This is a genomic window from Nocardioides sp. SR21, assembly GCF_022761125.1.
Classification (GTDB): Bacteria; Actinomycetota; Actinomycetes; order Propionibacteriales; family Nocardioidaceae; genus Nocardioides.
In genome coordinates this window covers 1-42063 of sequence record NZ_JAKWJR010000018.1, presented here as the reverse complement: position 1 = coordinate 42063, position 42063 = coordinate 1, and the positions used below count along the sequence as shown (strand labels likewise).

Annotated in this window: 64 protein-coding genes; 55 read left to right on the top strand and 9 right to left on the bottom strand. The window is 69.7% G+C overall.

Annotation, left to right across the window (positions count from 1 at the left end; genetic code table 11):
- Positions 1–89: 89 nt before the first annotated feature.
- Genes MJ604_RS23400 through MJ604_RS23390 form a run of 3 tightly spaced genes read right to left on the bottom strand, consistent with a single transcriptional unit; the run spans position 90 to position 2059 of the window.
- Entirely contained in the window at positions 90–1214 is a 1125-nt protein-coding gene (locus MJ604_RS23400; protein WP_243061202.1) for a site-specific integrase, read from the bottom strand.
- Positions 1215–1613 (bottom strand): ImmA/IrrE family metallo-endopeptidase, encoded by a 399-nt coding sequence (locus tag MJ604_RS23395; RefSeq protein ID WP_243061201.1) that lies wholly within the window; start codon positions 1611–1613, stop codon positions 1215–1217. It lies immediately after the preceding gene.
- A 26-nt stretch (positions 1614–1639) separates the two neighbouring features.
- On the bottom strand, positions 1640–2059 hold the full coding sequence (locus tag MJ604_RS23390; RefSeq protein WP_243061200.1) for a helix-turn-helix transcriptional regulator: 420 nt from the start codon (positions 2057–2059) through the stop codon (positions 1640–1642).
- Between the two features lie 125 nt (positions 2060–2184).
- On the opposite strand from MJ604_RS23390, the gene MJ604_RS23385 reads away from it, so the two are divergent.
- The 17 genes from MJ604_RS23385 (at position 2185) to MJ604_RS23305 (ending at position 12456) form a co-directional block, all read left to right on the top strand.
- Positions 2185–2424 carry a helix-turn-helix transcriptional regulator gene (locus MJ604_RS23385; protein WP_243061199.1) on the top strand — a complete coding sequence of 80 codons (240 nt, stop codon included), beginning with the start codon at positions 2185–2187 and terminating at the stop codon, positions 2422–2424.
- Entirely contained in the window at positions 2421–2624 is a 204-nt protein-coding gene (locus MJ604_RS23380; protein ID WP_243061198.1) for a helix-turn-helix domain-containing protein, read from the top strand. The genes MJ604_RS23385 and MJ604_RS23380 overlap by 4 nt, the downstream gene beginning before the upstream one ends.
- Complete coding sequence (locus MJ604_RS23375; RefSeq protein ID WP_243061197.1) at positions 2621–2968, top strand: OST-HTH/LOTUS domain-containing protein; 348 nt, start codon at positions 2621–2623, stop codon at positions 2966–2968. The genes MJ604_RS23380 and MJ604_RS23375 overlap by 4 nt, the downstream gene beginning before the upstream one ends.
- Entirely contained in the window at positions 2965–3384 is a 420-nt protein-coding gene (locus MJ604_RS23370; protein WP_243061196.1) for a hypothetical protein, read from the top strand. The genes MJ604_RS23375 and MJ604_RS23370 overlap by 4 nt, the downstream gene beginning before the upstream one ends.
- A 485-nt stretch (positions 3385–3869) precedes the next feature.
- Positions 3870–4175, top strand: a complete 306-nt coding sequence (locus MJ604_RS23365; protein WP_243061195.1) for a hypothetical protein — start codon at positions 3870–3872, stop codon at positions 4173–4175.
- Positions 4175–4465, top strand: coding sequence for a hypothetical protein (locus MJ604_RS23360; RefSeq protein ID WP_243061194.1), 291 nt, complete (start codon positions 4175–4177; stop codon positions 4463–4465). Before MJ604_RS23365 ends, MJ604_RS23360 begins: the two co-directional genes overlap by 1 nt.
- Positions 4462–5337 carry a PD-(D/E)XK nuclease-like domain-containing protein gene (locus tag MJ604_RS23355; RefSeq protein WP_243061192.1) on the top strand — a complete coding sequence of 292 codons (876 nt, stop codon included), beginning with the start codon at positions 4462–4464 and terminating at the stop codon, positions 5335–5337. The genes MJ604_RS23360 and MJ604_RS23355 overlap by 4 nt, the downstream gene beginning before the upstream one ends.
- Positions 5334–6167, top strand: coding sequence for a hypothetical protein (locus MJ604_RS23350; RefSeq protein ID WP_243061190.1), 834 nt, complete (start codon positions 5334–5336; stop codon positions 6165–6167). Before MJ604_RS23355 ends, MJ604_RS23350 begins: the two co-directional genes overlap by 4 nt.
- Complete coding sequence (locus tag MJ604_RS23345) at positions 6164–7873, top strand: DNA cytosine methyltransferase (protein WP_243061189.1); 1710 nt, start codon at positions 6164–6166, stop codon at positions 7871–7873. The genes MJ604_RS23350 and MJ604_RS23345 overlap by 4 nt, the downstream gene beginning before the upstream one ends.
- Positions 7870–8088, top strand: a complete 219-nt coding sequence (locus MJ604_RS23340) for a hypothetical protein (protein ID WP_243061188.1) — start codon at positions 7870–7872, stop codon at positions 8086–8088. Before MJ604_RS23345 ends, MJ604_RS23340 begins: the two co-directional genes overlap by 4 nt.
- A complete protein-coding gene (locus tag MJ604_RS23335) occupies positions 8085–9236 on the top strand; it encodes a hypothetical protein (protein ID WP_243061187.1) in 1152 nt (383 codons plus the stop codon). Before MJ604_RS23340 ends, MJ604_RS23335 begins: the two co-directional genes overlap by 4 nt.
- Positions 9233–9553: a hypothetical protein gene (locus MJ604_RS23330; protein WP_243061186.1), complete on the top strand. Its 321-nt coding sequence runs from the start codon at positions 9233–9235 to the stop codon at positions 9551–9553. The genes MJ604_RS23335 and MJ604_RS23330 overlap by 4 nt, the downstream gene beginning before the upstream one ends.
- Positions 9550–10335, top strand: coding sequence for a site-specific DNA-methyltransferase (locus MJ604_RS23325; protein WP_243061185.1), 786 nt, complete (start codon positions 9550–9552; stop codon positions 10333–10335). The genes MJ604_RS23330 and MJ604_RS23325 overlap by 4 nt, the downstream gene beginning before the upstream one ends.
- Positions 10328–10684 (top strand): hypothetical protein, encoded by a 357-nt coding sequence (locus MJ604_RS23320; protein WP_243061183.1) that lies wholly within the window; start codon positions 10328–10330, stop codon positions 10682–10684. Before MJ604_RS23325 ends, MJ604_RS23320 begins: the two co-directional genes overlap by 8 nt.
- Positions 10684–11517 (top strand): hypothetical protein, encoded by an 834-nt coding sequence (locus tag MJ604_RS23315; protein ID WP_243061181.1) that lies wholly within the window; start codon positions 10684–10686, stop codon positions 11515–11517. The genes MJ604_RS23320 and MJ604_RS23315 overlap by 1 nt, the downstream gene beginning before the upstream one ends.
- Positions 11514–11933, top strand: coding sequence for a hypothetical protein (locus MJ604_RS23310; protein ID WP_243061179.1), 420 nt, complete (start codon positions 11514–11516; stop codon positions 11931–11933). The genes MJ604_RS23315 and MJ604_RS23310 overlap by 4 nt, the downstream gene beginning before the upstream one ends.
- Complete coding sequence (locus MJ604_RS23305) at positions 11926–12456, top strand: hypothetical protein (RefSeq protein ID WP_243061178.1); 531 nt, start codon at positions 11926–11928, stop codon at positions 12454–12456. The genes MJ604_RS23310 and MJ604_RS23305 overlap by 8 nt, the downstream gene beginning before the upstream one ends.
- Before the next feature lie 26 nt (positions 12457–12482).
- On the opposite strand, the gene MJ604_RS23300 is transcribed toward MJ604_RS23305, so the two are convergent.
- Entirely contained in the window at positions 12483–12914 is a 432-nt protein-coding gene (locus MJ604_RS23300; RefSeq protein WP_243061177.1) for a hypothetical protein, read from the bottom strand.
- A 44-nt stretch (positions 12915–12958) separates the two neighbouring features.
- Here MJ604_RS23300 and MJ604_RS23295 point away from each other — a divergent pair, with 44 nt between their 5' ends.
- A complete protein-coding gene (locus MJ604_RS23295) occupies positions 12959–13828 on the top strand; it encodes a hypothetical protein (protein ID WP_243061176.1) in 870 nt (289 codons plus the stop codon).
- On the opposite strand, the gene MJ604_RS23290 is transcribed toward MJ604_RS23295, so the two are convergent.
- Positions 13825–14532, bottom strand: a complete 708-nt coding sequence (locus MJ604_RS23290; RefSeq protein ID WP_243061175.1) for a hypothetical protein — start codon at positions 14530–14532, stop codon at positions 13825–13827. The two genes, MJ604_RS23295 and MJ604_RS23290, sit on opposite strands and share 4 nt — an antisense overlap.
- A 60-nt stretch (positions 14533–14592) precedes the next feature.
- Positions 14593–15222 (bottom strand): hypothetical protein, encoded by a 630-nt coding sequence (locus MJ604_RS23285; protein ID WP_243061174.1) that lies wholly within the window; start codon positions 15220–15222, stop codon positions 14593–14595.
- 231 nt (positions 15223–15453) lie between these two features.
- Here MJ604_RS23285 and MJ604_RS23280 point away from each other — a divergent pair, with 231 nt between their 5' ends.
- From MJ604_RS23280 to MJ604_RS24090, 34 genes are all read left to right on the top strand, one after another.
- Positions 15454–16095: a hypothetical protein gene (locus MJ604_RS23280; RefSeq protein ID WP_243061173.1), complete on the top strand. Its 642-nt coding sequence runs from the start codon at positions 15454–15456 to the stop codon at positions 16093–16095.
- Between the two features lie 4 nt (positions 16096–16099).
- Positions 16100–16810 carry a hypothetical protein gene (locus MJ604_RS23275; RefSeq protein WP_243061172.1) on the top strand — a complete coding sequence of 237 codons (711 nt, stop codon included), beginning with the start codon at positions 16100–16102 and terminating at the stop codon, positions 16808–16810.
- A 97-nt stretch (positions 16811–16907) separates the two neighbouring features.
- Positions 16908–17222, top strand: coding sequence for a hypothetical protein (locus tag MJ604_RS23270; protein WP_243061171.1), 315 nt, complete (start codon positions 16908–16910; stop codon positions 17220–17222).
- 76 nt (positions 17223–17298) lie between these two features.
- Positions 17299–17688 (top strand): hypothetical protein, encoded by a 390-nt coding sequence (locus MJ604_RS23265; protein WP_243061168.1) that lies wholly within the window; start codon positions 17299–17301, stop codon positions 17686–17688.
- Between the two features lie 148 nt (positions 17689–17836).
- Positions 17837–19132 (top strand): hypothetical protein, encoded by a 1296-nt coding sequence (locus MJ604_RS23260; RefSeq protein ID WP_243061166.1) that lies wholly within the window; start codon positions 17837–17839, stop codon positions 19130–19132.
- A 23-nt stretch (positions 19133–19155) separates the two neighbouring features.
- Positions 19156–20433 (top strand): DUF935 domain-containing protein, encoded by a 1278-nt coding sequence (locus tag MJ604_RS23255; RefSeq protein WP_243061164.1) that lies wholly within the window; start codon positions 19156–19158, stop codon positions 20431–20433.
- Positions 20430–21767 (top strand): head maturation protease, ClpP-related, encoded by a 1338-nt coding sequence (locus MJ604_RS23250; RefSeq protein ID WP_243061162.1) that lies wholly within the window; start codon positions 20430–20432, stop codon positions 21765–21767. The genes MJ604_RS23255 and MJ604_RS23250 overlap by 4 nt, the downstream gene beginning before the upstream one ends.
- Positions 21760–22146, top strand: a complete 387-nt coding sequence (locus MJ604_RS23245) for a capsid cement protein (RefSeq protein WP_243061160.1) — start codon at positions 21760–21762, stop codon at positions 22144–22146. The genes MJ604_RS23250 and MJ604_RS23245 overlap by 8 nt, the downstream gene beginning before the upstream one ends.
- A gap of 10 nt (positions 22147–22156) precedes the next feature.
- Complete coding sequence (locus MJ604_RS23240; RefSeq protein ID WP_243061157.1) at positions 22157–23071, top strand: hypothetical protein; 915 nt, start codon at positions 22157–22159, stop codon at positions 23069–23071.
- 11 nt (positions 23072–23082) lie between these two features.
- Complete coding sequence (locus MJ604_RS23235) at positions 23083–23388, top strand: hypothetical protein (protein WP_243061155.1); 306 nt, start codon at positions 23083–23085, stop codon at positions 23386–23388.
- 7 nt (positions 23389–23395) lie between these two features.
- On the top strand, positions 23396–23602 hold the full coding sequence (locus MJ604_RS23230; protein ID WP_243061153.1) for a hypothetical protein: 207 nt from the start codon (positions 23396–23398) through the stop codon (positions 23600–23602).
- A 19-nt stretch (positions 23603–23621) separates the two neighbouring features.
- Complete coding sequence (locus tag MJ604_RS23225) at positions 23622–24047, top strand: hypothetical protein (protein ID WP_243061150.1); 426 nt, start codon at positions 23622–23624, stop codon at positions 24045–24047.
- Positions 24035–24466 carry a hypothetical protein gene (locus tag MJ604_RS23220; protein WP_243061148.1) on the top strand — a complete coding sequence of 144 codons (432 nt, stop codon included), beginning with the start codon at positions 24035–24037 and terminating at the stop codon, positions 24464–24466. The genes MJ604_RS23225 and MJ604_RS23220 overlap by 13 nt, the downstream gene beginning before the upstream one ends.
- Complete coding sequence (locus tag MJ604_RS23215) at positions 24463–25029, top strand: hypothetical protein (RefSeq protein WP_243061147.1); 567 nt, start codon at positions 24463–24465, stop codon at positions 25027–25029. Before MJ604_RS23220 ends, MJ604_RS23215 begins: the two co-directional genes overlap by 4 nt.
- A gap of 16 nt (positions 25030–25045) precedes the next feature.
- Entirely contained in the window at positions 25046–26164 is a 1119-nt protein-coding gene (locus tag MJ604_RS23210; protein ID WP_243061146.1) for a hypothetical protein, read from the top strand.
- The gene (locus MJ604_RS23205; RefSeq protein WP_243061145.1) at positions 26161–26568 is read left to right on the top strand and encodes a hypothetical protein; all 408 of its coding nucleotides are present in this window, start codon (positions 26161–26163) and stop codon (positions 26566–26568) included. The genes MJ604_RS23210 and MJ604_RS23205 overlap by 4 nt, the downstream gene beginning before the upstream one ends.
- The gene (locus MJ604_RS23200; RefSeq protein ID WP_243061143.1) at positions 26568–27044 is read left to right on the top strand and encodes a hypothetical protein; all 477 of its coding nucleotides are present in this window, start codon (positions 26568–26570) and stop codon (positions 27042–27044) included. Before MJ604_RS23205 ends, MJ604_RS23200 begins: the two co-directional genes overlap by 1 nt.
- A 340-nt stretch (positions 27045–27384) precedes the next feature.
- A complete protein-coding gene (locus MJ604_RS23195; RefSeq protein WP_243061141.1) occupies positions 27385–29286 on the top strand; it encodes a hypothetical protein in 1902 nt (633 codons plus the stop codon).
- Positions 29287–29456: 170 nt separating this feature from the next.
- The gene (locus MJ604_RS23190) at positions 29457–29774 is read left to right on the top strand and encodes a hypothetical protein (RefSeq protein WP_243061140.1); all 318 of its coding nucleotides are present in this window, start codon (positions 29457–29459) and stop codon (positions 29772–29774) included.
- A gap of 1 nt (position 29775) precedes the next feature.
- Positions 29776–31071, top strand: coding sequence for a C40 family peptidase (locus MJ604_RS24385; RefSeq protein ID WP_243061139.1), 1296 nt, complete (start codon positions 29776–29778; stop codon positions 31069–31071).
- Positions 31068–32570 carry a hypothetical protein gene (locus tag MJ604_RS23180; protein WP_243061138.1) on the top strand — a complete coding sequence of 501 codons (1503 nt, stop codon included), beginning with the start codon at positions 31068–31070 and terminating at the stop codon, positions 32568–32570. Before MJ604_RS24385 ends, MJ604_RS23180 begins: the two co-directional genes overlap by 4 nt.
- Before the next feature lie 15 nt (positions 32571–32585).
- Entirely contained in the window at positions 32586–32846 is a 261-nt protein-coding gene (locus MJ604_RS23175; protein WP_243061137.1) for a hypothetical protein, read from the top strand.
- Positions 32846–33043, top strand: coding sequence for a hypothetical protein (locus MJ604_RS23170; RefSeq protein ID WP_243061135.1), 198 nt, complete (start codon positions 32846–32848; stop codon positions 33041–33043). Before MJ604_RS23175 ends, MJ604_RS23170 begins: the two co-directional genes overlap by 1 nt.
- A gap of 11 nt (positions 33044–33054) precedes the next feature.
- Entirely contained in the window at positions 33055–33366 is a 312-nt protein-coding gene (locus MJ604_RS23165) for a GPW/gp25 family protein (protein WP_243061134.1), read from the top strand.
- Positions 33363–34505, top strand: a complete 1143-nt coding sequence (locus tag MJ604_RS23160; protein WP_243061131.1) for a baseplate J/gp47 family protein — start codon at positions 33363–33365, stop codon at positions 34503–34505. The genes MJ604_RS23165 and MJ604_RS23160 overlap by 4 nt, the downstream gene beginning before the upstream one ends.
- Positions 34505–35158, top strand: a complete 654-nt coding sequence (locus MJ604_RS23155; protein WP_243061129.1) for a hypothetical protein — start codon at positions 34505–34507, stop codon at positions 35156–35158. Before MJ604_RS23160 ends, MJ604_RS23155 begins: the two co-directional genes overlap by 1 nt.
- On the top strand, positions 35158–36072 hold the full coding sequence (locus MJ604_RS23150; RefSeq protein WP_243061127.1) for a hypothetical protein: 915 nt from the start codon (positions 35158–35160) through the stop codon (positions 36070–36072). Before MJ604_RS23155 ends, MJ604_RS23150 begins: the two co-directional genes overlap by 1 nt.
- Positions 36073–36082: 10 nt before the next feature.
- Complete coding sequence (locus MJ604_RS23145; protein ID WP_243061125.1) at positions 36083–36373, top strand: hypothetical protein; 291 nt, start codon at positions 36083–36085, stop codon at positions 36371–36373.
- On the top strand, positions 36370–36564 hold the full coding sequence (locus MJ604_RS23140) for a hypothetical protein (protein WP_243061123.1): 195 nt from the start codon (positions 36370–36372) through the stop codon (positions 36562–36564). Before MJ604_RS23145 ends, MJ604_RS23140 begins: the two co-directional genes overlap by 4 nt.
- A gap of 116 nt (positions 36565–36680) precedes the next feature.
- Positions 36681–36860, top strand: coding sequence for a hypothetical protein (locus tag MJ604_RS23135; protein ID WP_243061121.1), 180 nt, complete (start codon positions 36681–36683; stop codon positions 36858–36860).
- Positions 36861–36931: 71 nt separating this feature from the next.
- Positions 36932–37594, top strand: coding sequence for a hypothetical protein (locus tag MJ604_RS23130; RefSeq protein WP_243061119.1), 663 nt, complete (start codon positions 36932–36934; stop codon positions 37592–37594).
- Positions 37591–38262 carry a hypothetical protein gene (locus MJ604_RS23125; RefSeq protein WP_243061117.1) on the top strand — a complete coding sequence of 224 codons (672 nt, stop codon included), beginning with the start codon at positions 37591–37593 and terminating at the stop codon, positions 38260–38262. Before MJ604_RS23130 ends, MJ604_RS23125 begins: the two co-directional genes overlap by 4 nt.
- Entirely contained in the window at positions 38259–38456 is a 198-nt protein-coding gene (locus tag MJ604_RS23120) for a hypothetical protein (RefSeq protein WP_243061115.1), read from the top strand. The genes MJ604_RS23125 and MJ604_RS23120 overlap by 4 nt, the downstream gene beginning before the upstream one ends.
- Positions 38457–38460: 4 nt before the next feature.
- The gene (locus tag MJ604_RS24090) at positions 38461–38592 is read left to right on the top strand and encodes a hypothetical protein (protein WP_279236557.1); all 132 of its coding nucleotides are present in this window, start codon (positions 38461–38463) and stop codon (positions 38590–38592) included.
- An 86-nt stretch (positions 38593–38678) separates the two neighbouring features.
- Here the strand turns inward: MJ604_RS24090 and MJ604_RS23115 are convergent, their stop codons facing one another.
- On the bottom strand, positions 38679–39197 hold the full coding sequence (locus MJ604_RS23115) for a hypothetical protein (protein WP_243061113.1): 519 nt from the start codon (positions 39195–39197) through the stop codon (positions 38679–38681).
- A gap of 84 nt (positions 39198–39281) precedes the next feature.
- Between MJ604_RS23115 and MJ604_RS23110 the strand changes: the two genes are divergently transcribed.
- The 3 genes from MJ604_RS23110 to MJ604_RS23100 all read left to right on the top strand — a co-directional run bounded on the left by MJ604_RS23110 (position 39282) and on the right by MJ604_RS23100 (position 40851).
- Positions 39282–39440, top strand: coding sequence for a hypothetical protein (locus MJ604_RS23110; RefSeq protein WP_243061111.1), 159 nt, complete (start codon positions 39282–39284; stop codon positions 39438–39440).
- A gap of 133 nt (positions 39441–39573) precedes the next feature.
- The gene (locus tag MJ604_RS23105) at positions 39574–40272 is read left to right on the top strand and encodes a DUF3800 domain-containing protein (protein WP_243061109.1); all 699 of its coding nucleotides are present in this window, start codon (positions 39574–39576) and stop codon (positions 40270–40272) included.
- Positions 40273–40464: 192 nt separating this feature from the next.
- On the top strand, positions 40465–40851 hold the full coding sequence (locus MJ604_RS23100; protein WP_243061108.1) for a hypothetical protein: 387 nt from the start codon (positions 40465–40467) through the stop codon (positions 40849–40851).
- An 18-nt stretch (positions 40852–40869) separates the two neighbouring features.
- On the opposite strand, the gene MJ604_RS23095 is transcribed toward MJ604_RS23100, so the two are convergent.
- Together MJ604_RS23095 and MJ604_RS23090 are read right to left on the bottom strand one after the other, a co-directional pair.
- Positions 40870–41085, bottom strand: a complete 216-nt coding sequence (locus MJ604_RS23095; RefSeq protein ID WP_243061107.1) for a helix-turn-helix domain-containing protein — start codon at positions 41083–41085, stop codon at positions 40870–40872.
- A gap of 429 nt (positions 41086–41514) precedes the next feature.
- Positions 41515–41796: a DUF3263 domain-containing protein gene (locus tag MJ604_RS23090; RefSeq protein ID WP_243061106.1), complete on the bottom strand. Its 282-nt coding sequence runs from the start codon at positions 41794–41796 to the stop codon at positions 41515–41517.
- Positions 41797–42063: the final 267 nt, after the last annotated feature.

Below are 42063 nucleotides of genomic sequence, written 5' to 3'. Positions count from 1 at the left end.
CTTCTAATCCGACGGTCGCAGGTTCGAATCCTGCCGGGGGCGCCCATGGAATCTGGCCTCGCGTGGGGCAGATTTGGGGCAACGCCTCATCAGGCGGTCTTTCGCCCCTTCTGCTTGGCCTTCTTCGGCCGCGCGCCGAGAGCCCTGAGCACCTTCTCGTGCCGGACCTCCCCGAGGTGCGCGTACCGCTGCGTCGTGGCCGCGACCTTGTGTCCGAGCAGCTGCCCGACCTCGGCCAGGGAGACGCCCTCCTGGAGCAGCCAGGACGCGTAGGTGTGCCGCAGGTCGTGGATGCGGGCGTGGCCGATCTCGGCGTCAAGCACGGCCGGATGCCAGACCCGGTTGGCGTAGTTGCTGTTCGACAGCACGCCGCCGCGCTCGGCCGTGAACACGAGGCCGTGACGGCAGTCCCCGACCCGGTGGTCGACGCCGCACGCACCCTTGGCGCGACCCTCGACGCGCGGCCGAAGCTGCTCGATCAGGGAGGCGGTCAACGGCACGACGCGCTCGTCCTCGCCCTTCGGGTACGCCTTGATCTGCCGACCCTTCTCGTCGTAGGTCTCCACGACGCGCACCAGCCCGCGCTCGAGGTCGACGCGGTGGACATGCAGGCCGGCCATTTCGCCCCAGCGCAAGCCGGTGTAGGCGAGGAACTCCGCGACGAGGCGCTCGTCCGAGGTGGCCATCTGCGCGAGCGCAGCATCGAGCTCGTCGTGCGTGAGGAAGCGCTCGATCTTCCGCCCACCCTTCGCGACGTCGATGCGAGCCGCGGGGTTGCCGTCCAGGATCTCGGCGTCGACGGCTGCCACCAGGGAGGCAGACAGCAGGTGGATGCAGCGCTGGGCCGTGGACGGACTCATGCCGCCGCGGAGCAGGTCCGCGACCCACGCCTTGACGTCGTGTCGGCGGATGGCGCCGAGCTGGACGCTCTCCCATCGCGGCTTGAGGTGCAGGTCCCGGCGGCCGCGATCGGTCCGCTCGGTCGACGGCTCCACGCCGCGCGTGGGCCACCACTCCTCGACCCACTCCCCCCAGAGCTTCTTGTGCGCGTCCGGGTCCTCGCGCAGCCGGCGCCTGACCTCGGTCTCCTTGGCGTTCGCGGCTCGGAGGGCCGCGGCCTTGTGACCGAACGTGCCTACGCTCCGGCGGCGGCCGGCCGCGTCGCGGTAGACGCCGCGGTACTTCCCGCTGGGCAGCTTCTCGGTCCAGGCCATCTACGCCGCCTCCTCGAGGCGGCCGATGCGCCACCACCAGCGGCGCCATGCCAGGACCAGGTCGCGCGTGACGTCCAGCTGCCGCGCGAGCGCGCCGGCGTGCGGGCCGACGAGGGACTCGGCGTCGGCGTACTCGTCGCGGCCGATGACGAGGCTGGCTCCGTACTCGTCCGCTCGTCGCTCGATGGCCTCGGTCGAGCAGCGATCCCCAAAGACCGCGTGACCCACCTCGTGTGCCAGCGCGCCAATCACTTGCGCCTGCGTGCAGCGGTGGTTGAGGACGATGAGTCGGTCGTCGTGCTCATAGAAGGCGTGGATGTCGCCGGGCAGGTCGAACGTCCACGCGACGTCGATCCTCAGGTCAGCCGCATGCTGAGCCAGTTCATCGAATCTGTGCATCTGATCCCCCGATCCCCATGTCCCCGCTACTGCTGGTCGAACTCGGAAGCGCCGGCCTCTTCGGCAGACCGCTTCGCGACCTGCGGCCGGACGCTAGACGTCTCCTCCGACAGGTCATCGTTCAGACCGGGTCGAGGCATCGGGATCACACGCCCCTGCCCAGCTCGCTCCTCGGCTTCGAACTGCGCGATGCGCTCGAGGCGCCGCTCGGCTGCCTCTACGATCTCGGAGGCCTTCTTGCCGACTGCGGCGGCGAGCTTCTCCAGGACCACGACCTCGATGCCGCGCTTCGGAACCAGGTACCGCTGAACCGAGACGACGGGAATGCCCGACCTGTCCGCGATCTCCTGGTTAGTCAGGTTCTGCGCAGCCTTCTCGGCTCGCAACTCTGCCGCGACCGCCCCGTTGAGGCCTTCGGCGTGCGGCTTGCTCAGGTCTACAGCCATGCGGGGAATGTATCAGTTTGGATAGCCAGCATGTCTGGTTAAGTCGCACCACTACCCATAGCCCGAAGTGACCATTTCCAAGCAGGCACTTGACGGATAGCCGGATGGTGACATGAGATGTCCGTATGGACACCTTCACTCGCCGAACGGCTATCGCGGTGCAAGCCGCGATCGAGGCCGCCGGACAGACGCAGCTTGGCGTCGCGGAGGAGTCGGGCATCCCGCGCACCACGCTGATCCGACGCCTGCGCGGCCTGTCGGCGTTCACGGTAGCCGAGCTCGAGGCGATCGCAGCCGTGCTGGGAACCACGGTCAGCAACCTCCTGGCGGCCGCCGAGCAGGCCGACGCGGAGGCCTCGGCATGAGCGACCGGACCTGGCACTCGACCAGCACCGCCGCCGACTACGCCGACTGCCACCCGGTGACGGTCCTCAAGGCCTGCGAGGCCGAGGAGCTCCACGGGGTGCAGCGCAAGGCGCGGGGCCGGTGGCGCATCCACGTCGACTGCCTCGACGCGTGGATCAAGGGGCAGCGCTGCGAGCACCAGAAGGCAGGTGCGGCATGACGACCCTCGGCACCCGCCCGGTCGACGAGCCCGACTTCCTCGCGCTCCTCGCAGACGAGTACACCCCGCTCGCCAAGCCCCTGGCCGATGCCTTCCGTGACGCGTGCCGTAACGACGCCGACGCGCACGACGGCTGGGTTCACCCGTCGCGCGTCTCCGCCCTGCTGCACGACTCTTTCGGCGACTTCGACCCGCGACGGTTCTCGGCGCTCTGGTCGCCGGCGTGCGGCCGCGAGGGCTACCTCGACAAGACGGACCGGCTCGCGCCGATCGACCCGGAGCACAGCCGTGGCAATGGCAACAAGGACGTCCGACTCCGTCGCTGGCGGGGGTGGGGCGAGTGAGCGACACGATCCGCACTCCGGCGGTGCCACATCTTCCGAGCGCCGCACACAGCGATGGCATGAACCAGCGCGACACGACCGAGAATGACGCACTCAGCAGGGCGGATCGTGATGCGCTCTACGACCGCCTCGCGGCGATGCTCTGCTACGAGAAGCACCACCAGCGCGAGGGTGAGTTCTGCCCGAACTGCCGCTCGCGGGCTGGCACCGTTCACGGTCCGATCGTGCTAGGAGTGGTCAGGCGGATCGCGGCCGAACGTAACCGCCAGTACGCCGCCTCACAGGACCTCGCGGGCATGCTCGCGGCGATCCGCGCGCTCGCCGAGCAGTCGTTCTGGCAGACCGAGGCTCGCGTCTTGGCCCGCGACGTTCTCGACGTGCTGAACAGCGTCACATCGCCCGGAGCGCAGTCATGAGGCGCCGCTACTCAGGCCGAACCGCGGACCGCATGGCCGGCCGCCTCGCCTGGTTCAACGGCGCGTGCCCGCGGTGCGACAGCCCGATTATCAACCGGGTGTCTCAGGTCGTCGCGCGCAAGGGCACCTGGATCCACACGTCCTGCGCTTCGGGCGGTGACGAGTGATCGCCGCCTACCTGATCGTCGCGGCCTACATCCTCTTCGCCGCGCTCCTCACCTGGGAGCGGCGCCACCCGCCGCCCAGCTGACTTCTCGCGTGCGTGGGCCTCAGCCCTGTGCGCGAGAGGACGGGGCGGCCCTGGTCGGGGTGCGTGGGGAAGCGCATCGCAACTTCCAAGGCCGGGGCCGCCCCACACAACAGACCGGCCGGTCCTGGGCGCCGTGGAAAGCGCCACGTCAGCAGGGCCGGCCACAAGAAGAAGACCCCGCTCCGGGTGAGGCCGGCACGGGGTCTGGAAGTAACTCCACCAGAAGGATAGGACATTGAAGCTCGCAACCGCGGTCACCAAGGCCGACATCCTCGAGCTCGTCGCCGACTTCATCCGCGACGGACTCCCCGAACCGACCAGCGTCGCGCTGTACCTGGAGCGTCCGCGCGTCCTCGTCAGCGCCGACGCCGTCCCCGCCTGGTGCGATGCGCTCGGCGTCGACCTTCCGGAGTGGCAGCCGGGCGAAGACGAGACAGATGGATGGCTGCACGCGATCTGGCTCGACGAGACCTGGCAGGACAAGGCCATCGAGCTGACCGCCGTGAACCGACTCGAGGCACCCGAGGAGGTGCCGTGCTGATGGAGACCGTCATCGCGTGGCTCGCATTCATTGCCGCCGTGGCCTGGATGATCAGCGACCGGCTCGTCATCGTCCTCGACTGGCTCGACCAGCGCGACCAGGACCGCCGCGCGGCCGAGGCTGCTGACCACGGTGAGCCGTCCCGCGAGCAGGTCGAGTGGGAGATGCACATCGCCGAGGCGATCGCGCTCACCCAGGACGACGTCGACGCGATCGCAGCCTGGGACGAGCTCGAGTTCGCAGCGTCCGTCATGGCCGACATCGACGAACTTCCTGGCGGTGCTGCATGAGGACGATCACCGAGCCTGGCGTCTACACCGACCTCAAGGCCGAGGACTACCACGCACAGACCGAGTGGCTGTCGTGGTCGCGGATGAAGAACCTCGTGCCCCCGATGACGCCGGCGCACTTCATGGCCGCGCTCGCCGCGCCCGAGCCGAGGAAGCGCCACTTCGACCTGGGCAAGGTCGTGCACCGACTCGTGCTCGGCGAGGGTGACCAGTTCGCCGTCGTCCAGGCACTCAACAAGCAGAAGGAGCCCTACGACGCCGACGGCTACACCACTGTCTCGGCGCAGCGTCACCGCGACGCGCTCTACGAGCAGGGCCTCATCCCGATCCTGCGACACGAGCTCGAGGCTGCCCACGCCATGGCCGACGCGGTCTTGGCCCACGAGTCCGCGTCGATCCTGCTGGGCAATGGGACGCCCGAGGTCTCGCTGTTCTGGGTCGACCCCGGGACGGGCGTGAAGTGCCGCGCGCGCTTGGACTGGCTGCCCGACCCGGTCGAGGGGCGACGCCTGATCGTGCCCGACCTCAAGACGGCCGACTCGGCTGCTCCGTCGGAGTTCGCCAAGGCCGCGGCTCGCCTCGGCTACTACGGCCAGCAGGAGCACTACAGCGACGGCATCCGAGCGCTCGGCATCGCCGCGGACCCGGCCTTCCTGTTCGTCGTCGTCGAGAAGGACGCGCCGCACCTGGTGTCCGTCGACCAGATCGCCGAGCCCGACGACGTCCGGCTCGCCCGCCGCATCGTCGACCACTGCCGCCGTCTCTACCGCGACTGCCTCGCCGCCGACCGGTGGCCGGGCTACGGCTCCGGCGTCCATGACCTCTCCCTGCCCTCGTGGCTCCACTTCCAGATGGAGGAAGCACTTTCATGACCACCGACATCGACCGCATCGCCGCACCGCGCGCGGTCACCAGCCAGGCCACGGCCGTCGAGCAGACCCGCGCCGTCGCCGAGGTCCTCGCCACCGTGAAGGTCGCCCAGGAAGTCCCGCGCAGCATCGCCCGGGCCGAGGCCGAGATGCGCGACGCCTGCGGACGCATCGCGTTCGCTGAGCGCGCGTTCTACTCGGTCAAGAACCGCGGAAGCGGCTCGAGCGTGCACATGGCTCGCGAGCTCGCGCGGATCTTCGGCAACGTCCAGTTCGGCGTGCACGAGCTCCACCGCGACGACGACGCCGGCATGTCCGAGATCCAGGCGTTCGCGTGGGACGTGCAGACCAACGTCCGATCGACCCGGACCTTCCTCGTGCCGCACGTCCGCATGAGGAACGGCAAGCGCCAGCCGCTCACCGACGTGCAGGACATCTACCTGTCGAACCAGAACATCGGTGCCCGCGCCGTCCGCGAGTGCATCTTCACCGTGCTCCCGGCCTGGTTCACCGACACGGCCGAGCAGCTCGCGCACGAGACGCTCCGCCGCGGCTCGGACGCTGGCCAAGGCGAGGTCCCGCTGGGCGACCGCGTGGCGGCCATGGTCGACGCCTACGGCAAGGGCGGCGTGACCGTCGAACAGCTGGAGGCGCGGGTCGGCAAGACGCTCGGCGCATGGCTGGCCGAGGACGTCGCCCACATGGGCGTGGTCTTCGAGTCGCTCAAGCGCAAGGAGACCACAGTCGCCGACGAGTTCCCGACCGCAGAGGTCGAGGGCACCGCCCGCGTGACCACCGAGGAGATCGCAGCGCGCGGCGGTGACGCCGAGTGAAGGCCACACCTGCAGCCCTGCGCTACTTCGTGAAGGGCGACACCCCGACGTTCGTCGACTTCTACTGCGGCATCGGCGGCTCGTCCTCCGGCCTGGTCGAGGCGGGCCTGACCGGCCTCCTTGCGGCGAATCACTCGAAGAACGCGATCGAGAACCACTCCGCGAACCACCCCGAAATCGAGCACTACCTCGGAGACATCCAGGCACTCGACATGCGCGCGCTGCCCTACGCCTGGGTGCTCTGGGCGTCGCCGATCTGCACGGAGATCTCTCCTGCCGGTGGCCGGAAGCGTCGCCGCCGTCCGGCCGAGGGCTCGCTGATCGAGCTCGATGGGGCAGTCCGGACCGAGGACTTCGAGCGCACGCGGGTGACCTTCTGGGAGGTGTTGCGCGCCGTCGAGGCCCAGGAGTTCCCCGTCGTGCTGATCGAGAACGTCGCCGAGGCCGCCGACTGGGAGCTCTTCGACCTCTGGAACCAGTGCATGGAGAAGCTGGGCTTCGAGGGCAGGTGGATCTCGGTATCGGCTGCCCACATCTGGGACGAGGACGCCGAGCGCCCGAACGCCCCGGCGCCGCAGTGGCGCGACCGGATCTACGGCGTCTTTGTCCGCAAGGGCATCCCGATGCCCGACGTCGAGCCGCGGCCGCTGTCCTGGTGCTCCGAGTGCGCCACCGACGTGCACGCCGTGCAGTCGTGGAAGCGGCTCCACCACGGTCGTCAGATCGGCAAGTACGGCAAGCAGTACGTCTACGTCTGCCCCGAGGGCCACGGCCAGCTCGAGCCCTACGTCGCGCCGGCGTCCGAGGCGGTCGACTGGACCGACCTCGGCATCCGGATCGGTGACCGCGAGTCGCTCGGGATGCGCCAGCTCGGCGCGAAGACCATCAAGCGGATCGAGCTCGGTGCAGCGACCGTCGGCCTGCCCGCGCTCGTCGCCGGCGGTGGCAACACCTGGGACGCCGCGGCGGGAGCGCAGAACGCCTACGTCCGTGCCTGGCCGCTCGACGGGTCGCCGACGCCGGCACAGGTGACCGCGATTCAGAACGGCATCGCGCTGTCCGGCAACTTCGTGACCAGCCTCAACCACGGCGAGCAGGGCATCGGTCGGAACTTCGACCCGGCGACCAGGCCGCTGCCGACGAACTCGACCAAGATGGGCGAGGCCATCGTCAGGGTGCCCGGTAAGCCGTACATCACGATGCTGCGCGGCACGAACCGCGCCAAGGGGATCGGCGAGCCGCTCGACGCGTTCGCCGGCAGTCGTCATCACGGCCTGACGATCCCCGGCGCGTTCATCTCCAAGCACCACGGCGGCTACGCCGAGGGTGACCCGTCGATGAACACCGGTGTCGAGCGGCCCATGCCGACCCTGACCGCCAGGGGCTCCCGATCTCTGGTGATCCCGTACCGCAAGGGCGCGAAGCCTTACCCGGTCGAGATGGACGCGCTCTCCACCATGGCGACGCACGACCAGCACGCCGTCCTCACAGCAATGGTCGACGCCTTCGACGTCAACGACTGCTACTTCCGGATGCTCAAGCCGCGCGAGGCCGCGAACGCTCAGCGGTTCAGCGCGGACTACCGACTGATCGGCACCAAGGGCCAGCAGCAGCTCGGCGCTGGGAACGCCGTCGCCGTCAACGTCGCGCACTGGCTCGGGAAGCGCGTCCTCGCCGTCCTCGCGCCCCGGATGGCTGACGCATGAGCGCACACCGCGCGGTGCGCGACCTCTCCGACCGGCACTTCGGCCGCACGCTCACCGTCCCCGGCAAGCCGCCGATCACCGGCACTCTCGTCGGCCTGATCGGCGGCCCCGGCACCAACGTCACCCTCGCTCTCATCGTCGGCGGCGCCCGCGCCTGGGTCCCCGTCGAGCGCGGCCGGTGCATCGACCTCCAGACCACCAAGGAGTCCGCGTGAAGATCAGGACCGAGCGCAAGGCGCTCGCCGACACCATCCAGTGGGTCGCCCAGGCGATCCCGAAGAAGCCGCAGGCGCCAGCCCTCTCCGGCATCCGCATCACGGCCGCCGATGGCGCCCTGACCCTTGCGGCCTTCGACTACGACGCCGGCCACACGGCCACGATCCCGGCCGAGGTGCTCACGGAGGGCGACGTGCTGGTCTCAGGTCGCTACCTGCTGATGATCGCCTCCGGGTTGCGCGGAGACGAGGCCGAGCTTGTGCTCGATGGGCAGCTGACCATCAAGTCCGGCCGCTCGACCTACCGGATGCAGCCGATGCAGCTCGACGAGTTCCCGACCCTGCCGACTTTCTCGGGTCGTGTGGGCGTCATCGACGCCGACGCCCTCACGCGGATCGTCGGCGTCGCGACCGGGCCCGTCGACGACGACGCCGTGTACGAGGAGACCCGCGGCATCCACCTCGAGGCCAGTGAGCACGCCGGGAGTAACGCGCTCTGGGCGGTCGGAATCGACGGCGGTGCGCGCTCCATCCACGCCGCCGCGAGCACCTGGTCCCAGGATGCCGCCCTCTCCATCGACCTCCCGAGCTCCTCGCTCACCGCGGCCGTGAAGGGCATGACGGGTGCTGTCGAGATCGGCCACACCGACGGCACGCTGTCGCTGCGCGACAACGCCCGGACAGTGACGCTGCGCTCCTACGCGCTGGCCAAGTCGCGATCGAACTGGCGCACCATCATGGACCGAGCCGCCGACGGCACGGTCGCCTCCGTGACGACCACCGCCAAGGATCTGCGCACCGCTCTGACCCGCGCCGCGGCGTTCGGCGACGACGGCCGTGAGTCCTACGTCGGCCTGATCGTCGAACCCGACTCGATCTCCGTCCGCGCGCACGGCGCCGAGGACGTGGTGCTCGGCGAAGACGTTCTCGAGGGCGAGATGGAGTCCGAGGAGACCGTGTGGTTCGGCATCAACGCCGGCCTCCTCGGCCTAGCCCTCGGAGCCCTCGGCGACGCACAGGTCGGCATCGGCTTCGCGACCACCGGCTGCCTGCCGTCCGGCAAGCCGCTCTACATCTGGCCGATCGACCGCGACGACGTCCAGATCCTCGTTCTGCCCCGCACTTGGATGGGAGAGACCCCCGCATGAGCACCACTACGCCCGAGTACACGATCACGGTCGACATCACCGGCGCCAACATCACCTGGCAGGGCCAGACCTTCACGGTCGAGCCCGAGGACCTGACCAACGGCGGCTGGGAGTTCGATCCGGAGTGCGACCGCGCCCACTGCAGCGACGGCGACTGCCTCGACTGCGCGACCTGCGACGGCGACGGCGATCCCGCCCGCGCCGCGGAGGCGCTCAGGCAGTGGCACAACGAGCAGGGCCACATCGGCAAGCTCGCCCTCTGCTACGAGGAGCCCTGCAAGTCGGTCGCCCAGGGACTCGGGGTGTGGGGAGGGTGACAGAGCCGTACTACTCCGACGAACTCGTCACGCTCTACCACGGGCGTTTCGAGGATGTTCTGCCCTCGCTCGCGTTGAAGGCGGATCTCATCGTCGCCGATCCGCCCTACGGCGAGACGTCGCTCGACTGGGACCGCTGGCCGGACGGCTGGCCCTCGATCGCCGCGCAATACGCGCGCTCTATGTGGGTCTTCGGATCGATGCGGATGTTCCTCGAGAACCGGGACGAGTTCGCCGACTGGAAGATGTCCCAGGACTTCGTCTGGGAGAAGCACAACGGCTCCGGTTTCGCCAAGGACCGGTTCAGGCGCGTCCACGAGCACGCGATCCACTGGTACCGCGGCAAGTGGTCGGAGATCCACCACGAGACACCCACCACGCCTGACGCGACCCCTCGCCAGGTCCGCAGGAAGACCCGCCCACAGCACATGGGCGTGATCGAGGACTCGACCTACGTCAGCGTCGACGGCGGTCCCCGCCTGATGCGCTCGGTGATGTATCACCGCTCGACGCACGGCCGCGCGATCAACGAGACCGAGAAGCCGGTCGAGGTCGTGACGCCGCTGATCCAGTACGGCTGCAGGCATGGCGGTCTCGTCGTTGACCTCTTCTCCGGCAGCGCCGCCGCCCTCATCGCGGCCGCCCAGGTGGGATGTCGCGCGGTCGGATTCGAGGTGCGCGAGTCGCAGTGCGAATCGGCTGCCGAGCGCCTGACGAACAACCTCGTGCACGCCATGGCCTGCGCAGGAGCGGCAGAGCGGCAGGCGGCGGCCGATGCCTAGCCGCCTGGTCAACGTGGTCCCTACGCCGGCCACCCGCCGACTCGCGGCCGCGATGATCCACGACGCCCACCAAACCACCGGGCCGGACGCGGCGGTCAAGCACCTGGCCAAGCTGCGCCCCGAGCAGTGCACTGCGCTGATCGGGCTGCTGCTGACGCAGGTCAAGGCCGCCAGCAAGACGGGCAGGCCGTCGATGCCGCTGACCCTCTCGGCCGAGGATCGGCGTCGGGGATACGCGGCCTACCGCCGCGGCGAGAGGACGGCGTTCGCCGAGCGCGCGTACCGCGAGTACCAGCGCGCCAACCAGCGCGCGCGGCGCGCGCGGACCGGCCTGAGGCAGGTGGGCTGATGGCGCTCGCGAAGGTCCGCGCCCTGCACCCGGACATCTTCTCGGACGAGGACGTCTGCGAGGTCAGCATCCCGGCACGGTGGCTGTTCGCCGGCCTCTGGTGCTACGCCTGCGACAACGGGCACCTCGCCGACAAGCCGAAGCAGATCAAGCGATGGATCTACGCGACCGACAACGAGAACGTCGCCGAGCTCCTCCGTGAGCTCGAGGCGGCCGACGGCGACCTCATCGTGAGGGCCGACGGGTGGATCACCATCCCTGGCCTCCCGAAGCGGCAGCGCGTCGACAGGCGCTGGTTCAAGACGTGCGAGCGGGAGGGCTGCGTCGCGCCGGAGAAGCCGGAGAAAGCCGATTCTCAGCGTGAAACACGGCGTGGCCACGACGAGGCACGCGGTGGGCACGACGTGGCCACGCGTGGCCACGCTGCTGATGTTGATGGTGATGTTGTACGTGATGGTGATGGTGATGGTGAAGAAAGCGGGCTAGCGCCCGCTGCGCCGACCCGCCTCGACGTGCAGCGGCTTTGCCTGCGCCTCGCGGACCGGATCGCTGCCAACGGCTCGAAGCGACCGAGCATCACCAAGCGCTGGCTCGACGCGGCTCGGCTGATGCTCGACACCGACGGCCGCTCTGAGGCCGAGATCGCCGGCGCAATCGACTGGTGCCAGGCCGACGAGTTCTGGCGCTCCAACATCCTGTCGATGCCGAAGCTGCGCGAGAAGTACGACACGTTGCGGCTCCAGGCCCAGCGGAAGACCGGGCAGCAGTCGCGCAACGACATCGACTGGGACCTCGCGATGGAGCGAGCGCGGTCGATGGGCGGTGGCCAGTGACTCCCGAAGACGCCGTCCGGCTCTGCCGCTACGTCAAGGCGTGCTGTCCCCAGCAGGCCATCGACGAGCTCACGCCGCTCGCCTGGGCCGACCACCTCGCCGACGTGCCCTACGAGGACGCCAAGGCAGCGGCCAAGGAGATCACCGCCCGGCAGCCGTTTGTCACCATTGCCGAGATCCTCGCGATCGTCCGCCGTATCCGGGCGAAGCGCATCACCGAGGCCGGCGACCTCACACCGCCGCCCGGCACCGAGGCCGAGCAGCGGACCTGGCTCGCTCTCGCACGCCGGCGGATCGCGGACGGCGGGACCGTCGACTGCGACGCGGCCTACGGCGAGCTCAAGCCCCGCTACCTGCCTGACATCCGCGAGCTGATGCCCGCGCCCGACCGACCCGAGGAGACCGCCGATGCCTGAAGCGCGCCGCACGACCGAGTTGGACTACACCGCGATCGACCGCGTGCGCGAGTTCTTGCGCATCGTTCCGATCGGGCGCCCGCACGTTGGCGACGGCACCATCGTCTCCGTCAGCGGCCTCGGCCACCTGACCATCGCCGACCTTCGCGCGCTGATCGACTTGGCCGAGCGCCCGGCCATCGACGCCGCTCACATCGAGCACGTCCACCAGTGCGCATCGGACGCCTACCCGAACCACGAGCCGTCGGCCTACTGCATCTGCGTCTGCGGCGATCGCTTCGACGGGCGCGGCATGGCCTCCCCGCCCCCCGCTGACGACCCAGCTGAGGCGTGGGAGTGCGGCCCACACACGAACGCCTGGAACGGCCACGACGCGCGGTGCCGACGTATCACCACACCGCCCGGACAGCCGTCGCCGGTGCCTGCCGATTCCGGGCCGGTGGCGTTGCCGACGACGGCTGCCACCCGGCCAGTACCCGAGGCGGCGACCCGGGCTGCCACCCAAATCGGGGAGATCCGATGACCGTCAGTCGCCGCCCAGGGCTCGACCTACTCGCAGTGCACGGTGTACTTCGTGAGCGCGTCCTCTTGATCCGGGGACCCGTCCGTCAACGCCGTAGCCCTCAAGGCCGCGCACTCCTCAGGCGTGTACTGACCGGTCGGCCCGTTGCCATCGTCGCCGGTCAACCAACCCCAGGCACTCGCTCCAAGCCATACGACGCCCGCCACGGAACCCACGATCAACGCCAGCCCGACCAGGAAGGCCGCGCCCTCGCGAGCTGCCCCCCGTCGCCCTGGACGTTCCGGGAACGGGATTCCAAGGTGCACCGCGATCGCGTCCTCGGCTTGGAGACGCGCATCCATCTCGGTGGCCCCGACCGCCCGTTGCTGCCATCCGCACGCGCAGACAAGGTCGACGACGTCGTTGTCACCGACTCGACCCAGAAAGGTGCTGTCGACTTTATGGCCACCGTCGTCCATGCCTCGCACGGTATCGAGGCGCCCCGCCCCCCGCTGGAGAACGCATGAGGACGACCGACGACCGCTGCACTTACAGCGACCTTCACCCCGGCGAGTGCGCGCACTGCGGCGCGGCACCCGGCAACGCCATCGTGCTCGAGCAGACACGCCTTCAGCCAGCCGCGCCGCCCACCACCCCCACCCACCGACGACGGCTTCCAGTCCTGGCAGCCGCCGAGCATGGAACGCCCGACATCCACGACATGATCGACGAGCTCACGAGAGCCCACGGTCACCGCGAGCGCTACACCGCCACCCGTGGCGCCGAGACCTGGAGCGCTCAGCACATCACCGAAGTGCCCGCTCTCGTCGACCAGCTGCTCGGCGCAACCCCGGGCGGGTCCAAGGACGAAGCCGGAGCCGGCGGAGCGAAGTCCAAGCCGGCGGCGCGCATTGAAGCCGTCGACACCCTGATGCTCATCGACGACGAGTCGGCCCGTTGGGTACGTCGCCTCGGCGAGGACGACCCCGGCGACCAGGTTGACCGCCACACCGGTCAACGCATCCCCGGGTCCGGGACCATCGCCTGCCTCCGGCTGCTCCATGGGCTCCACGCCGGACAAGAGCACTGCGGCCGGATCAAGGCACACCGCAGCGAAGGCGGCCGGCCGGACTGCTGCACCCAGCACGTCATCGAGCACGACGTCCGACGCTGGTGGCACCAGGCTCGCATCATCACCGGCTGGGACACGCCCGCTTACCGGCCGTACAGCACCTGCCCGGTGTGCGAGCACCGCGGTGGCCTGCGGATCAACCTCGCACTGCAGGCGGGATTCTGCGTCGAGTGCCGCTCGGTCTGGAGTGCCGACGAGATCGGGCTGCTGGCCGAGCACATCCGCGGCGAGAACGCCGAGGACGAGGCCGATGCGGGCTAGACGTCCTTGAGCGGGGAATCCCAGTCTCGGACCATCGTGATCACCTCATCGCCCGCGAGGAATGAGTCCGACCTCGACAGAGGGTGAAGGCGGCCGTTCGGGTCGCGGATCCAGCGACGTCCAGCGCTGTCATCGAACTCGATCGCTACCCGGTACTTCACGCGCCAGTCGTCATCCCACTCCGCTCGTGGCACGAGGAGCTCAGCCGATCCCAAGTCGTTGAGTCGAACGTCGACGGCCGACCTGCCCTCCGGGGTCAGCATGCCCCGTCGTTCACGAAGTACGCCGACCCAGTCGGAAGGGCGAACGAGGGTCATCTCAACGTTGTAGATCGGTAGGCCGCCCCCGTTGCTGACGATCACCCTCACGTAGTCGGCGAACTTGCTCTTGCCCAGCCATGCGGCGATGTGATCAGCCTGCTCAGCCCGCTCATCGGCCTCGGCGCGCCGAGCCAGCTCCTGCTGCGTGCGACTCTCGCGCTGCTGCTCTAGGTCGTTCAGCGACTCCTGCAACTTGTGCGACTTCACCGACGCCTTCCAGGCCGTCACGATCGCAGCCACTGCGGCCAGCACGGTCAGAAGCTCAGCCACACTGCCCAAGGGAACGCTCCAGATCGTCCCGCCACCGACGTCCCACCAGATGGTGCCGCTGTCGTCCTGCGGCTTCGAGCAGACCAGGAACTCGCCAACCTCTTCACACGCCACGCGATGAGCCTAGAGCGACTGCAGCGTCAGACGTGGCCCTCCGCCGAAGGCGTCCAGAACCTAACCCTTTGCCTTCGCGGCCGAGTCATCCGCTTCGGCTTCCGCGCGGCGCGCATCCGACGCCGGCCGGCGCGTCTTCGGGACGATCCAGCGAGTCATCCGGTCCCCGCTCAGGGCGTCGTCCATCCTCTCTCGCCATCCCGGCATGCCGTGGTCCAGCTTGCGGCGTAGCCACTTGCCGACCAAGACAGCGGACCCAGTGATGATGAGGCCGACCCCGACGGCCCAGAAGAGCATGATGCCGAAGCCGACGACGGGCTCGGAGATGTCTTCCAAGCGGCCGCGGTTGTCGTCAACCCAGCCTTGCGACTCGGCGTACCTGAGCGCACGCAGACTGACGTGGAAGAGCAAAAGGTAGGCGCCCATGAGGAGAAGTAGCTGGCCTCCGCCGAACCTGCGGCCATGCTGGACGCGTTCCCGCAGCCTGTCGCCCTCGAAGTCCAACAGCTCGCTGAGTGATGTCTTGCCCGCGCCGTCGGGCATGGCGCCATGGAGCTCAATGTCCCGCTGAAGCGCCGAGCGAAGCCGGTCGGTGCTGCGCGACTTCATGATCGCCGTGATGATCGCGATGAGGCCAGTGGTGATCGCGAGCCACGGGGCCACGACCTGCGCTGTTTCCTGGAGGTCCACCCCGGGAGTCTGAACCACGTGCAGCCGTTACGCTTGGCGATCCGCGAAGTGGCATCCAATCCGCAGGCCGGGCCGACACGCACCTGTCGCCCAAGAGCCAACCTGTCGACTGCGCATGGTCGGCATCTGCACCAGCGTCAGCACCAAGCGGGCAGTTCGCCATGTGCCTCGGCGGGTGAAGTGTCTCCAGACACTCCCCGCCATTGCCATGCCCGGCACTAGGCTCCGCTAGTGAAGAAGCTCTGGGCCGCCTGGCCGTTCTGGCTCAAGCTCACATTGGCCGCCGCCATCGTGTTCCTACTCTCCGCTCTTGGCGCATGGTGGACCGACGACCGCAGCAGCTTCCCGAGCTGGCTCCAGGGCATCGGCACCGTGGCCGCGCTGCTCGCCGCCATCGTCGCCGCTCGGTACGCCGCCGGCGCCTTCATTCTGGAATCTCGTCGAGAGCAGCGCTTCGAACGCGCACAGCGACAAGCGCAGGCCGACCAGGTGGCGGTCTGGTACCTGGGAGGCATCGCCGGACTCCCGGATGTGATCCGCGGCTACCACATCGAGAACAACTCGTCCCTCCCGATCTATGACGTCCGGGTCACGGTGTACGTCGACGGCGTGGCGTATCCGCTTCCAGTCACGCTCGAAGTGGTGCCTCCGGGACAGCGTGAAATGCCGATCATCAGTCCGGCTGCCGAGGTGATCAACAGGCTTGAGATAGCGGACCGAACCGCCGCGACCGTTGCAGGCGTCGAAGGTCGCGAACACCAGTCCATGGCGACGCCACTCGTGGAGTTGCATTTCCGCGACGCGAGCAATGTCGAGTGGATCCGCTCAGGCCTCGGCCTCCTGCGCCCGGCCGACGAGGACGAGGAGAAATAGCTCCGTGATGAAGATCTGGCACCGCGTGTCGTTCTGGCAGAAGTTCCTCGGCATCCTCGTCGGGGTGGTCCTGGTCGCGTCCCTCGGCTCCATGCTGAGCAGCAGTAGCGACTTCCCGGAGTGGCTTGAATCGACCGCCACCGCAGCTGCGCTGATGGCCGCGCTGTACGCCGCCCGATACGCCTCGCGCGCCTTCGACCTCGAGCGCGATCGCGACGAACGCTGGATGCAGCAGCAGCGCAGTGAGCAGGCCAGCAAGATCGCCGCCTGGCCCGGCGGACTCACCGTAGGCATCAAGGCGTCAGGCATCAAGGAGTCCGCCGACGTGTGGGAAGAACCCGACCCCACCAAGGTTCTCGGCTTCGACCTCTACGTCCGCAACGCCTCGGACGTGCCCGTCACGAGAGTGTGGGTCGACGCCACACTGGTCGTCGATATCCGTGCTGACCGACCGGTGCGGATCGATTTCCCCACGCAACTCATCGCCAGGGTCCTCGAGCCATCGGCCGAGGCGACCCGGCAGTACATCGCCGCTGAGTCACCGGTCGACCTCACCCCCTATCTCCCGGGTGGCGTAGCGATCGACACCTGGTGCGAGGTGAGCGTCACCTTCCGCGATGCCGGTGGTCGCGACTGGCAGCGGCTACCCGATGGCCAGCTGATCCTGGTGCAAGACGCCAACGCCCACGACACGTCCGATACTCGGGGTGCTTGAACCCGAACCTCGCAGGCCGCATACTGACCTCGACCAGTTTCGCGACCCCTGAGCCCGGCCCATCGGACCGGGCTTTTGTGCTGTCCGGGGAGGCGCGATGCCAGCTCGACGAGTCGTCATCAACGGCGTCGAGCAGATCGATCCTCGCCACACTCGAGCGTGGCGCCGGCTCCGCGACCAGGTGGTCGCCGAGGAGCCAACCTGCCGACTGCGCATCGCTGGCATCTGCACCACCGTCAGCACCACGGCGGCGCACATCGTTCCGGTGACCGAGCGGCCCGACCTGGCGCTGGTTCGATCCAACGTCGAGGGCTCGTGCACCGAGTGCAACGAGGCGACCGGGACGCTGCCGCGCGAGGCGATCGTGACCGGGGGCGCGCCGTCCGAGGCGCTCTCGATCTTCCGACGCTGAAAAAATCCAGAGCCGCGGAACTAGCTAGCGTGCAAGCACTCCGCCACTATCCCCCCGAGGTCTCCGGAGGCGCGCGATGGCCGATTCGCGCGACGTCCCGGACGGACTCGGACCCCGCGGCGCGGCACTCTGGCCGACGCTCGGCAAGGTGCTCGGCACACCGGCCGGTGAGCTCGCGCTCGAGGCATGCCGGACTGCCGACCGACTCGACAACCTCGACCGGCTGCTCCGCGGCGATCGGTGGGTCGACTTCATTCAGCCGGACGAGGACGACGACCTCACCTACGTCGTGGTCGTCGACAAGGCGATGGCCGAAGCACGTGGTCAGCAGCAGACGCTCCTCGCCCTCCTGACGAAGCTCGGCATCGAGAAGGCAGCGAGCGAGGGACCGGAGGAGGCGAGTCCGCTTGCCAAGATCCTCGCCCTCGTACAACCCGCTGCCAACGATCAGACTCGTCCCTCGTAGCGCGAAGGACTGGTCACTCGGCGAGCTGGCGGTGGCGCTGGCCTCGGGCTATGGCCTAACGGCCGACGAGTGGCAGGCCGATCCGGTCTGTTGCATCTTCGCTCGGCGCACGGACGGCCGGTGGGCGTCGGCAACGACGAAGATCACCGTGCCGCGGCAGAACGGCAAGAACGGCATCCTCGAGATCGTCGAGCTGTTCGGCATGGTCGTGCTGGGCCTGAAGTTCCTGCACACCGCGCACGAGGTGAAGACGGCGCGCAAGGCGTTCCGACGGATCTTGTCGTTCTTCGAGAACGAGGAGAAGTTCCCCGAGCTCGCGGCGATGGTCGTCGAGATCCGGAAGACCAACGGCCAGGAAGCGATCTCCCTGGCCAACGGCGGGTCGATCGAGTTCATCGCTCGGTCCTCCGGCTCGGGTCGCGGCTTCACGGTCGACGTGCTGGTCTGCGATGAAGACCAGGACCTGACCGACGACGAGCTGGCCGCGCTGCTGCCGACGATCTCGGCGGCGCCGTCGGGCAACCCGATGGTGATCCTGACCGGCACGCCGCCGGCGCTCGACAAGATCAACGCGCCGCAGGGTGAGGTCGCCCGCCGCGTGCGGAACGACGCGATCAAGAAGGCCGACCCGAACCTGACGTGCTTCGACTGGGGCGCGCCGGACGGGCCGATGCCTGACGTCGATGACGAGTCGTTGGCCTACCGGTTCAACCCGGCGCTCGGCACCCGGCTGAACATCGAGGAAGTTCGCCGCGAGCGGCGGATGATGTCGGCCGAGAAGTTCGCTCAGGAGCGCTACGGCTGGTGGGGCAACCCGGACGCCAAGCAGGGCGGAGTCATCGACATGACCCAGTGGCGAAGGCTTCGCGCGAAGGCCGGCGCACCGAGCCGGGCGGAGATCGTCGTCGACGTCTCGCCCGACCTGACCTGGACCTCGGTCGCCGTGGCGGCCGAAGGGCCTGAGGGTCGGACACTGGTGCTGGTCGATCGGGCCGAGGGAACTGGCTGGGTGCTGAGGCGGCTGACCGGCCTGCACGAGGACCTGGCCGAGGTCGTCGAACTCGCGCTCACTCCGACCGCGCAGATCTTCGCCGCCTCGCTGACGAAGGCGAAGCTCGACTTCCAGCAGCTCACGAGCGCCGACGTCGGCCGGGCGTGCGCCGCCTTCCAGGAGTCGGTTCGCGGCGGCCGGATCGCGCACGTCGGTCAGACCGAGCTCGACGACGCGGTGCGCAACGGGACCACTCGGTACCGCGAGGGTGGCCAGGTCTGGGACCGGCGCAAGCCCGAGATCGACATCTCGCCGCTCGTCGCTACCTCGGTGGCCGCGCAGCGCTGGCAGATGCACGCGGCGAAGCCGAAGACTCCGCCGCCGGCACCTCGCCGGACCGAGCCCGCCTCGACGAGGCGCCGCACCGGCGACATCGCCCATTCGGGCTTCTGACCGAAACGAAACAAGGAGGACCGATGGTCGACGCCGCGCCCCCGGTCCCGAAGCCGGTCCGTGAACTGGGCTACGCCACTTCCGGATCCGTCCAGTTCTGGAGTGACCTGACCGGCGAGGAGACCCCGGAACTCCGCTGGCCGCTGGCGCCGTGGGTCTTCGACCGGATGCGCCGCCAGGACGCCCAGGTCGGCTCCAGTCTCCGCGCCGTCACCTCGCCGATCCTGCGCACCCAGACCCGCGTCGACGGATCCGGCTGCCGCGACGAGGTCGTCGAGTTCGTCGCCTCCAACCTTGGCCTGCCGATCGTCGGCGCAGCCGACGACCCCGACGAGGACGAGACGCACACCGCGAACCTGCGAGGCCGCGACCGCTTCTCCTGGAACGAGCACAAGCGACTCGCGCTCCTGATGCTGCCGTTCGGTCACTCCTACTTTGAGCAGGTCTACCGCTGGGACGAGGACACCGACAAGTTCCGTCTCCGCAAGCTCGCGCCGCGTCTGTCGAAGTCGATCGCCCAGGTCAACGTCGCGCGCGACGGCGGCCTGGTCTCGATCCAGCAGTGGGACAACGGCGCCGGATCCGCGAACATCGCCGGCGGCGGGTTCTCTGGTGGGCTCGGCAAGCCGATCAACGTCAACCGGCTCGTGGCCTACGTGCTCGAGCGCGAGGGCGGCAACTGGCTCGGCCAGTCCCTGCTCCGAACCGCCTACAAGAACTGGCTCCTCAAGGACCGCGCGCTGCGCACCTGGTCGCAGCTGATCGACCGGCAGGGCATGGGCATCCCAGACTATGAGGGCGCGCCGAACGAAACCTCGCTCGACGCTGGCCTCGACATCGCGACCAGCGTCCGCGCCGGCGACAACTCCGGTGTCGCGCGACCGAACGGAAGCAAGCTCCAGCTGCTCGGAGTCACCGGAACGCTGCCCGACGTCGACGCGTTCGTTCGCTACCAGGACGAGCAGATCGCCCGGTCGGTCCTCGCGCACGTCCTGAACCTCGCCACCCAGAAGGACGGCCAGGTCGGCTCGTACAACATGGCGTCCGTCCTCAAGGACACCCTGCACCTCAGCCTCGAGGTCATCGACGGCCAGTTCCACGACACGGCCAACGCACACGTCGTCGAGGACCTCGTCGACATCAACTTCGGCTCAACCGAGCCCGCCCCGCGGCTCGTGTCCGACCCGCTCGGCACCACCCAGACCGAGCTCGACCGCGTCCGCGAGGACGCCGGCCTCACGTCTGACGCCGACCTCGTCCGGTGGCTCCGCACCGTCCCCAACACGCAGGAGGCAGCATGACCCGCGCCGTCCCGGTCGCACGCGTCCAGCGACTCCAGAACATCCAGGCCCGGGCGTCTCGTCTCGCGTCGGCCGCCGGCGCGCACAACGGCGCCATCGCCGCAGTGGCCGCCGAGCCCGACAACGAGGGCAAGACCTCGGCCGAGCTCTGGCTCTACGGCGTCGTCGGCGGCTACTGGTGGGGCTTCAACGACAAGTCCGTCGGCGACCAGTTGCGTGGCCTGAACGTCGACCACATCACCGTCCGGCTGAACTCACCCGGCGGGGATGTCATCCAGGGCATCGCGATCGGAAATCTGCTGCGCAACCACAAGGCGTCCGTCACCGTCGTGGTCGACGGTATCGCTGCTTCCGCGGCCAGCATCATCGCGATCGCCGGCGACGAGGTCGTCATGTCGCCGGGCTCGCAGTTCATGATTCACGACCCGTGGTTCATGACCATGGGCAACGCGAAGGAGCTCCGGCACGACGCCGACTTCCTCGACAAGCAGGGCGCCAACATGGCGAGCGTCTACGCGCTTCGGACCGGAGAGACGGCCGAGGCCATGCGGGATGCGATGACGGCGGAGCCCGACGGCACCTGGTACTCCGCTGAGGAAGCCGTCGAGGCGAAGCTCGCCGACAGCGTCGGGACCGTCGTCGCCGTCAGCGCTGCGCCCGAGCCGCCGGATGTCGACCTCGACGACGAGGACGACGACATCACGGCCCGCGCCGCGTGGGACCTCGAGGTCCTGATCAGCCCGACCGCGCGCGCCGCGTGGTCCTACAAGCCCCCGGCCGCGTCCGCGCCCGGGTCCGTCACCACCCCGGAAGGAGAGCCGGCGATGGCGTTCACGCCCGAGCAGCTCACCCAGATGAGGAAGGATCTCGGCCTTCAGGCCGACGCGGACGAGGCCACGATCGTGGCCGCTCTGTCCGAGGCCGCCAACTCGGCGGAGATCACCCCTCCCACGACTCCGCAGATCCCCGAGGGCATGTCCCTCGTGGACAGCGCGGTCCTCACCCAGCTCCAGCAGGGCGCCGAGGCCGGCCGTTCCGCGGCCGCCACGCTCGCCGAGCAGGAGCGCGACAACGCGTTCAAGGACGCACTCAGCGCCGGCAAGATCACGGCCGACACGGCCAAGACGCTGCGCGCCAAGGTCGAGGAGAACCCCGACACCTGGGTCAGCACCCAGGCGCTCCTCGACGCGCTCACCCCGGGCCTGGTCCCGACCGCCGAGGTCGGCCACGAGGGCGAGCCGCAGGCCCTCGGCGCCGGCATCGAGCTCGACGACGCCGAGATCGACACCTTCGCGGCGTCGCTCGGCCTGAACAAGGAGGCCCTCCGTGGGTGACTACCAGCCCATCTACACCGGCGGCGCGCAGCCGCGCACGCTGCTCACGTCCGCTGACGTGACCGGCGGCCGCGTGGTCGCGACGTCCGGCAACGGCACCGTCGCGCACGCCAGTGCCGACGACACGACCGTCGAGGGCGTCGCCGCCCACGACGCCGTCTCCGGCAAGCCCGTCCTGGTCTGGCCGCTCGAGGGCGTGATCCACGAGCTCGAGGCATCGGGCGCGATCGCGGCCGATGCCGGCGTCGTCACCGACGCCGCCGGCCAGGTCAAGACCGCCACCATCGCCACCGCCGCGGCGGCCGGCACGCTGATCGGTCAGGCGAAGACCACGGCTGCCGGCTCCCCGCTCAAGCTCCGCGTCCTCGGGCGTCGGTGAGGAGACCAACATGACGACCTACCCGACCAACCCCACGCTGAGTGGGCAGAAGATCACGGTCGACTGGCTGATGAACAACCCGGTCGTGATCTACCGGACGCTCCGCGGCCTCGTGGAGCAGCGCCTCATCGGCGACAAGCTGCTCGCCGGCCGCGTCGACCTGACCGGCTCCGGCTCCGCGGTGTTCGCCGTCTCCGAGGGCATCTTTGCCAACCGAAGCGCCGAGCGCGTCGTGGGCACCGGCGAGTACCCGCTCACCGACGACGATCCCGGCATCCCTGCCCTGGCCGTCACCGACAAGTGGGGCCTCGCGACCGAGATCCCGCAGGACCTCATCGCGCACAACCGCATGGACGTCGTTCGGCGCAAGCTGGTCAAGCTCGCCAACCGGATCGCGTTCGGGTTCGACGCGCTGGTGCTCTCGGCGATCGCCACGGCGGTCACCCAGGAGCAGCAGCAGGGTGCGGCCTGGTCCGCGGCCGGTGCCGACCCGTTCCTCGACCTCATGCTCGGCGGGGCGAAGGTCGACGAGAACAACCAGGGCTACGACGTCAACGTCGTCGCCCTGACGCCGACCGAGTTCGCCCGGGCCGTGGCCGCCGCCAAGGTCATCGAGCGGATGCCGCGCGAGGGCAGCAGCACGCTGGTCATCACGGGTCGCATGATCCAGATCGCCGGCCTGACGTTCCTCAAGACGACCAACATGCCCTCGGGCGTGAAGCGTCTCGTCGTCGACTCCACCCAGCTCGGCTCGATCGCCACCGAGCGCCTCGGCGGCACCGGCTGGACCGGCGGCCCCGACGACGTCGAGACCAACGTCGAGCCGCTCCAGGGCCGTGACGGCTTCCTGATCCGCGCCCGCAAGGTCGCGGTGCCGATGGTCCAGGAGCCGAACGCCGCCGTCGAGATCACCGACGCGGCCTGAGAGGAGACGACATGAGCAAGATCTACGCCAGCGCCGTCCCGCTCACCATGGTCCGCACCGTCGAGGGCAGCTACTCGAACGTCCTCCAGGACGAGCAGATCCCGGCCGAGATCGTCCACCCGGACGACCTCAAGCGGCTCGTCCGCAAGGGCTTCCTGGTCGAGGTCGAGGCCCAGGAGGCCGACGAGCCCTCGGGTCCGCCCTCCAAGTCGGCGTCCAAGGCGGACTGGGAGGCCTACGCGCGCTCCCAGGGCGCCACGGACGAGGACCTCGAGGGCGTGACAAAGGACGACCTCGTCGCGACCTACGGCGAGTGAGTCACTGATGGCGCACATCGTCAACGACGACCTGGTCGCGTTCGTGCGGACGACCGAGGGCGGGACGGTGAAGCTCCACGCGGGCGACACCGTCCCGGCCGAGGCCGACGCCGACCACGTCGCTGCGCTCACCGAGCGCGGCGTCCTGGCGGAGGTGGAGGAGCGGACCGCTCCCGAGCCGAAGACGGGCAACAAGCCCGGCGCCAAGAACTGAACGAGGAGAGGAGCAGCGCATGGCGCTCGACGGCATCGCCGCAGACGTAGACGTCCAGCAGGTCCATGCGCTGCTCCTCGCCCGCCAGCCGGCGATCCTCGACCCAACGTCCGAGGAGCACGAGCTCTTCGCGTCCGAGGTCAAGGGGATCGCGACCGAGGTGGTCGCGATCACCGGCCCGTCCCCGACCGGGACCTTTAAGGACCTCGCAGTCCGGGCCATCGAGGTCGGGGTCGCCGCACAGATCGAATACGCGCTCTTCCCCGAGCAGCAGCTCGGCGACGGGAGCCGCGGCGCCATGCTCACTGCACGCTACGAGGCGCTCCTCGCGCGACTCGGCGCGGCAGCCAATGCCGCCGGCGAGGTTCCGGGCGTGGCCCGCCCGGTCGGCTCCTTCCCGACCGCGCGCCGCTACCCCGACCCAGTCGAGCCGTGGTCCTGCTGATGCTCGAGGCCACCCTCGAGGACCACGCTGCCCGGCGGCTCCTCGACAACATCGGCGACCGCCTCGAGCACCCCGGCGGCCTGCTCGACGTGCTGGTCGACGAGATCCACGACTACGAGCGCGACGTGTTCGCGACCGGTGGCCACGGCACGTGGCCCGCGCTCGCCGAGGGCACTCTCCGGCAGAAGTCCGGCGGCCAGGTGCTCGTCGACTCCGGCGACCTTCTCGCCGCGCTCACCACCAGCAAGGACCTCCTCGGCGACGAGGCCGTGGTCGCCGCCGACGTCGAGCACGCCGCGTACCACCGCTATGGCACGTCCCGGATGCCGCGACGCGACCCCACCCCTGAGCCCGGCCAGCAGGTCGTCGAGGGCTGGGCGCGCACCGCGCTCGACTACATCGTGGACGGCCGGCGATGACGATCCGGCTGATCACCGCCGACGACCTCTGCACCTCCGCCGCAGCTACCGCGGCCGCTCAGCTCCCCGCGCTGATCGAGGCACGCGGACTCGACGACCCGGACGGCACCAAGCCGTTCAAGATGCCGACCACCTGGGCGCAGATCCCGGTCCTCGAGGCGCTCCAGTCGGCGACCTTCCCCGCCGCGGCGGTGACCACCACCGGCATCGTCGGCGAACCCCGCGATTCCCGCGACGGCATCCACGCCGACTGGCTCGTCCGGGTTGGGATCTTCGATCGCGGCACCGACTACAACGACACCGCCTTCCGGGTCCGTGAGTGGGCTGCGCTGGTGCGCGCCGCCCTACTCCACGACCGCACCCTCGGCGGCCTCGCGACCGGTCTGAAGCTCGTCGAGGAGACCTACCGAAACCTGCCGCAGGTCGGCGCCGCCCGCACTTTGGGCGGTTGCTCTGTCGGCGTGCGGGTCCGGGTGAAGAACATCGCCGACCTCGGCGAGCTCGAGCCCGGCCCTGCCGTCGAGTCCACCCACAACGAAGTGTTCGTCCGTCCGTACACCTGACCCAGGAGCGCGAATAATGTCCCGTCCCCAGATCATCGTGAACGTCGCGCCCGCGCTGCAGCGGCGCGGCGTCGTCACGGACACCGGCATCGCCTTCCTGGTGTACGCCGGAGCGTCCGGTCCCTCGACCCCGACCCGCTGCCTCTCGGCCGCCGACGCGCTCGCCGCGTCCGTCCCGGCCGGTCAGGCCGCATGGGTCGGCGACGCCCTCACCCAGGGAGCGCCGGTCGTGTACGTCCTGCGCGCCGCCGCCGCGAACGCCGCCGCCGTGACCGAGTCGGAGTGGGACGCCGCCCTGGCGAAGCTCACCGTCGACCTCGGTCCCGGCCAGGTCCTCATCCCCGGCGTAGCCACCTCCGCGGCCTACGAGGCGCTGCTCACCCACGCGAACGCGACCGGCCGTACCGTCCTCCTCGACGGTGCGAGCAACGCCAGTGCCAGCACGCTGACCACAGCGGCCGCTGGCCTCGCCGCCGCTGACGGTGCCGAGCGCGCCGCGCTCATCGCCGGTTGGGCCACCGTGCCCGCGACCGGTGGCGGCACCCGCGACATCCCGGGCTCGGTCATCGCAGCCGGCCTCGCAGCGCGCGGAGACGCCCGGGTCGGCCACACCAACCACGCCCCGATCCTCACGCACGACGGGGGCGCCGGCGTGGTGGTCGGAGGCACCGCGGTCACCACGGCGTACACCGACGCCGAGACCGACTCGCTCTCCGCTGCTGGCGTCTCGGCGATCCGGATGGTGCTCGGCCGTCCGACGCTGGTCGACTGGAAGTCGATCTCCGACGACGACAACTTCCGCCAGCTCAACTGGGGCCGCACCCACATGCTGCTCAAGAACGGCGTCTCCGCGCTGATGCTCGACTTCCTCGGCCGCCAGATCGACGGTCGCGGCCAGCTGTTCGCCGAGCTCGACGGCGCGCTGCGCGGCTACCTGCTGCCGCTGTGGCAGGCCAGCGCGCTCTACGGCCAGGAGCCGGTCGACGCGTTCGACGTCGACGCGTACTCCCCGAACACCCCGACCACGATCCAGGACGGCGAGCTGCACGCCCAGGTCGAGGTCTCCCTCTCCCCGTTCACCGAGAAGGTCGTCATCGACGTCACGACCACCGTCGCCGAAGGAGTCGCCGCATGAGCACCTCCCAGCAGTCCCTGATTACCGTCGTGGTCGACGGCCGCACCCTCGGCACCTTCGACACGTTCTCCGGCGGCGAGCCGTCCTCGGACCCGCAGAAGCACCGGCCGGGCGGGATGCAGCAGGAGAAGTCCTACGGCGCGCTCGTGACCTACGGCGACGTCACGGTCGGCCGAGTGCTCGAGCGTGAGCGCGACATCGAGCTGTACCGGTCGCTGCTCCCGAGGTACGGCCGCGCGCTGGTCACCGTCACCAAGCAGCCGATCGACGACAACGGCGCCCCCTGGGGCCGGCCGTTCACGTACACCGGCCGGCTGTCCAGCGCCACCGACCCCGAGTCGGACTCCAACGACGCAACGCCGTCGGTGTGGCAGCTGACCATGATCTGCACGGGCCGCGCCTGATGACCGAGGGGCAGATCCAGGCCGCACCCGGCTCGGCGCTCAGCGACCTGCGCGCTCGCCGCGAGCAGGCCAAGCAGAAGCTGCACCTCGACCTGCGCATCCCGCGCCTCGAGCCGCCGGTGTTCGTGCGGTACGCGCCGCTCGAGAAGCCGGACATCGACGAGGCCAACGCCAAGATCGCCGAGAGCAAGGACCGGGACCGGGAGGTTGTGGCCAAGTCCGTACTGCTCGCAAAGGCCTGCCTGGGCGTGTTCGAGCGCGACGCGAAGGGCAGGCCGAAGGGCGACCCGGCCAGCTGGCCGAAGTTCGACCAGCAGATCGGCGCGATGCTCGAGCTGCCAGCCGACTGCGGTGCCGTCGAGGTCGTCCGTGGCCTCTACCTCACCGACGGCGACGTCATCGTGGCCATGGCGGAGCTCGCCGACTGGTCTGCGAAGAGCGGTCAGCAGGCGGCGGAGGAGTACGCGGGAAACTGAGGCGCGACCCCGCCGTCCGGACGGCGGCGGTCGCACTTCTCGCCGGGGTCGCCAACCCGATCCGGGACTACCTCGCCCTGGCGCCCGACGACGCAGAGCTCATGGAAGCCGTCGTCGCCGAAGCGATCGAACTGCGAGAGACCGAGCACCAGGGTCTCCTCGACTACCTACTGCCCAGACTGTGAGGTGAGCCGTGGCCGAGGAAGAGGTTGGACTGCGGCTCGCGCTCAAGAACCGGCGCGAGGTGGTCGACGGTCTTGATGACGTTGGCGACGAGCTGGATCGCGCTGGCGACAAGGCCGACCGTCTCAACCGGAGTTCTCGGCTCGCAGCCGGAGGGATGATTTCGCTCGGGAAGAGCGGGCGCCTGGCCGGCCGGGCGATCGTCTACGGGGTCGGCGGCGCCGCGACCGCGGTCGTCGGTGCAGGCATCGTGCTGACCAAGTTCTCCAAGGACGCGATCGGCGAGGCTCGCGAGGCCCAGAAGGTCGGCGCCGTGACCCGCGCCGAGATCAAGGCGACCGGTGGCGTCGCGAACGTGACCGAGCGCTCGATGTCCCGGCTCGCGGGTGCCATCTCGGAGAAGGTCGGGATGGACGACGAGGCCATCCAGTCCGGGGCCAACCTCCTGCTGACGTTCAAGAACGTGCGCAACGAGACCGGCAAGGGCAACAAGATCTTCAACCAGGCCACCCGCGCCGCGGTGAACCTCTCCGCTGCTGGGTTCGGCTCGATCGAGTCCGGGTCGAAGATGCTCGGCAAGGCGCTCAACGACCCGCTCAAGGGCATCACCGCTCTGTCACGCGCAGGCGTCACGTTCTCCGAGGAGCAGCAGAAGCGCATCGAGCACTTCGTCGAAGAGAACGATCTCCTCGCGGCGCAGAAGATCATCCTCGGCGAGGTTGAGTCCCAGGTCGGCGGCGTCGCTGCCGAGCAGGCCACGTGGGGCGACAAGGCCGGCGTGCTCTGGGGCAACATCCAGGAGCGGTTCGGCACCGCGATCCTGCCGCTGCTCGACCGCGCACAGCGGTGGTTCGTCCAGGACGGCGGCCCCGAGCTCGACCGGTGGATCGCCATGTTCGAGGACCGCGGCATTCCCGCGCTCGAGCGCGGTGTGCGGTTCATCCAGAGCGACGCGCTTCCGGCGATCGGCGACTTCGTCGACGACGCACGCCCGCTCGCTGAGTCGATCATCCCCGCGATCGGCTCCGGCCTCGAGACCGCAGCCGACGCGTTCAAGGTCATCGCCCCGCTCGCCAAGGACGTGTTCGACGGGTTCAACAACCTGCCCGACTGGGCGAAGTCCGCGATCGCAATCACCGCCGGCGCCGGAGTTGTCGGCAAGAAGGCCGGCCTGTTCGACAAGACGACCATGCTCGGCTCGATCGCCAGTAAGGCCAAGCCGCTGCCCGTCTTCGTCGTCAACAGCGGCCTCGATGTGCCGGGCAGGCCCGGCGCGCCGAGCGGACCTGGCAGCGTCGGGGGAAAGGTGATGCGCTACGGCGGCGTCACGACACTCGGGTTCGGCGCCGTCGCGCTCGGCGCAGAGCAGATGGGCTCCTACCTCGCCAACCGGCCACTCGCGCTGCCGGAGCGCCGTAACGGCACGTACTCGCCCGGCGCGACCATCAAGGCGCTGCCGTCCCAGGTTGTCGTGCCGGGCATCGACCCGCGAACCATGATGCCCACGGTCAACTACAACGCCGCATCTGAGGGCTACGACAAACTGGTCGACAAGATCAGTGAGGGCGAGAGGTTCGCGCGCAGGTTCGGCGTCACCCTCGAGGACGCGAACCGCATCATGGGTGGCGAGATCCCGCGCTCGGCGATGGAGCTCCGCGACTGGATCGGCCGCGCGGTCGATCGCACGAGCGACTTCACCCGCCAGCTGCTCGGCGGAAAGGCGGCCGGCGATGAGCTGGTCGGCACGCTTGGCGTGATCGCACAGGACTGGCAGCCCAAGATTCGCCTCGACAGCCTCGCGGTCGCCGAACTGCGCCTCGAGTCGTTCACGTCGAAGCTCGAACAGCTCGGCGGCACGGGTGACTTCCCGACGACCTCACCGAGGGTGAACCCGCCGCGACCGCCGAAGCGCCCCCAGGGGTCCACGCCCCAAACGGCAGGAAAGACCGTCGCGCCGGCGTCACGGCAGCCGACGGTCGTGCAGCTCGTCATGCCCAACGGTCGCGTGCTCGCCGAGACCGTCATCGACGACGTCGACGACCAGCTGGCGCGCCGGTGAGCGCCGCACGACGGGTCACCCTGACCCCAATCTCGCCGGCGCGCCCGGGAATGGTCCTTGACCTGGTCGGCGACGATGACCTCCGCGGCGGGACGGGTGTCTGGAACACCGTTGACCGGCCGAGACGCCGCGACGCAATCGAGTGGTCCGGGACACGCGGCTTCACCTACGTGCTCCCGTTGCTGCTCGACGGCACCGAGATCCGTGTCGGGGTCGACAAGCCGATCGAGGCGGACTGCCAGAGGCTGCTCGCCTGGTCCGCGAACCCGACCGAGAAGACCGGCGAGCCGGTCGTCCTGATCGCGACCGGACCTCTCAAGGCCCAGCCGACGGTGCGGTGGGTGATCACCGACCTCACCTGGGGCGGCCAGATCCGCAACGGCGACGGCAAGCGGGTCCAGCAGTACGTGACCGTCACCCTGGCTGAGCACCTCGCGCCGGTGATCCGCCGTTCGCCGGCGAAGAAGGTCCGCGAGGGGAAGCGCTGAGGTGGCGCGCACCACCGACTCCGGCGTCGTGCTGCTGGAGAACCTCAACCTGCGCAACGCCAGCCAGAAGTCGATGCTCGAGCTCGAGGACGCCCTGGCGGCCCCACCGTCGCTCGTGCTGCAGATGGACGGCGCGTGCACGCTGACGCTCGTCGTCGCCGACGCACGCCGCAAGCTCATCCGCTCGCCTCTGATCCAGGAGAAGTCCTGGTCCGAGGTCCTCGGGATCCGGTTCGAGCTCGTGGCGACCCGCAAGAGCGGCGACCGGGTCACCCTCACCTACGAGGACGGCATCACCGCGGCGCTACGCCGCCGCAACTCCCGGATGCTCATCCGCGCCGGCACCATGACTCGCGCGGGCATCCTCGAGAAGCTCGCCGACGAGGCCAACGTGCCCGCCTCGATCGACCCCGCCGACGGCCGCGGGAAGGTCCGCAACGCGGTGCGCCGCTCCGCCAAGGGCGACCGCAAGACCAACTCCTGGGACCTGACCGGCCAGCTCGCCGAGGAAGTGCGCTGGCGCCGGTTCTCCAACGGCCGCCGCCTGGTCGCCGGATCCGACGGCTGGCTCATGGACACCGGCGACCCGATCCGGCTCACCGAGAATACCGGCGCCGTGCGCAACATCGACTTCGACCTCGACACCGGCAAGCGCGCCTCCGCTGCGACCGTCACCGTGGACGCCACCATCGGCGCGCTGCCGCCCGGGCAACTGGTGATCCTCGACGACGACATGGGTCCCGCTGAGGGCCGGTGGCTGGTCCGCTCGTTCCAGCGCGACCTCTCCTCCACCACCGCGACCGTCCCGCTGGTCCGCGCACGCCACGAGCTCAAGGAACCGAAGCGCTCCGGCGCCGGCGACCCCGGTGAACCCGACTACATCCCTGGCGTCGGGACCGGCGCCGACGGCGGTGGCTTGGCCGCGAACGCTGCCCGCGAGCGGCTCGTCTCGTTCGCGCTGGCCCAGCGCGGAGACGCCTACCAGTGGGGCGGCAACGGCCCGTCCGAGTGGGACTGCTCCGGCCTCGTTCAGGCCGCCACCGCGGCGGCCGGCCACACGCTGACGAAGCCGTCGAGCTCACAGGCCTCCGCGGTCGCCGCTGCCGGCAAGGGCCTGACGATCGAGGCGGCGATCCGAACCCGAGGCGCGCTGCTGTTCCGGATGGGCTCGCCCTACAACCACGTCGCGATCAGCCTCGGCAACGGCCAGACCATCGAAGCGATGGGCGAGGCCTACGGCGTGTGCATCGGCTCCGCGAACGGCCGCGGCTGGACCTCAGCGGGGTGGTGGGTATGAGCGACGCACTCGACGCTCTCAGCGGCCGCCGACCCGAGCGCCGCATCGACGACTCCCCCGCCACCGCCCGCGTCGTCCTCGTCGACGACACCGGGATCCACGTCGCACCGCTCGACGAGGACACCACCCAGCCGGTCGGACCGTGCCGCGGCATGGCAGCCGCCGTCGGCGACGTCGTGCTCTTGGTCTGGACGGTCGACGGCCCGTGGATCGTGCCCGAGTCCTCTCCAGGGGAACCCGGCGCGACCGGCGCGACCGGCGCGACCGGCGCCACCGGAGCTACTGGTGCGACGGGCGCCACCGGCGCGACGGGTGCGGCCGGCGCAACGGGGGCAACGGGGGCCACTGGAGCGACCGGTGCGACCGGCGCAACAGGGGCGACCGGGGCGACCGGTGCGACCGGTGCGACCGGGGCGACCGGGGCGACCGGTGCGACCGGCGCCACCGGCGCAACAGGGGCAACCGGCGCAACAGGGGCAACCGGCGCGAACGGCGCAACAGGAGCCACGGGTGCGACCGGAGCCACGGGTGCGACCGGAGCAACCGGGCACTTCATCAACGACTTCGATGGCGTCTGGTCGTCCATCGCCACGTACACCTCGGGCCAGATCGTCACCAGCGCTGGCTCGACCTGGATGGCTCTCGGAACGCCGCCGGTGGGCGTCGCGCCAGCCATCGGGCCGAGCTGGGAACTCCTCGCGGAGAAGGGTGCGGCCGGCGCAACGGGGGCCACTGGAGCGACCGGCGCCACGGGCGCCACCGGCGCCACGGGCGCGACCGGCGCGACCGGGGCCGGCGGAGCGACGACGCCAGACGTCCAGGTCTTCGACGCCTCCGGGACATGGAACCGCCCGGCCGGCACGCCGACCCGTCACGAGATCATCGTGATCTCGGCCGGCAACGCCGGCGGCGTCAACGCCAGCACGTTCAACCGTGGCGGCGGCGGAACCATGGCGATCCTCGAGTGCGCTCCGGCCGACCTGGGCGCCACGGCGACCGTGACCGTCGGCGCCAGCGGCCTTCCCGGGGGCACATCTTCGGTGGTGTCCTCCACGCTGTCCATCGCGGCCCTGAGTACGACCGGCGGGACAACTCTCTGCACGTTCAACGGCATCTCCTACACCGCCGCGCAGAACCTCAACGGTCTCCGCGTCATCCCCGGCGCCCTCGGTGGCGCAGGCGCCGGCGGCGCCGGTGCATCCTCCGAGGGCGCAGGCGCCGGCGGCGGCTACTCCTCCGCCTCGGTGCTCGGTGGCGCCGGCGGCGCCTCGAACGTCGCCCTCCGAGCTGGCGGCGCAGCCGGACCCGCGATGGGCTCCGGTTCCGGTGCTGCCGGCAAAGACGGCGACATCGCCAGGCGAATCGCCGGCAGCGGCGGAGGCGGCGGCTTCGCCGGGGGAAACGGCGGCAAGTACGGCGGGGGCGGCGGGGGCGCTCGGTCTGGATCAGCCAGCGCCGGAGGCCAGGGCGGCGTCTGCATCATCACCTACTTCGACTGAGAAGGGCTCTGACCCATGAACGCTGCGCTCATCGACGAGAACGGCCTCGTCGTCAACACGATCGTCGTCGGCGACGACTACGAGCCGCCCGACGGCCTCGAGGTCATCGAGCTCCCCACCGACCCTCCCGTCGCGATCGGCTGGACCTACGACGACGGCGAGTGGCTCGAGCCCGATCTGGTCGTGCCCGAGCCGCCGACGCCTGGCCCGCTCTCGCTCATCCAGGCACAGCTCGACTTCATCTCCGACCGACTCCTCGAAGAAGGGATTCTCTGATGGCCAACCCCACCGGGTTCCGCTACCTGTGCCGCTACTACGAAGGCACGGCCTCGCTGGCCACGCTCGATTACTGCCTGACGAAGGGTTACATCACCCTCGTCGAGTACGAGCGTGCCCTGACGGGCGAGCCGCCGATCGGCTACGTCCCGACGCCCACCGCGGCGTCGGCCGCAGCCCAGGCGACGGCGGAGTAGGCCCAACGACCGTGCCCACTCACCTGGCGCTCCCCCTGCAGGTCACGAGCTCCGGACAGCTCGCCGCGCTCGAGCAGGACAGTCCGCTCGAGGTAGCGCAGTCGGTGGCGCTATTGATCGGCACCCGCCCGGGCGAGCGACGCTCGGTCCCGGACTACGGCGCGCAGGACATGGTCGCCGTGGGCATCGATCCGGCGGCGATCGCGGCCGCGGTCGAGGACCACGAGCCGCGTGTCAGCGCCGTTCTCGTCGACGAGCTGACGACCGGCGTCACCGCGCACGCCGTCGTGCAGCCCATCATCGGAGAGGAGCAGGAGGAGTGACCTACGAGCCGCCGGACCTCCCCGCAGACCCGGACGCCGTCAGCGAGTCGATCCTCGAGGGCATGGCCGATCAGATGCCCGGCTGGGTCCCGGTCGACGGCGCCCCTGAGGTCGCGCTCGCTGAGGAGGTCGGCACCGAGACGGCTGCCACGCGGGCGTTCTTCACCAGCTTCGCCGAGTGGGCGGTCGCCGGGTTCGGCGCAACGGTGTTCGGGGTGCAGCCGGTTCTCGCCGCGGCAGCACAACTGTCGGTCGAGTTCACTGTCACCGGGGCAGGTGCCCAGATCCCGGTCGGCTTCACCGTGATCGCGACGAACGAGTCCGGCGCCGAGATCGCGTTCATCACCAGCGAGCTGCTGACCTCGGTCTCGACCACCGTGACCGCAACTCTGACAGCTGCTGTCGTAGGCACGGTCGGCAACGACGTGCCGGCCGGTGACCTGGTCGTGGCCACCGCGTCCGCGGTCGTCACCGCGGCCGAGGCCACGGCACCTTCGGCAGGCGGTCTCGACGACGAGCCGATCGCCGACTACCTTGTCCGGCTCTCGGACCAGCTCGCCACACTCTCGTTCGGCGGGATCCTTCCTCACGACCTCGCACTACTGGCGCGATCCGTTCCCGGCGTCGATCGAGCCGTCGGCCTGGACAACTACGACGCGCTCTCTGGGCTCACCGACGTCGCCCGCACCGTGACGGTGTTCGTCGTCGACGAGGACGGCGCACCGGTCTCGGTCGGGATCAAGGCCGACGTCCAGGATGTGCTCCAGGCAGCCCGCGAGCCGAACCTGGTGATCTACGTAGCCGACCCGACCTATACGTCGGTCGACATCGCCTACGAAGCGGTCGCCGATCCCGACGCCAACCCGGTCACGGTGAAGACCGCCGTCGACGCAGCCCTCGCTGCCTACATCGCCCGGTGGGGCTCAACCTCCGAAGACCCCGACGGCTGGGTGATCAGCTCGACGATGCGCCTGTTCGAGGTGGTCAGCGTCATCGGCTCCGTCGCCGGCGTGCTCTACCTGGACTCCCTGACCCTCAACGGCGCCGCCGCGGATCTCGCGCTCGCCGGCGTCGCGGCGCTCCCGACGCCGGTCACCGCCGGCGTCGACCCGTCGACGATCACTGGAACGGTCGTCTAGTGGCCGGGTTCGCTGCCCGAGTCCTCGACGGTCTCGGGCCGGCCTTCCGCGCCCGCGCCGGCGACGTCGTCGAGGTTCTGGCCGAGGCGCTCACCGCTCCGCTCGACGAGGTCGACACCCTCGCCCGACCGGCGGCGGCTGACCGGCCGTGGGCGACGGTGTTCGACCTCGAGCACACCAGCCAGCCCGCCTGGATCGGTGGCATCGTCGGCACCCGACTGCCCGGAGGGCTCTCGGTCGAGGAGCAGCGCGCCTACGTCCGCGACCGCGCCGCCTGGCGCCGCGGCCGCCTCGACGCCCTCGCGGCCGCCATCCAGGCCGTGCTCGGCGGCGACCACCGCGTCGGGTTCCTCGAGCGCCTCGGTGCCGACGCCTGGACCATCGCGATCCTTGTCCACGCCGACGACGCCGTAGGCGCTACCGAGGCCCAGATCCGCGCCGCGGCCGCGACCCAGAAGCCCGTCGGGCTCCTGATCGCCGACGTCGAGCTCGTCGCCGACGTCGACGAGGAGACCGTCACCTGGTGGCGGCCGCCCGGCACCTACCTCCGCTACGCCCGCACCAGCGAACTCGCACCGACCTACGCCGACCGCACCGCGATGTTCGCGACCTACCGCGACTCCCGCGACTACAACCCCTCGGAGGACAGCTGATGGCCACCACCCCGCGCGGCGTGCCCTACCCCGGCCCGGGAGACCCGGACAACGTCCCGGTCGACATGCACGAGCTCGCACAGTGGCTCAACGACCACCCGGGGATCTCGGCGCTCTCGACGACCGCGCGGAACGCGCTGGCCGGTGTGGACCTCTGGGACGGCCGGCTCGTCTTCGACACGACGCTGCGCGCCTACATGAAGTACGACGACAACACCGACACCTGGGGACGCCAGTGGGAAGGAGCCGTCGCCACCTACGACTCCTCGGTCACCTGGACGAAGCCCACGGGACCCGCGATGTTCCTCGTCGAGGTCTGGTCCGGCGGCGGCGGTGGCGCCAACCCTGGGTCCACCGGGGCCGCGGGTGGCGGTGGCGGTGGCGGGTACAGGGCACGGTGGTTCAGGACAGCTGACCTCGGCGCCACCGAGTCCATCACGATCGGCGTCGGCGGGGCCGGCGGCATCATCTCGGGAACCTCGCCGACGAACGGTTCGGCGGGCGGGACGACCTCCTTCGGCTCGCACATCTCGGTCACCGGCGGAAAGGGTGGCGCCGGCACCGGCGTCAACACGACCGTCTCCGGTGGTGATGGCGGCGGGGTCTCGGGCGGCAAGGGCGGGCAGGGCGCGACGTCGGCGCTCGCCGGTTCCTCGACCTGGGGCGGCGGCGGCGGCGGATCCGGTCGCAACGACGGCAGCCACATCCCCGGAAACAGCGAGTGCGGCGGCGGCGGCGGCGGATCCCAGGCCGTCTCCGGCGGCCTGTCCGGGCTCGGAGGTGCCGGAGGCGCCGCCGGGATCGGCGTCGCTGGAGCCGCTGGCACCGTGCCCGGCGGCGGAGGCGGAGCCAGCGGCGCCAACGCCGTCGCCGGCGCCGGCGCAAACGGCCGCGTCCGCATCACCAGCTACTGAGGTGGCCGCCGTGATCACGATGCAGGTCATCGACGGCATCGGACTTCCCCAGGTCGGGCTCGGGTCCGGGTGGGCGGTGATGGTCCTGATGATGGTGTTCATCATGCGCGGGACGCTGGTCCCCCGGCGGACGCTCGAGGACGCGCTCCACGACCGCGACGAGTGGCGGGCCGAATCCCGCATCAAGGACGCCCAGCTCGCCGAGAAGGACGAGCAGCTCCGCCACATGGGCGAGGTCGGCCGGACCGTCGACCAGATCATGCGGGCGTTGCCCGGAACGGCCAGTGAGGCGAAGTCGTGAGCTTCTGGCGCCGGCGGCGCGACATCGGCCCGCTCGAGGGAGAGCAGGCACGTCGGCGTGCCGAAGAGGAACTGAACAAGACGGTGGCGGAGACGCCGCTGTACGCCGCTCTCGGTGAGTCACTGCGGCAACTGCGCGAGGCCAACCACTTCGCGCAGGCCATCCGAGACTCCATGGGAGGACGACGTTGAGCGTCGATTGGTGGGTCAGCTTCTTCGTCTACGCATCCGTGGTCCCGGTGACTCTCTTCGCCCTGCTGTACGGGTTTCGGTCGCCGTGGCGGGCTTCGTGGACGGGCAGGTGGCTGATGATGCAGTCGATCGGGCTTGCCGCGGTCCTGTGGCTCGTCGTGGCCTCGACGTGGTTCGGCGACTATGCCGGGCGTCCGTGGATCCGGCTGTGCGTCTACGGCTGGCTGTTCCTCGCGTTCTGCGCCGGGTGCGCGGTGCTCGCCTATCAGCAGGCCGCCCGCTCTGCCGAGTCCTGATCTCTCCCCGCGTCCGCACCAGCGTCGCGCTGCTGCTCGACGCCCTCTCCGCCTGCCCGAAGGAGGCACTCGTGGTCGATCCACGCCTTGCCCGGCCGCTGTGGCGCGGCCGCACCAACGTCGACGCCTACACCATCGCCTGGATCGAGCACGCCGAGCAGATCAAGGCCGACCGGTGGCCGAAGCGCCCCGAGCTGCACCACAAGTACGCCGTCACCCAAGGCGGCTACCAGGGCACGGCCGGCGACCCCGACTCCGGCACCACCCACCGCCTCGGCGGCGGCACCGACTTTCACTGGTGCGGCCACCCCGAGTGCCTCCTTGCGCTCCGCCTCGCCGGCGGCTTCGTGTGGCTCCGCAACCCCGCCCAGGGCGACTGGCCCTTCCACATGCACGGCGGCCCGCTCGACCACCCGTACATGGACACCCGCCTCGCAGCACAGCAGGTCTCGTACCTCTCGCGCGGCAACGGACTCGGCGGACCCGATGACGGGCCCCGCCTCGACCCCATCCCGCGGCCCGTGTGGCCCTGGCCCCAGGAGGACGACATGCCTTTCACCAACTGGCCGAAGGAGGACCAGGACGCTCTGGTCGACCGGATTGCCAACGCCGTCACGAAGCGGCTTCTCGACACCGACCTCACCCCGAAGCAGGACGAGCCGAGGTCCAGCGTGCGCGCCGCGCTGAACAAGGTCCTCCGTCTCGGCGACAAGGACGCTGGCCACCGGCGATGACCGTCGCCTCTCTGGTCATCGGCGACACCAACCAGTCGTTCGACGAGGTCAAGGCACTCGCCGAGCGGTGCGGCGGCACCGCCGTCCGTGGCCACGGCCCGGATCACGCGATCGTGATCGGCGCCGACGTCGTCGACGTGCACGTGCTCGGGAAGTACGGGTCGGATGCGCACCACGCGATCCTGTTCGAGCTCGCGGTCGACGGCGTCACGGTCACGGCGCTGCTGTGGAACGTCTGGGTCGGCCAGAAGCCGCGGCGGGTACGCCGCACGCTCCGCCGGCTGAGCCGCCGCCACCGGCCCGACGTGATCGTGCTGAACGAGGCCTACCGGTGCGGCGACGTGCTACGGACGGTCAAGCGCTACGACGTGCACCAGGGCCCGAACGTCGGCGAGGGGGCAGACGTTGCTGTCCTCGTCGCGCACCGGCACCGCACGCTGCGCAGCCGGGCGCTCCGGATGCGCCAGACGTGGACCGTCGTGTCGAAGGGCCGCGTGAAGCCCGGCCGCGAGTTCCGCGCCGATCGGATCCGGCTCGCCGGCGGACCCGTACTGCGCGTCCTCGGTTGGCACGGACCTACCGACCACCCCATCAACGCGGACGCCGCCGCCGAGGCGCACGACCGCATCGTCCGCTGGGCCCAGCCCCGCACGAAGGAGCACCGATGAACCTCTCCACCATCCGCAAGGCTCTCGTCGCGGCGTCCGGCGCCGCCCTGTTCGCCGGAGTGGCCGGGCTCGCCGCCGGCATGTCCGACGGCCACCTCACCGGCTCCGAGGCCGTCATCGCCGGCGGGCTCGCGCTCGGCGCGTTCGCCGTCACCGGCCGCGCGACCTGGGCCGTGCCCAACGAGGAGCAGTAGCCCCATGCGCCGGCGCGGCTTCGGCGAGGACAGTGGCGCGGCGATCGTCACCGGTGGCCTCATCGTCGGCTCGCTCCTGTGCCTGCTTGGCCATGTGCTCCGCGTCGTCGACGACCAGCTTGCCGACTTCGATTGAGCCATACCTCGGCCTCACCGCCCCGTCTTCCCACCCGGGGAAGGCGGGGCGGTTTCGTCGCGTCTGGGCCGGGCGACGCCGACCCGTCAGCCCTCGACGTCCTCCACGAACTCGTCCATGTCCTGCCCCCACTCGCGCACGAGTTGGTTGCCCTCGCCGATGGCGTCGTTGGCGTCCGCTATTGCTCTGCGGTCGAAGTTCTCCAACCCGGACAGGAGCAAGGTGAAGCCGCGAATGCGTGCGGCCGTGGCTTCGATGTAGACATCGTGGATGTCGGCGAGCTCGTCGTCCTCAACTTCGATCTGCTGGAAGTCGTCGCTCAGTTGGACCCACTCCGGTAGGTCCGTCGAGACAACGCGGTACATCGCTCGGTCTGTGGTGTAGTTCGCCCCTTGAACAGACGCGTACCGCTCGAGGAGTTCTTCCTCGCGCTCGCCGAGTGGTGTCATCTCGTCGCGATAGTCGTCGAGAGCCTCTTGGGCCTTCTCGTCGTCGTTGCTGACTGCGTCCGCAACCTTCTGAGAAGCATCTCCGCAGGAGGACACTGAGCCCACGATCGTCGCAACGAGAACGGCGGCGCAGGCGAGCCGGAGACGTCGATTCATGGTGCGCAGCGTCCCACGTTTCAGCGCCCCATACGTTCGCTTCTCGCCATCGTCGAGGGACGAATGCTGACGTAACCTGCAGCCGTGATCCTCCGCGCCGCGATCGAGCCCGTCGACGGCGCAGCCGAGCGCCGCCAGATCGAGGTCGACGTGGCGTCGTTCGAGCTGGGCCGCACCGAGCTCGACGACCTCACACCACCCGGGTGGCGTCGGCTCCACATTGTCACCGAGCCCCCGGCCTGATGCCTGCCTGGGCGCAGTGGATCCTCATCGCCGCCGGCCTCGCCCTCGGCGCCTCGCTCCTCGCGTCCTGGTGGCGCGACCGCGGGTAGGCACGCGTCCCACAACTGTCGCGCTCACCTGAGAGGATCACCGGGTGCTGCACGCCTACGTCGACGAGTCGTACACCGACGACTGGTTCTTCATGGCTGCCGCCATCGGCGACGACAAGCAGGTCGCGACCTTCAACAACAACATGCCCTGGCTGGTCATCGAGGCCGCCGAGTACCTCGGCCTCCCGACGGTCCCGAACGAGCTCCACGGATACGAGCTCCTGCAGGGTGCGGGACCGTGGAGCTCTGCCTCGGTCCAGGCGCGTATCGACCTCGCGGCACAAGCCCTCGAGCTCGCACGAGAGTGCGACATCAAATTCATCCTCCGCGGTCTCGACCGGAAGGCCCAGCGACAGAAGTACAACGAGGTCTACGAGCCATATGGCGTCGTCCTCACCCAGCTCGCTAAGGACGTAAACGCATTCGCTCGAGCCCGGTCCACGCCGGTCGACATCGTGTGCGACGAGATCCACCACGACGACCGCCACCGCGCCATGATCGAGCGTTGGCGCCGCAACGGAACCCCCGGCTACACCGTCAGCAAGCTGCAGTCAGTAGTCGGCAGCCTGGAGTTCGTGGCTTCCGATTCCAGCGGCATGATCCAGGTCGCTGACCTAGTCGCCTACCTCCGGCACCGCATCGCTACACGGCCAGATCCCCCGCGCGCAGAACGCCGCGCTCGTGACCGGCTCTGGCGCATCATCGAGGGCCAGATCGACCAGAACTACGTCTGGGTTCCCTAAATGCTCGACGGCCCCGCAGAAGCGAGGCCGTCGGCTGGACAGGAGGCACAACAGGCGTCCCGTGGACTCAAAGGTAGCACCGAACCGCAACAACTAGTGCGACTCGGCTCACATTTTCTCCACAGTCTCACCAAGGCTGTCCACAGAGTTCCGCCGGTTATCCACACGTTTCCCACAGGGCGCAGAAGTCACATGTCGGTCGGCTCTGACACGCTCTCCACTATGGCCAGTTCGCGATCCGCACCACCTGACACTGGCATCATCCTGGCCCGACTCGACGGCGCAGCCCGCCGGTTGCTCCGCGAGAAGACCGACCCTGACACCTGCGTCCGCGAGATCCACGCCATCACCACCGACCCGCAGCTGCTCGGCCAAGCCGCCGGCCGAGCGCTCGGCGGCTGGCAAGCGAACGGGAGTCACGACAGCGACCGCGTCGCCCGAATGCTCACCGCGGCCGGCGCCGACCCCGCTGTACGAGACCAGCACGCCGCCGAGACCAAGGCCCGCCTCAAGGCCGAGCACCGCCGACCCGGCATCGGGAACCCGCGGCCGTCCCGTCGCAATGTCAGTGGTCAGTGATACCCGCCCGATACACGCTCACGCATCGCCCCTGAGCATCTTGTAGATCGTCGGCCGGCTCAGTCCCGTCATCCGGGCAGCCTGCGTCGGAGTCACCTGGTCCGCGGTCGCGCGCACCAGCTCGCCGACCTCGCGCTCCTGCCTGACCTGCTCGGTCTTCAACCACTGCAGTCGAGTGCCGGCCTGCACAAGCTCGAGCACCTTCGGGTGCGGCGGCGTGGTGGCGTCAGTCATCGGCGGACGGCCTGACGGACGGCGAGCGCGCTGAGTCCAGCCCACGCGACCCAGAGCGGCCACGGGACAGGGCGGATGGTGCTGGCCGCGGCGAGTACGACTGCGGCGCCGGCGCTGATCTGAACGCTGGGATGGGTTGCGATTCGAGCGAGCATGGTTCCTCCGTTCCTGAGGATCTGTCATCGTGGACCTTTGGAAGGCCGGGGGCACTGTCTTTGCTCCCGGCCTTCCTCAGGTTGTCACTCTCGTCGGTGCTGTCCCCGGGGCTTCCGCTTCCGGTTCTGCCACACGCTCACCGCTTGCAGGATCACTGCGACGGCGGTGAGGACGAGAGCGGCATCTTCTCGGTCCAAGGTGACCATCTCCTCTCTGATGTTGTGTAAACGAGTTTACAGTCACGAGAGAGGCAGTGTCAACGGTTTTACAGAATCAGTTCCGGAAGGTCAGTCGGGTAGGCGAACGCTGCGCTCGGCGTCCATCCCGGATCCGCCGCAGCCGTGCGACCAGCTGTGCGTCGTACTCCAGCGCCGCGGGCTGCTCGAGCAGGTCGTTCAGCACCTGGTAGTAACGCGTCGCCGACATGCCGAACTGCTCGAGCACTGCGGCCTCCTTCGCGCCGGCGTACTTCCACCACTGGCGCTCGAAGTCCAGGATCGCGCGGTCGCGTTCAGTCAGTTCCGGGCGCACGCCGGCGTCGTTGGTCCCCACCACGGAATCGAAGGTAGCCGCGAGCGCCGACAGGAGCGGTAGAATTCAGAGCCTGCTCAGCCACGCTTCTGGGTCTATACGACCGCGTGGGGCAGATCATGGGGCAATGCGGCACATCGCCGGACTATCCGAGACCCGACCCCGCAAACCCTAGACCCGCCCTGACCTGCGCAAACTCCGATTCCACTCCATCTCGCTAGACCCCGCCCGAAGAACGCTCACGGACTTCTAATCCGACGGTCGCAGGTTCGAATCCTGCCGGGGGCGCCC

Coding starts and splice junctions, on each gene's coding strand:
- MJ604_RS23400 (WP_243061202.1), bottom strand. CDS start 1,214: ATGGCCTGGACCGAGAAGCTGCCCAGCGGGAAGTACCGCGGCGTCTAC.
- MJ604_RS23395 (WP_243061201.1), bottom strand. CDS start 1,613: ATGCACAGATTCGATGAACTGGCTCAGCATGCGGCTGACCTGAGGATC.
- MJ604_RS23390 (WP_243061200.1), bottom strand. CDS start 2,059: ATGGCTGTAGACCTGAGCAAGCCGCACGCCGAAGGCCTCAACGGGGCG.
- MJ604_RS23385 (WP_243061199.1), top strand. CDS start 2,185: ATGGACACCTTCACTCGCCGAACGGCTATCGCGGTGCAAGCCGCGATC.
- MJ604_RS23380 (WP_243061198.1), top strand. CDS start 2,421: ATGAGCGACCGGACCTGGCACTCGACCAGCACCGCCGCCGACTACGCC.
- MJ604_RS23375 (WP_243061197.1), top strand. CDS start 2,621: ATGACGACCCTCGGCACCCGCCCGGTCGACGAGCCCGACTTCCTCGCG.
- MJ604_RS23360 (WP_243061194.1), top strand. CDS start 4,175: ATGGAGACCGTCATCGCGTGGCTCGCATTCATTGCCGCCGTGGCCTGG.
- MJ604_RS23355 (WP_243061192.1), top strand. CDS start 4,462: ATGAGGACGATCACCGAGCCTGGCGTCTACACCGACCTCAAGGCCGAG.
- MJ604_RS23350 (WP_243061190.1), top strand. CDS start 5,334: ATGACCACCGACATCGACCGCATCGCCGCACCGCGCGCGGTCACCAGC.
- MJ604_RS23340 (WP_243061188.1), top strand. CDS start 7,870: ATGAGCGCACACCGCGCGGTGCGCGACCTCTCCGACCGGCACTTCGGC.
- MJ604_RS23330 (WP_243061186.1), top strand. CDS start 9,233: ATGAGCACCACTACGCCCGAGTACACGATCACGGTCGACATCACCGGC.
- MJ604_RS23320 (WP_243061183.1), top strand. CDS start 10,328: ATGCCTAGCCGCCTGGTCAACGTGGTCCCTACGCCGGCCACCCGCCGA.
- MJ604_RS23315 (WP_243061181.1), top strand. CDS start 10,684: ATGGCGCTCGCGAAGGTCCGCGCCCTGCACCCGGACATCTTCTCGGAC.
- MJ604_RS23305 (WP_243061178.1), top strand. CDS start 11,926: ATGCCTGAAGCGCGCCGCACGACCGAGTTGGACTACACCGCGATCGAC.
- MJ604_RS23300 (WP_243061177.1), bottom strand. CDS start 12,914: ATGGACGACGGTGGCCATAAAGTCGACAGCACCTTTCTGGGTCGAGTC.
- MJ604_RS23295 (WP_243061176.1), top strand. CDS start 12,959: ATGAGGACGACCGACGACCGCTGCACTTACAGCGACCTTCACCCCGGC.
- MJ604_RS23270 (WP_243061171.1), top strand. CDS start 16,908: ATGCCAGCTCGACGAGTCGTCATCAACGGCGTCGAGCAGATCGATCCT.
- MJ604_RS23265 (WP_243061168.1), top strand. CDS start 17,299: ATGGCCGATTCGCGCGACGTCCCGGACGGACTCGGACCCCGCGGCGCG.
- MJ604_RS23255 (WP_243061164.1), top strand. CDS start 19,156: ATGGTCGACGCCGCGCCCCCGGTCCCGAAGCCGGTCCGTGAACTGGGC.
- MJ604_RS23250 (WP_243061162.1), top strand. CDS start 20,430: ATGACCCGCGCCGTCCCGGTCGCACGCGTCCAGCGACTCCAGAACATC.
- MJ604_RS23240 (WP_243061157.1), top strand. CDS start 22,157: ATGACGACCTACCCGACCAACCCCACGCTGAGTGGGCAGAAGATCACG.
- MJ604_RS23235 (WP_243061155.1), top strand. CDS start 23,083: ATGAGCAAGATCTACGCCAGCGCCGTCCCGCTCACCATGGTCCGCACC.
- MJ604_RS23230 (WP_243061153.1), top strand. CDS start 23,396: ATGGCGCACATCGTCAACGACGACCTGGTCGCGTTCGTGCGGACGACC.
- MJ604_RS23225 (WP_243061150.1), top strand. CDS start 23,622: ATGGCGCTCGACGGCATCGCCGCAGACGTAGACGTCCAGCAGGTCCAT.
- MJ604_RS23215 (WP_243061147.1), top strand. CDS start 24,463: ATGACGATCCGGCTGATCACCGCCGACGACCTCTGCACCTCCGCCGCA.
- MJ604_RS23210 (WP_243061146.1), top strand. CDS start 25,046: ATGTCCCGTCCCCAGATCATCGTGAACGTCGCGCCCGCGCTGCAGCGG.
- MJ604_RS23205 (WP_243061145.1), top strand. CDS start 26,161: ATGAGCACCTCCCAGCAGTCCCTGATTACCGTCGTGGTCGACGGCCGC.
- MJ604_RS23200 (WP_243061143.1), top strand. CDS start 26,568: ATGACCGAGGGGCAGATCCAGGCCGCACCCGGCTCGGCGCTCAGCGAC.
- MJ604_RS23195 (WP_243061141.1), top strand. CDS start 27,385: ATGATTTCGCTCGGGAAGAGCGGGCGCCTGGCCGGCCGGGCGATCGTC.
- MJ604_RS23180 (WP_243061138.1), top strand. CDS start 31,068: ATGAGCGACGCACTCGACGCTCTCAGCGGCCGCCGACCCGAGCGCCGC.
- MJ604_RS23175 (WP_243061137.1), top strand. CDS start 32,586: ATGAACGCTGCGCTCATCGACGAGAACGGCCTCGTCGTCAACACGATC.
- MJ604_RS23170 (WP_243061135.1), top strand. CDS start 32,846: ATGGCCAACCCCACCGGGTTCCGCTACCTGTGCCGCTACTACGAAGGC.
- MJ604_RS23150 (WP_243061127.1), top strand. CDS start 35,158: ATGGCCACCACCCCGCGCGGCGTGCCCTACCCCGGCCCGGGAGACCCG.
- MJ604_RS23135 (WP_243061121.1), top strand. CDS start 36,681: ATGATGCAGTCGATCGGGCTTGCCGCGGTCCTGTGGCTCGTCGTGGCC.
- MJ604_RS23125 (WP_243061117.1), top strand. CDS start 37,591: ATGACCGTCGCCTCTCTGGTCATCGGCGACACCAACCAGTCGTTCGAC.
- MJ604_RS23120 (WP_243061115.1), top strand. CDS start 38,259: ATGAACCTCTCCACCATCCGCAAGGCTCTCGTCGCGGCGTCCGGCGCC.
- MJ604_RS24090 (WP_279236557.1), top strand. CDS start 38,461: ATGCGCCGGCGCGGCTTCGGCGAGGACAGTGGCGCGGCGATCGTCACC.
- MJ604_RS23115 (WP_243061113.1), bottom strand. CDS start 39,197: ATGAATCGACGTCTCCGGCTCGCCTGCGCCGCCGTTCTCGTTGCGACG.
- MJ604_RS23100 (WP_243061108.1), top strand. CDS start 40,465: ATGTCGGTCGGCTCTGACACGCTCTCCACTATGGCCAGTTCGCGATCC.
- MJ604_RS23095 (WP_243061107.1), bottom strand. CDS start 41,085: ATGACTGACGCCACCACGCCGCCGCACCCGAAGGTGCTCGAGCTTGTG.